Genomic DNA, 57,671 nt, shown 5'->3' with positions numbered 1-57,671 from the left:
ATTTTTAACGATAGCCATTTTTATAAAAATGACAATAATTTCAAATGTTTGAATTTTTAAAGCGACAGGAATGACTGGAACGCCAGACATTCACCCGCAAAATCTAAGCTTGTGTTTTTCCCGCGTCGCCACATTTTATCCCAAAGTCGAAACCAGACTTTCCAGTGCGGGCTTAAGTTCGCTCTGGTTGCAACGCGGCGTGGGTGGACGCCGCCCAATAGGGGTGACTGATGTGACTGTCGATCAGAACCTATCCTCCCGTATCAATTTGATGCGCATATTGCTGATTTCAGGGATCGTGTTCGTGCATGTGCCGCACGATGCCCAAACCAGCCCTTTTCTCGGCCTTTACGGCTTCTTCGATTGGCTGCGCGTTTTCCTTGGCGATGCGCTCTTCCGTATCGGCGTGCCCTGCCTCAGCGCCATCTCCGGTTACCTGCTGTTTCGCCGCGGCATGAGTGAATTCAATTATCCGGCAACAATCCGCTCCAAATCGAAGACCGTGCTTTTGCCCTTCCTTCTGTGGAATGGCGCGCTGTTTGCCGCCGTATTGCTGATCCAGCTCTTCGATGTCGGCGTGGGGTATTTCCCCGATCTGTGGAATGCCAGCCCGCGCGAAATCCTCAGCCATGGTACGGCACTCGAAGAACTGCCGGTTAACGTGCCGCTTTATTTTCTGCGCGACCTTTTTGTCTGCATTCTGCTGTCGCCGGTGCTCGCATTTCTGATGCGCCGCTTCGCGCTGCCGACGCTCGCAATCCTGTTGATCATCACGGCCATGCCGGACCTGACGATCTTCATCGTGCAAAAGAAGTCGATCCTCTTCAGCTTTTCGCTCGGCATTGCGCTTGCGCTGCACCGGGTCGATGTCAAGGCGCTTGATCCCTACGCCCTGCCGATCATGGTGCTAACCTTCACGGCATCCGCCATTCTTGCTACGGGTCTTTATTTCACCGGCCCGGAATTCACCTTCTGGCTTAACATGTCGCGCAATCTGCTCGCGGTCTTCGGCGCGCTTGGTTTCTGGGTGTCTTCATCGATCCTGATCCGCAGCAGGCTTGGCCAGCGGCTTGCCGAGACCGGCAGCCTCAGCTTCTGGATATTCTGCGCCCACTACCCGCTGCTGGTCATCATGTGGATGGTCTGGAACAAGGGCGGGCCGGACTTTTATCCCGCCTTCTATATCAGCGCGACATTGTCCGCCTTCGTCATCCTGATCATCAGCAACGCGCAGACACGCAAATATCTGCCCACCGTCTATTCCGTGCTCACCGGGAGCCGCAGCGGCAAACGCAAGACGGCAACTGCTTCCCCGACCAAACGGGCCTCCATAATCGGCCCGCCCACATCCGAAACGCTTTATTCGCAACGACAGAGGTGAACCAATGACAACATTTGTCACCCGCGTTCAGACACGCATTCTTCTTGCCGCAGCCCTTTCGGCCACGGCTTTCGCAACACCGATGCAGGCGCAGGAAGGCAACGGCGCGTCCTTCACCGAGAATTTCGACCAGATGGACAGAAGCTTCTGGTACGTTTCAGACGGCTGGAACAACGGCGCGCATCAAAACTGCACCTGGTCGAAAAAATTGGCGACGGTGGAAAACGGCCAGCTCACACTCGGTTTCGAAGAAGCCAAGGCTGGGGACCGCAAATTCGCTTGCGGCGAAATCCAGACCAAGGGCCGTTATCGTTACGGCACCTATGAAGCGCGCATGAAGGCCGCCACCGGCTCCGGACTGAACTCCGCCTTCTTCACCTACATTGGCCCGACCGACAAGAAACCGCACGACGAAATCGACTTTGAGGTTCTCGGCAAAAATACCGGCCAGGTACAGCTCAACCAATATATCTCCGCCAAGGGCGGCAATGAGAAGCTGGTGCCGGTGGAAGGTGGAGCCGATGCCGGTTTCAACGACTATGCCTTAGTCTGGGAACCACAGCGCCTGCGTTATTACGTCAACGGCAAGCTCGTTCATGAAGTCACGGACGCAACGAAAATCCCGCAAAACGCCCAGAAGATTTTCTTCAGCCTGTGGGGCACCGATACGCTGAAGGACTGGATGGGCAAGTTTGCTTATGCCGGGCCGTCGCAGATGGTCGTTGACCGCTTCTCATTCACTGCCCTCGGCGACAAGTGCCAGTTCCCGGAAAGCATCGCCTGCGCTCTGAACTGACCGGATTTTTTGAACCAAAACCTGTGCTGCGACGTCTTTGACGCGCGAACCAACCGGAACCCTGCATGACCCATATTCTCTATCTCGCGCATGATCTGTCGGACCCCGCCATTCGCCGGCGGGTGCTGACCTTGCTCGCGGGCGGGGCGCAGGTCACGCTGGCAGGTTTCCGGCGCGGGCGGAACCAGCTGGCGGAAATCGAGGGCGTCGTGCCCGTCGTGCTTGGGGAGACTGCCGACGGGCAGTTTCTGCAGCGCATGGCGGCTGTGGCAAAAGCCAGCCTTTCTCTTGGAAAGCTCCTGAGCGGCATCCCGACACCCGACATCATTCTTGCCAGGAACCTCGAAATGCTGGCTCTGGCAAAGCGGGCCATGTCGATCTTTGGCGGCCAGCCAGCACTGGTTTACGAATGTCTCGATATTCACCGCCTGCTTCTCAACGAAGGCAGGCCCGGACAGCTGCTGAATGCTGCGCAACGTTATTTCGCACGCGACGCCAAACTGCTGGTCACGAGTTCTCCGGCATTCGTGGAGCATTATTTCAAACCTGTGTCGGGCCTCGACCTTCCCGTCCTTTTGCAGGAAAACAAGGTGCTGGCGCTCGACAGCACCGTTGCCGCCGCGCCGCAACCCCACCCCCCCAAGCCCGGCGAACCATGGAAAATCGGCTGGTTCGGGGCGCTTCGCTGCCGTAGGTCGCTGGAAATCCTCGCTGAGTTTGCCCGCCGCATGGAAGGCCGGGTCGAAATCATCCTGCGTGGCCGGCCGGCCTATTCGGAGTTTACCAATTTCGATGGCTTCGTGGCCGCTGCCCCGCATTTGCACTTCCACGGACCTTACAAAAACCCCGAGGATCTAGCCGCGATCTACAACGAGGTGCAGTTCACCTGGGCGATCGACTTTTTCGAAGAAGGCCAGAATTCCAGCTGGCTGCTGCCCAATCGGCTTTATGAAGGCGGCCTTTATGGCACCCTGCCGATTGCGCTTTCCGGCACGGAAACCGCCCGATTCATCGAAAAACGCGATATCGGCTTTGTCTTGGCAAATGCAAGCCCGGACGACCTCGCCGCACTGTTCGGCCAAATGACGCCGCAAACCTATGCGAACGCCTTCGACACCCTCTCGGCAATCGACAGGAAACAATGGCTGACGGACCGCGACGATTGCCGTCGGCTGGTCCAGCACTTGTCCTCGCTCACCACATCCGCTTCCGGCCATGCCCGTGAAGCGCAGTTTTCAACCGTGTAGTGCGTAGGGGGCAAATTATGGAAGGTCTTGGTCATTCCGGCATCAGAACGCTGATCGTCATTCCTTGCCTCAATGAGGCAAAGACGATCGAGGGGCTGCTTGTCAAATTCACCAATGCAATGCAGGGGCGTCTCTTCCGTATCGTGGTTGCCGATGGCGGCAGCACGGATGGAACCCGCGATATCGTTTCCGCCTTTGCGGCGACGGATGACCGCGTCACACTTCTCGCCAATGCGAAGCGCATCCAGAGCGCTGGCATCAACCTTGCCGTTGCCACCTTCGGCGAGGATTTCGACTATCTCATCCGCATCGACGCCCATGGCGATTATCCCGATGACTATTGCCAGCGGCTGATCGAAGATGCGGAACGCACCGGCGCGGATTCTGTCGTCGTCGCCATGGACACCATCGGACACGGCCTGTTTCAGAAGGCGACAGCCGTCGCCCAGAATTCCAAGCTCGGCAATGGCGGTTCCAAGCACCGCGAGGGTGCCAAAGGCCACTGGATCGACCATGGCCATCACGCCTTGATGCGGATTGCCGCCTTCGACGCGGTCGGCGGTTATGACGAGAGCTTCAGCCACAATGAGGATGCCGAACTGGATTTCCGCCTGCGCAAATCCGGTTTCCGTATCTGGATGACCGACAAGACCCGCATGACCTATTATCCGCGCGCCAGCGTCATGCCGCTGTTCCGGCAATATCTCGCCTATGGCCGCGGCCGCGCGAAGAACCTCCTGAAGCATCGCTCAATCCCGAAAATCCGCCAGATGATCCCGCTCGCCGTCTTGCCGGTGTTCATCTTCGCGCTGCTATCGCTCGTGCATTGGGCGGCCCTTATCCCGCTCGGCCTCTGGATCGCCGCATGTTTGGGCTATGGCTTGTGGATGGCAATAGGTCAGAAAAACCCATACGGCCCGCTCGCCGCCTTTTCGGCGATGGTGATGCATCTGGCCTGGTCCACCGGCTTCTGGCTGGAACTCCTGAAATTCCGGGGAAGAAAGGCTGTCTCATGACTGACAACACCGTCACCCGCCCAGATGATTCGAAAACCGTCGATATCGGCATTTGCACCTACAGACGCCCGGCACTTATCGCCACACTTCTGTCACTCTTCGAGCTGGACGTGCCGGAAGGTGTGAAAGTTCGTCTTATCGTCGCCGATAATGACGAGGAGCCGAGCGCCAAGGCGAGCGTCGATCGCCTGCGCGAAACCGCCCCCTTCGAGATCACCTATGTCCATTGCCCGAAATCGAATATTTCGATTGCCCGCAATGCCTGCCTGTCGGAATGCAAGGCGGATTACCTCGCCTTCATTGATGATGACGAGACCGCCCCGCCGCACTGGCTATCCGCCCTTCTGGAAAAAGCCGGCGAGACCGGTGCGGAAGCGGTTCTCGGCCCCGTAGCGGCCGTTTACCGGGACAATGCGCCGGGATGGATGAAACGCGGCGATTTCCACTCGACCGTTCCGGTCTGGGTGAATGGCGAGATCATCACCGGCTATACCTGCAACACGCTGCTCAAGGTGGATGCGCCTTCGGTGAAGGGCCGGCGCTTCGCGCTGGCGCTCGGCCAGAGCGGTGGCGAAGACACCCATTTCTTCTCGCATCTTCACGCCGCCGGCGGGCGTATTGTCTTTGCGGAAGATGCCATGCTGTCCGAACCCGTGCCGGAAAATCGTGCAAGCTTCCTATGGCTTGCCAAACGCCGCTTCCGCTCCGGCCAGACCCACGGCCGCGTGCTGGCGGACAGGAAACCCGGTATACGCCGCGTGGGGCAGGTGCTGAAGGCAGGTTCGAAAGTGCTTTATTGCGCGCTCTTCGCCGCCTTGAACGGTTTCAACGCCGTGCGCCGCAATCGTTATGCGCTGCGTGGCGCACTGCATATGGGCTCGATGAGCGGCGCTTTCGGCGTGCGCGAAATCCGCCAGTATGGCGCGGTGGAGGCGACCTGATGGAAAACCTTGCCTCACCGCCCGATATCAGCTTCATCATCGCCGCCTATAATGCGGCCGATACAATCGAAGCCGCCATCCACAGCGCGCTCGACCAGCAGGGTGTGACGCTGGAAGTGATCGTCGTCGACGACCGTTCCGCCGATGACACTATCCCATTCGTTGAGGCAATTGCCGCCATCGACCCACGTGTGCGCCTGCTTGCGCTGGAAGAAAACCGCGGTCCGGGTGGTGCACGCAATGCCGGCATCGAGGCCGCAACGGGACGCTGGATCGCCGTGCTCGATTCCGACGACGTCATCCGTCCGCAGCGTTCCGCCTGCATGATGTGCCGGGCGGAGGCCGCGAATGCTGAGATCGCTGTCGATAATCTCGATGTCGTCTATACCGACGGCAGACCGATGGAGACGATGTTTCCGGAAGAGTTTCTGGAGGAACGCTCTGCCCTCACGCTCGAGGACTTCATTTCCTCCAACATCCTGTTCCGTTCCACCTTCAATTTCGGCTACATGAAACCGATGTTCCGGCGCGATTTCCTCAATAGCGAGGCTCTGCGCTTCCGCGAGGATATACGCATCGGCGAGGATTATATCCTGCTCGCCTCGGCGCTCGCCGCCGGCGGCCTCTGTGTCATCGAACCGAAGCCGGGCTATATCTACAATATCCGCGAAGGCTCGATTTCGCGTGTGCTCGAACTTCATCACGTCGAAGCGATGATGCGGGCGGATCAGGAGTTCCTCAGCCATTACACTTTGCTGCCGGCAGCCATGGATGCGCAGCAGGCGAGAAGCCGCAGCCTGCGGCTGGCGCATAATTTTCTGACATTGGTGGAAAACATCAAGAGCCGCTCGGTACTCGGCGCCTTGAAGACCACGATAAGGGATCCTGCCGTGCTGGGGCATTTGCGAATGCCGATTGCAGTGCGGCTGAGGAGGTTGCGGGACGCCATGTTTGCGCCCGCGGCGAATACAGGGGTGAAAAGACAGATTTCGTAAAATTGACGCGTGGACGAAATCTGCGCGGGGACTGGGGACAGATCAAACCTTGATGAAGGAGAACGCGATGGACCTGAACAAAACTGTCAGAAAAGCCGTCATTCCCGTAGCTGGCAACGGCACACGGTTTCTACCCGCCACCAAGGCGATGCCGAAGGAAATGCTGACGATCGTGGATCGTCCCGTCGTGCAATATGCCGTCGATGAGGCCATGCAGGCTGGCATCGAACACATTATTTTCGTGACGAGCCGCAACAAGACCGCCATCGAAGACTATTTCGACAGCGCGCCGGAACTCATCAATACGCTGACCCGCTCCGGCAAGACCGTGCAGGTGCTGCAGCTGGAAAAGATGCTGCCGGTTGCCGGCACCGTCAGCTATACGCGTCAGCAGGTGCCGCTCGGTCTCGGCCACGCCGTCTGGTGCGCGCGCGAGCTGGTAGGCAAGGAGCCTTTCGCCCTGCTTCTGCCGGACATGGTTTCTTACGGCGCACGCGGCTGTATCGCCGGGCTGATGGAGCTTTACGATGAAGTCGGCGGCAATATTCTCGGCGTCGAGGAATGCCTGCCTGAAGAAGTCTCGTCCTATGGCGTCGTTGGCGTCGGCCAGAAGGTCAATCACGGCTTCGCCGTCACCGAAATGGTTGAAAAGCCGGAACCATCCAAGGCGCCTTCGAATTATTACCTGAATGGCCGTTACATCCTGCAGCCGGAAATCTTCGATATTCTCGCCAAGCAGGAGCGCGGCGCGGGCAATGAAATCCAGCTGACCGACGGCATGAAGCGGCTCGCCGAGAAGCAGCCGTTCCACGCGCAGAAATATTCGGGCCGCACCTTTGATTGCGGCAGCAAGCAGGGCTTCATTGCCGCCAACGTCGCCTTCTCGCTGATGCGGGCGGATATGGAAGCACAGGTTCTCGCTTCGGTGAAGGAACTGGTGGCGAACCACGAAAGCCGCGTCCAGGCGGCCTGACTTTCATCGCGCCGCCGGGGAGGCGGCCGGCGCACCAATAACGGGAGGCGGGAAGGCGAGTTTGCTCGGCTTCCCGCGTACCATTTTTAGTTCACAAGGTAGGTCCATGCACCACAAGACCTTTAAATCCAATATCGGTTTTCCGGAATCCGGCAAGGATTCCGACACGTTCATCGACCTCGACCGCCTGTGGGCCGCCGTGGTGCGCCGCGCCAATGTCATTGCCGCCTCCGTCATCGCCGCCGTGGTTCTGGCCGGCCTCTATCTGGTGCTAGCGACCCCCGTTTACACCGCGATGACGCAGGTGCTCCTGGATGAAAGCCTTTCCCGCTATGCGGAAGAGGAATCACCGGTGCCCGCAGCCCAGATCGTCGACAACCGCATCGCCAGCGCCGTGGAAATTCTGAAATCCAAGGAAATGGCGCTGACAGTAGTCGACAAGGCCAAGCTCGATGAGAACGACACCATCGTCAATCCGCCGATGTCGCCGGTCCAGCTCGTCAAATCCTCCGTGCGCGGCATTCTCGATCTCGTCCTGCCGGGCGATCCGCCGGTTTCCGAGGCCGCAATCCGCGCCGGACGCCGCGAGAAGGCCGCCGCGGTGCTTCAGCAGTCGCTGACGGTCGAACGTGTCGGCCGCAGCTCGGTCATCGCCATCTCCACCCGCTCGACCGACCGCCAGCTTGCAGCGCAGATCGCCAAGACCTATGCGCAGGCCTATCTTACCGAACAGCTGAACGCCAATTTCGACGCCAGCGAGCGCGCTTCGGTATGGTTGCAGGAACGCATGACCGACCTCAACCAGCGCGCCCAGGCCGCTGAACTGGCGGTGCAGAAATTCAAGTCGGACAACAACATCGTCTCCTCGCGCGGCGAACTGATGTCGGAAAGCCAGCTTGCCGACCTCAACGGCCAGCTGATTGCCGCGCAGGCGGATGCCGCGACGGCCTCCGCCCGTTACAACCAGTATAAGTCGATCATCGACCGTGGACCGGAAACGGCGGTCGATAACGCCGTTGTCTCGGCCCGCGATACCGACAATTCGGTCATTCAGGATCTGCGAAAGCGCTACATCACCATCTCCGACCGGCAGCGGGGTATCATCCAGCAATTCGGCGCCGACCATCCGCAGGCGACCGCGCTTGAGGCCGAGAAGAAAGAAGTATCGCAGCAGATCTTCCAGGAATTGCAGCAGCTCACCGGCAGCTTCAAGAACGAATATGACGTCGCCAATTCCCGCGTGCAGTCGTTGCGCGACAATATCGACCGGGTGGCGGGCCGCAATTCGCAAGCCAATATCACCATGGTCCAGCTGCGCGAACTCGAGCAGCGGGCAACCGCTCTGCGCACCCTCTACCAGTCCTATCTCGGTCGCTTCGAGGAGGCTTCCCAGAAGCAGTCGCTGCCCATCGCCAAGGCGCGCATCATTTCCGAAGCGGGCCTGCCGACTTCGCCTTCCAGCCCGAAAAAGACCATGACCATGGCGCTTTCGGTCGTTCTCGGCCTGATGCTGGGCGGCGGCATTGCAGCGCTTCTCGAATTCCGGGATCGCTTTTTCCACACCGGCAACGATGTACGCGACAATCTGCGCATGCGCTTTCTCGGTTACCTTCCCTTTATCGGGGAAAGGGGCGTGGAAAACGCCAAGACCGGCGACAGCGCCGCCACCCCCGGCGGCGAGAACGCCACGCTTGATGACAGCGGCCAGGTCTCGTTCCAGAAGATGCTGCGCCTTGCCGTCGATAGCCCGCGTTCCAGCTTTGCGGAAACGCTCCGCAATGTGAAGCTGACGGCGGACGTCGTCATTCAGGAGCGGCCCTGCCGGGTCATCGGCGTCATTTCCTGCCTGCCGAACGAGGGCAAGTCTGTCGTGGCGCTCAATCTCGCCGGGCTGATCGCCTCCACCGGCAAACGAACGCTTGTCGTGGATGCGGATATCCGCAATCCCGGCCTCAGCCGCATGCTGACCACACGGCAATCCGCCGGTCTGGTGGAAGTGGTGCTCGATGAAATCCCGTGGACGCAGGCGGTGAAGGTGGATACGCGCACGAAAATGGGCATCCTGCCGGTTTCCACCAGCAACCAGTTCGCCCATTCGAGCGAGCTGCTCTCCTCCCCCGGCATGCGCAAATTCATCGAATCTGCCCGGGAGGCCTGCGATTATATCATCGTCGACCTCGCGCCTGTCGTTCCCGTCATCGACGCCAAGGCCTTTGCGCCGCAGGTAGACGGTTTCGTCTTCGTGACCGAATGGGGCAAGACACCGATCCAGATGGTGCAGAACCTGATGGCCAACGAACCGCAGATCGCCAACAAGACGCTCGGCATCGTGCTCAACAAGACCGACATGACGGAATTGCAGCGTTATGCCGGCCCCGGCGGTTCGGAGCATTATCACGAGAAATTCGCGGCCTATTACGGCGATGCAAAGCCGCCGGTGAAGGAAGACGCGTAATGGTGAAACGGTCCGGTGAAAACCGGGCCGTTTCATTCCGTTGACGATTCGAACGACTAACCCATGGTATTGTCAGCCGAAATTGCGCATTGATGGCGCGAAGCTAAAATCGCAAGCAGGATCAGTCTCATGCCATCACCCATAGCCTTTGTTTCGCGGATGAATGCGGAAACGGAGACCGTCTGGAAGCAGGCGCTGCGCGCCGCCATGCCGGAAGAGAACATTCTTTCCTTTTCCGAACTGAGCGCGGAACAGAAAGACCAGGTGGATTTCGCCATCGTCGCCAATCCGGATCCTGCCGATATCGCGGCGCTTCCGGGCCTCAAATGGATCCACAGCCTGTGGGCGGGTGTCGAGCGGCTGGTGCTGGAACTGGGCGAAAAGGCTCCTCCCATCGTTCGGCTGAAAGATCCTGAGCTTTCGCGTGTGATGGCCGAAGCCGTGCTGGCATGGACCTATTATCTGCAACGCGATATGCCCGCCTATCGCGAAAACCAAAAAAAGGCGCTCTGGCAGGAGCTGGATTACCGCCACCCCGGCGAGATGACCATCGGTCTCCTCGGCCTCGGGGCGCTCGGCACGGCTGCGGCGGAGCGCCTCACCCATGCCGGGTTCAACGTCGCTGGCTGGAGCCGTTCGGCCAAGGCGGTCGATGGCGTGGAAACGCTGTCCGGCGATGACGGGCTGCAGGCATTGCTGGAAAAGAGCGACATTCTCGTCTGCCTCGTGCCGCTTACCGATGCGACGCGCGGTCTTTTGAACGCCGAGCGTCTCGCCGCAATGAAGCAGGGCGGGGCACTCATCAATTTCGCCCGCGGCGCAGTGATAGTCGCAGATGACCTGATTGCAGCGCTCGATTCCGGCAGGCTTTCGCACGCCGTTCTCGATGTCTTCGAGCAGGAGCCCTTGCCCGCTGCTTCCGCCTTCTGGCAACACCCCAAAGTGACCGTCCTGCCGCATATTTCCGCGCCGACAAGCCGGGAAAGTTCGGCCCGCATCGTGGCCGGCAATGTGCGCACATGGCGCGAGACCGGCGGGCTGCCGGAAACGGTCGACATGGCCCGCGGTTATTGAGCCGGCAAAGCGGCGACCAGCCTATTGCGTCGCCGCGCTCTTTGCCGTGTGGGCCTGTTTGACGGCCGCGACAATCTGCTGTTCGTCATAGGGCTTGGTCAGGAGAACCGCGCTTGCCGGCGCTCCTTCCGGCAAATGGCTATCCCCCGTCGCAAAAACAATGGCAAGCCCTGGCTTTCGGCGCAGGGCCTCCACCGCCAGTTCGCCGCCCTTCATGTCCGGCAGGCCGATATCGGTGACGAGAACGTCGACCTGATCCGCTTCAATAACCTTTAGCGCCTGCGCCGCATCTCCGGCCTCGACGACGGCAAAGCCGCTCTCTGACAGCATCTCCATCGAATTCATCCGTATCAGCTCGTCATCCTCGACCAGAAGAACGCGTATAGACCGGTTTTTATTTTCGACCGCCCTGACCGGCTCGGAAGGTTTCGAAGAATCCGGCGCAGACGTCGGCTGCGCTCTCGACAACGACACCTGTTTGCGGTTGGCGATGACGTGGCGAATGCGCCGCGCCAGCGCTTCCCGCGTATAGGGTTTGGAGAGAAGCTCCACCCCGGCATCCAGCTTGCCGCCGTGCACGATGGAATTTTCCGTATAACCCGAGGTGAAGAGAACGGCGAGATTGGGCAGCCGTTCCTGCGCGCGGCGCGCCATTTCCCGGCTTTTCAACGGTCCGGGCATTACCACGTCGGTGAAGATGACATCGATTGGAATGCCGCTTTCCACCACGGTCAAACCGGCCTGCGCATCACGGGCGGTGAGCACGCGGTAGCCGAGATCGCCCAATGTTTCGACAACGGTGTTGCGCACTTCCTCGTCATCTTCCACCACAAGAATTGTTTCGGTTCCGCCCTCCACGGGACCGTTCGGCGTCACAACTTCCCTGTCCTCATCGGCGGCGGAGCGGGGCAGATACATCTTCACCGTCGTGCCCTGCCCCACCTCGCTATAGATGTTGACATGGCCGCTGGACTGCTTCGCAAAACCATAAACCATCGAAAGCCCCAGCCCGGTGCCCTTGCCTTCCGGTTTGGTCGAAAAGAACGGCTCGAAGACCTTTTCGAGAATCTCCGGCGACATGCCCGACCCCGTATCGGTGACCGCGAGCATCACATATTGCCCCGCCGAGACTTCCGAGTGCTTGCGGGCATAATCGCGGTCGAGAACCGCATTTCCGACCTCAATGGTCAGCTTGCCCTGCCCTTCCATGGCGTCGCGCGCATTGATGGCCAGATTGAGAAGAGCGTTCTCCACCTGGTTGGGGTCGGCATAGGTGTTCCACAGACCGCCCGAGGTGATGACTTCCACCTCGATCGCCTCGCCAAGCGAGCGGCGAAGCAGATCGTCCATGCCGGTCACGAAACGGGCAATATTGATGACACGCGGCTCCAATGCCTGCCTGCGGCCGAAGGCCAGAAGCTGGCTGGCCAGTTTTGCGCCGCGATGGACACCGGCAAGCGCATTTTCCAGCCGCCGCTCCGCACGTTCATTGCCGATCACATCCTTGGAGAGCAATTGCAGATTGCCGGCGATCACTTGAAGAAGATTATTGAAATCATGCGCCACACCGCCGGTGAGTTGGCCGATGGACTCCATCTTCTGCGCCTGCTGCAATGCCTTTTCGGCCTGGCGGCGCTCCGCTATTTCCGCCTCGACACGCGCCTCTAGGCTTTCGTTCAATTGGCGAAGCTGCTCTTCCGCACGGATGCGGTGGCGAATTTCACGCTCGAGATTGCTCGCATGTTCCTTGAGGGTATTTTCGGCCCGCCGCTGTTCGGTGACATCCGTATGGACGCCGACCCATTCGGCGATCGCACCGGCCTTGTCGAAAATCGGCACGCCACGGATCGCAAACGTGCGGTAGACGCCGTCGTGGCGGCGCACCCTATGCTCCCAGATATAGGTCGACTTTTCGGCGACCGCTTTGTTCCAGCTGTCGACAGACCCCTGCCTGTCCTCGGGATGGACCGCGTCCGCCCAGCCAAAACCCCGATACTCTTCTGGAGTCTGGCCCGTCAAAGCGCTCCAGGCGGGTTGCTCACCCAGCATCTTTCCTTCGGCGCTATTGGTCCACAGCACACCGTGAACGGCGTCCACCGCGGCGCGGAAGCGATTGTTGCTGATGAGGATTTCCCGCTCCGAGCGCTTGCGATCCTCGATATCGATGATCAGCACATAAATGCCGTCGATGGAGCCGTCGGCGATGTAACGTGGAACATAACGGATTTCGGCGGCGCGCGCCGTGCCGTCGGGTCTGCTGATCACGGTATCCGAAACGATCTTCTCGCCGCTAAGTGCGCGGTCGAGATAGGCCCTGCGGGCCTCGAAAAAAGCCTCGCCGACGATTTCGGGAACGCTGCGGCCTATCACCTCGTCGGCGCGGCGGCCAAACCATTCCAGATAGCCGTCATTGGCGAATTTATAAACATAATCACGGTCGACATATCCGACCAGAATGGGCAGGGCATTGGTAAGCCGGCTCAGCTCCTTGCGGCTCTGCTCCAGCGCCTCCAGGGCCTTCACCTTGTCGGTATTTTCAAGCACGGTGCATAAAACGCCGTCCACCGTGCCGCCTTCATTGTAGATCGGCGTGTAGAACAGATCGAAGATCACCTCTTCCGGCACGCCATGCCGCTTCAGCGTCATCGGCTGGTCGCGATAGGCCATGACCTCGCCGCGAAAACCGGCTTCTAGAATGCGGCTGTTCCAGTCCCATATTTCCGGCCAGATGCCGGGCACGGTTCCCCCCAGCGCCTGCGGGTGATAATTGCCGGCGATCTCCGCATAGCCGTCATTATAGATCATCACATGATCCCTGCCCCACATCAGCACCTGCGGAATAGGGGAATTGACGACGGAGTTGGCTTTTTGCCTCAGATTTTGCGGCCAGTCGCAAATAGGACCGAGCGATGTCTTCGACCAGTCGAAGCGGCGCACAAGCTCACCCGTTTCACCGCCGCCGATCGGCCATACCGGGGCAGCACGAAGATTGGTCATTCAACATCACCACAAATCGAGAGGAAATCTCCCGTAATATATGACGAGAGAAAAGTCCACGAAAACAGAAACTTCCGCTGATTGTTCCAGAAGTTTTTTCAAAAAATCGAAAAAGTTCCACAGTGCCGGAAATTTCCTGTCGCATCCGCTAAAGAGCATGAAAATTCAGGGCCTTCGCACCGGAAAATTTACTCATACCCCCCCGGGGAAAGCGGGTAGTCTGAGAATTGGCATCCTCAATACGCCAGAAATTGCCGCAAACGGAATGGCCACAAAGAAATTATTAAGCCTCAATAAGAGTGCTGGCGGTCGCGGTGTCGTCAGCACCCGGGTCTTCGCCACACCGCGACCAGAGGGAACAAAAATGAAAATACTTTTGGGTGCCACAATTCTTTCAGCCGGCTTCGCCTTTTCAGGCGGCGCAGCCTATGCCGCCGACTGCGGAAACGTGACGATTGCCAGCATGAACTGGCAATCCGCCGAAGTCGCCGCCAGCCTCGATAAATTCATTCTTGACAACGGCTATGGTTGTTCCGCCGAAATCGTGACAGGCGACACTGTGCCGACATTGACCTCCATGGCCGAAAAAGGCCAGCCGGATATCGCCCCGGAAGCCTGGGTCAGCCTGCAGCCGGAAATCGTCAAGCGCGGCCTGGAAGGCGGCAAGGTCGTCGCAGCTGCCAAGATCCTTTCGGACGGCGCGGTCCAGGGCTGGTGGATTCCGAAATATGTCGCCGACGCCAATCCGGATCTCAAGACCATTCCCGACCTCTTCAAGCACCCTGAACTGTTCCCCGCGCCGGAAGACAAGTCCAAGGGCGCCGTGTTCAACGGTCCGCAGGGTTGGGGCGGCACGGTTGTCACCGCACAGCTTTTCAAGGCTTTCGGTGGTGAAAAAGCCGGTTTCACCCTCGTCGACACCGGCTCGGCCGCAGGTCTCGATGGCTCCATCGCCAAGGCGTATGAAGCCAAGCAGCCATGGGTCGGTTATTATTGGGCTCCCACTTCGCTGCTCGGCAAATACGAGATGGTGAAGCTCGGCTTCGGCACCGACTATGATGCCGCCGAATGGAAGCGCTGCACCTCGGTTGCCGATTGCGCCGACCCGAAGCCGAACGCATGGCAGGTGGATGACGTACAGACACTTGTCAGCAAGGACTTTGCCGACCGCGCCGGCCCAGCCATGGACTATCTGAACAAGCGCGCCTGGACCAACGACACCGTCAACAAGCTGATCGCCTGGATGACCGACAACCAGGCGACCGGTGAAGACGGTGCCAAGCACTTCCTGAAGGAAAACGAAGCACTGTGGACAGGCTGGGTATCTCCCGATGTCGCGGAAAAGGTCAAGGCCGCCCTTTAAAAGCTGGTTCCTGCATATCTGCCTGGGAAACGGCGTCCGCCAGCGGCGACGCCGCACCCGCATCGGCTCTGGAACGCCTTCCGGCTTTCCGGTGACGATGCGTTGGCTCAACAGAGCGTTCCGCCCTTTCGTTCTGATGGACGCGCGGCGCTCTTGCGATTTTACTCCCGGAGCGCGGAGGATATCGATCCCCGCCTCCGGTTCGTCATGGAGAACAGGATATGGAATGGCTTTTCAAATTTCCGACCATGAATGACGATGCTCTGCGCGCGCTGAAAAAAATCATCGACGAAGGTTTCCGGGGCTTCACCCGAACCTATGGCGGCGCGATAGAGGGGCTCTTCACTCCCCTCCAGAGCTTTCTCATCTGGGCGGAAAGGCTTTTGATCGGAACCCCCTGGCCGATCGTTATTCTTATTGTCGGCGTGCTTGCCTGGTTCGGCAGCCGCAGCGCCACCATTGTTTCGCTGTGTTGCGGCATTCTTTTCGCCATCGGCTGGTTCGGCATGTGGGAAGACACGATGAAGACGGTCTCGATGATCTTCGTCTGCGCCGTGCTGTCCATCATTGTCGGCCTGCCGATCGGTATCGCCATGGCGCGCTCCAACCGCCTGCAGAGCGTGGTCAATCCCATTCTCGACGTCATGCAGACGATGCCGAGTTTCGTCTATCTCATTCCCGTCGTCATGCTGCTCGGCATCGGCCGCGTGCCCGGCGTCATAGCCGTTGTTATCTACGCCATTCCGCCGATGATCCGGCTCACCAATCTCGGCATCCGCATGGTCGACAGCGATGTGCTGGAAGCAGCGGACGCCTTCGGTTCTTCGAAGCGCCAGAAGCTTTTCAAGGTGCAGCTGCCGCTCGCACTGCCCACCATCATGGCCGGCATCAACCAGACCATCATGATGGCGCTCGCCATGGTCGTCATTGCCTCCATGATCGGCGTGCAGGGTCTTGGCCAGCCGGTGCTGAAGGCAATCGCCAACCAGTATTTCACGCTCGGCGTGTTCAACGGGCTTGCCATTGTCGGCATCGCCATCATCTTCGACCGCATCAGCCAGGCCTATGGCCTTCGCCTGCAAAAACACCGGGAAGTGGCGCATGGCTAGTCAATCGATCGAAATTCGCAGCCTTTACAAGATTTTCGGGCCCAAGGCGGCCGACTATGTCGAACCCGTCAAGGCCGGCATGTCCAAGGCGGACCTCAACGCCAAACATGGTCATGTGCTCGGCCTGCGCGATATCAACATCACCATGCCGGGCGGACAGATCACCGTCATCATGGGCCTTTCCGGCTCGGGCAAGTCGACATTGATCCGCCACGTCAACCGGCTGATCGACCCGACCGCCGGTGAAATCCTCTATGGCGGCACCGATGTCTGTCGCCTCAACGAAGCGGACCTTCTGGAGTTTCGTCGCCACAAGACGGCGATGGTGTTCCAGAAATTCGGGCTGCTCCCACACCGCAACGTGCTGCAGAATGTCGTCTACGGTCTCGAGGTGCAGGGCGTCGACAAGCGCGAGCGGGAGGAAAGGGCGGAAGTCTGGATCAGGCGCGTGGGGCTGGAAGGCTTCTCCAGCCATTATCCGAACCAGCTTTCGGGCGGCATGCAGCAGCGTGTGGGCCTTGCGCGCGCGTTGACCAACAATGCCGAAATCCTTTTGATGGACGAAGCCTATTCGGCACTCGATCCATTGATCCGCGTCGACATGCAGACGGTGCTGCTGGAATTGCAGAAGGAACTGAAAAAGACCGTCGTCTTCATCACCCACGATCTCGACGAGGCGCTGCGGCTTGGAGACAAGATCGCCATCCTGCGCGACGGCGAGATCATTCAGCAGGGCACCGCCGCCGAAATCGTCATGTCGCCTGCCGACAGTTATATCGAGGCCTTCGTGGAGGAGGTCAATCGCGGCCGGGTCATCCGCCTCGGCGCCGTCGTCCAGCCGGAATTTTCCGGCCAGTCGCGGCTTCAGCTCGACGCGGACATGACGGTCGAAGAGGGTCTGCGTGCGCTCGTCCGGGAAAATGTCAGCAGCGCCACGGTCGTCGGTGAAGACGGCAAGGCGCTCGGCGCCGTCACCACCGACGCCATCATGCGCTGCCTCGTCAGAACCGCTTCCGGCGAAGATGCAGGCATGGCGGAACGGCTGTCAGGCTAAGTTTCGAGCCACGCGGCCATGCCCTTTGCAGCGGCCTTGCCGGTGGCGAAACAGGCGGTCAAGAGATAACCGCCGGTCGGCGCTTCCCAGTCCAGCATTTCCCCGGCAGCAAATATGCCGGGGAGCATTTCCAGCATGTAGTTCCCATCGAGACCGTTCCACGCCACGCCGCCGGCCGATGAAATCGCCTCGGCAATCGGTCTCGGCCGCAAGAGCGGTATTTCGGCATGTTTTATTCTCGCGGCGACGAACTCATCCGGCATGGCGGCGATGTCGGGAAAAATTTCCCGCAGAAGCCCGACTTTCACCGCCGATAAGCCGGCCGTCTTGCGCATGCGGTTTGCAAAACTCTCCTTCCGCCCGAGCTTCGCCAGATCGCGGATGAGGCGTTCCACCGTACGTCCGGGCGCAAGATCGGTTGCGAGGGACACTTTGCCCGCCTCTTCCAGCCGGTCGCGCAGCGCAGCGGAATGGGCGTAGATAACGCTGCCCTCAATACCATGCTTCGTGATGACGAATTCGCCCTGAAAGGCCCCTGCCGGCGAAATGGTGATCGTGGATTTCACCGCTTCACCCGCAAAACGCGTGCGGAAGACATCGCTCCAGTCGACGTCAAAACCGCAATTGGAGGGGCGGAACGGGGAAAGCGCCACGCCTTTCTCCGCCAGCGCCGGAACCCATGCCGCATCGGAGCCGAGACGCGGCCAGCTTGCGCCGCCGAGCGCCAGAAGAACGGCATCGGCCTTGATGGTGATCTCGCCCTCCGGTGTCGCGAAAACCAGGTGCTTGCCGGAAAAACCCGTCCAGCGATGCCGCGTCCTGATCGTCACCCCCTGCGCCTCCAGCCGGGCGAGCCATGCCCGCAGCAGCGGCGAGGCCTTCATGACGGTCGGAAACACCCGGCCCGAAGTGCCAACGAAAGTTTCCTGCCCCAGCCCCTGCGCCCAGTCGCGCAGCCTATCCGGCGTAAAATCATCGAGAGCGGCACGCAGCCTCGGTTCCGCATCGCCGAACCGGTGACAAAAGCTGTCGTAGTCTTCGGCATGGGTGATGTTGAGGCCGGATTTTCCGGCCATCAGCAATTTACGCGCCACGGTCGGCATCGCCTCGAACACCGTCACGGCATGGCCTGCGGCCGAAAGCATCTCGGCCGCCATCAGCCCCGCCGGTCCGCCGCCGATAATCGCGACCTGCCTCGCCTTTGCCAAAACCCTCTCCATCGCCATCTTCGCCATTCCGAGCCTTATACCGATTTCCGCATGCGAATATATGCGATATTGAAACGCCCATGTTCACGCTCGACCGACCCGTCACCTTTTCGCAGGATATCAAGAAAAGCCGCTTCATCGCCTTTGCCGCGCCGGTGACGGGTGAAGAGGATGCGAAGAACTTTCTTGCGGCGCATTCCGATCCGGATGCGAACCATAATTGCTGGGCATGGCGAAGCGGCCAGGCCTATCGTTTCAGCGATGACGGCGAACCCTCGGGAACGGCCGGAAAACCGATCCTTCAGGCCATCGACGGCCAGACACTCGATAATGTCGCCGTTCTCGTCATCCGCTGGTTCGGCGGCATTCTCCTGGGCAGCGGCGGCCTGATGCGCGCTTATGGCGGCACCGCGGCTGCCTGCCTGCGACTTGGCGAGACGTCACCGGTCATCGCCTATGTCATTGCGACGCTCAGCTGCCCTTTCTCCGATCTGGCGCTGGTGAAATCGCGCCTCTCCGCCACACCGAACCTGCGTCTGGAAAGGGAAGATTTTACCGGCGCCGGCGCGGATATGCTGCTCTCGGTTCCGGCCGAGGAAGCCGAACGGCTTACCCGTCTTCTCAGCGACCTGACCAGCGGGCGGGTCAATCTCCATATTCCCGACTAAAGTTTTCGCTTTTCTTCGAATCGCGAAAACACTCTAACTCTTTGTTTTGGCGCATTTCCGGACGGAAAACCGGGTTCCACTTTTCCTGGGAATGCTCTCGCGCCTGTCCGAATGCGCAATTCGTGCTAAGGAAGCGACATGTCATCCAAGCTTTCCAACCCCGTCTATCATCCGCCGCTCGACCCCTGGCTCACCATCGTGCACCGCGACGACGATCTTCTGGTGCTCGACAAGCCAAGCGGGCTTCTCTCCGTGCCGGGGCGCGATCCGGCGCTTTCGGACAGCCTGATGTCGCGTGTGCAGAAACAGTTCCCGAAAGCGCTGATGATCAACCGGCTCGACAAGGACACATCGGGTATCGTGCTGATGTCCCTGAACCGCAAGGCGCATGCGGCGATTGCGTCGCAGTTCGAAAACCGTGAGACGCGCAAATCCTATGTGGCCATTGTCTGGGGAGATGTCGCGGGCGAAGAGGGCGAGGTGGATTTGCCGCTGGCCATCGATCCCGAAAACAAGCCCCGTCACCGGGTCGACCAAGAAAACGGCAAACCGGCGCAGAGCCTTTGGCGGGTGCTGGAGCGACTGCCGCTTCCCGCAACCAGACTGGCGCTGACCCCGCTTACCGGCCGCACCCACCAATTGCGGGTGCATATGAAGGCGCTCGGCCATCCGATCCTCGGTGACGAATTTTACGCCGAAGGCGAAGCGCTCGCCGCCGCGCCGCGCCTGATGCTGCATGCGCAGGAGGTCGGGTTCCGCCATCCCGATGGCCGTGACGTCACCTATACCGTACCCTGCCCGTTCTGAGGTCCAGATGAAGGAACAAAACGAAAGCTTCGTGGTGGATTTTGTCGGCGGCGCGGTCGGGCACCGTTTCCGCTCCGGCGAAGGGCGCGGGCAGGCCCTGCCGAAAGCCGCCGGTTTCACCAAAGGCCGCATGCCAAAAATCGTCGATGCCACGGCCGGGCTCGGGCGGGATGCCTTTCTGCTTGCCTCACTCGGCGCGGAAGTGACCCTCATCGAACGCTCGCCGGACATGCATGCTCACCTCGCCGATGGCATTCGCCGCGCGCTGGAGGCGGGCGGCGCCTATGCCGAGGCGGCGGCGCGCATGACGCTGCTTCACGGAGATTCACGCCAGTTGCTGAAAGAGCTTTCACCGGAGGTGGTGATCGTCGACCCCATGCATCCGCCGCGCCACAACACGGCGTTGGTGAAAAAGGAGATGCGGGTGCTGAGGGAACTGGTTGGCTCCGACCCGGACCAGGTGGAGCTGATGGAGGTTGCACTGGAGAATGCAACGAAGCGGGTGGTTCTGAAATGGCCGCTCCGCGCCGATCCGATGCCGGGCATTCGCAAGCCTTCGCATCAGATAACGGGCAAGAACACCCGCTATGATGTCTTCATGATCTTCGGAAAATCTATCGACCGGCAAGAATGATCAGCGAAAGCTCGGCTTGCGCTGCGCATTCATCAGAAGCTCGTGCCGCGAAGCAAATTCGCCGAACAGCTTTCTGAGCCGAGTTTCCTCGGCCTTGTCCAGCCGGTAACGCCGGCAGAATTCCGCGACGTTGAGGATCGGCTTGGCTCTGTTCCCGTCTACGGTCTTGTTGTCGATGATCTGCATGGCACCCTCCGTGTAACAAAGAGGAAAACGTGACCGCAGGCCGGCGGTTCCTTATGAATTCGCATGGATGAGAAAAGAGCGTGCCGTCTGCACACGCAATGATCAAGTTTTCTTGAAACTATCGCAGGAAACGAAATGCTCCCCAAATGGTTCTCGACCAGACGTAAACGATGGAAGGGAGACCCATGTTCCACAACAACCGATTTCTGAGTTCGACGATCCTGTGCGCGCTGCTCACCATGCCGCTTGCCGGGATTGCGCAGGCCCAGGCCCCGGCTGCCGAAACGAAACGGCCGAACGCGCCGGATCAGAAACCGGCTTTTGAGGGGCAGACCCGCGCGCCGCAGGCCGCCGCGCAGCCAAGCGTTGAAAAAACCGTGATTGCTGACGCCCTGCCGCATCTCTGGTCGATGGAGTTTCTGCCAGATGGCCGCATGATCGTCGCGGCCAAGGAAGGCGCCATGCATATCGTCGCCGACGGCAAGGCCGGCCCGGCGATAGAAGGTGTGCCGGAGGTGGCGTCCGACGGACAGGGCGGACTTCTCGACATCGCGCTGGCTCCCGATTTCGAAACATCGCGCACGATCTTCTTCTCCTTCTCCGAACCGCGCGATGGCGGCAATGGCACGTCGGTAGCCTCGGCAAAACTGACCGAGGAAAGCGGCGCGGCAAAGCTGGACGATGTATCGGTTATTTTCCGTCAGATGCCGACCTACGACGGCGACAAGCATTTCGGCTCCCGCCTCGTTTTCGGGCCAAACGGCGAGCTTTATGTCACTGTCGGAGAACGTTCGGACGCAAAGCCTCGCGTGCAGGCGCAGGACCTGTCGAGCGGGCTTGGCAAGGTCTTCCGCATCGATACAAAGGGCAAGGCCTTTGAAGACAATCCCTTCGCCAGCCAACAGAACGCCCTGCCCGAAATCTGGAGCTATGGCCACCGCAACCTGCAGGCGGCAGCGCTGGACGGAGAAGGCAGGCTCTGGACCGTGGAACACGGCCCGCGCGGCGGCGATGAGCTGAACATGCCGAAAGCCGGCCTGAACTACGGCTGGCCGGTCATCACCTATGGCGTCGAATATAGCGGAAGGTCGGTTGGCGAAGGCGTTACCGCAAAAGAAGGCATGGAACAGCCGGTTTATTATTGGGACCCGGTCATCGGCCCCTCCGGCATGGCCTATTATGACGGCGACCAGATCCCCGAATGGAAGGGCGCTTTCATCGTCGGCGGTCTGGTAAGCCAGGGTCTCGTCATCCTGCATATCGATGGCGACAGGGTCGCGACCGAAAGCCGGTTGCCGCTGGAGGCGCGCATTCGCGACGTGAAGGTCGGGCCGGATGGCGCGATCTATGCCGTGACCGAAGAGCGCGGCGGCGGGAACTCACAGATTCTGCGGATCGCCAAGGCCGGCTGATTAAAAAGACCGGCTGAGAAAACTCACGATTGGAGCGACAGGCCGCCGGAACGAAGGCGGCCTGTTTTTCGTTTGCCGCAGCGTGAAACCTGCCGGGAAAAACAATGCCACAACCGCCAACCCGCCTTCTTGCCAAAATCGGACTTGCCTATGTCAACGATCAGGAGCCGGGCATTGCCCGGGAAAAACGCGGGCGCGGTTTCTGTTACCGCCTGCCGGGCGGCGAGCTTCTCTCCGACAGCGTCGAACTGAAGCGCATCAAAGCGCTCGGCGTGCCGCCCGCCTATAGGGACGTCTGGATATGCATCGACCCCGCCGGCCATCTGCAGGCTACGGGCTTCGATTCCCGGGGACGAAAACAATATCGCTATCATCCCGACTGGCACGCGTTCCGGGGCGAGACGAAATTTTTCCAGCTCAAAAGCTTCGGCAAGGCTCTGCCCGCCATCCGCCGCCGCGCCATCGCCGATATAGAAAAACAGGACCACGGGCAGGAAATGACGCTTGCAGCGCTCACACTGCTGCTCGATGCCGCCTATCTGCGCGTCGGCAACCGCTCCTATCTCGAAACCAACGGCACCTATGGCGCAACGACGCTGCTCAAGCGGCACGTCTCCTTCGGTGAAACTATCGAGTTGCGATTTGCCGCCAAGGGCGGGCAGAAGGTAAAACGGCAATTGCGCCACCCGCGCCTTCAGAAAATCCTCGAGGAGATCTCCGACCTGCCCGGCAAGGAACTCTTCGTCTGGCAGGATAGCGAAAACCGGGTGCATTCCGTCGATTCCAGCGACCTCAACGCCTATCTTTCGCGCATTGGCGGTCAGGGCATTTCGGCCAAGACCTTCCGTACCTGGGGCGGAACACTGGCAGCCTTCTGCAACGCGATGGAGCACGTCGCAGCGGGTGAGAAACCGAGCATAAAGGGCATGTGTCAGGCGGCCGCATCAGAGCTTTCCAACACGCCCGCCATCTGCCGCAAGAGCTATGTGCACCCGGCCGTCCTCGATATCGCCACAGAAGAAAAAGCGCAGAAAAAACTTGGCCGCATCTTGAAGGTCGGGGCAAAGCCCGTCTCCGGCCTCAGGGCGGATGAAAGACGGCTGCTGGCCTTCCTGCCTTAGAGCATTTCCAGTAAAAGTGCGTAGCGGTTTTACGTCCGGATAATGCGATAAAACGAAAAGATAGAGCACATCCGCCGCTTCCGTTTAGAGCGGATGTGCTCTAGGGCTCAGCGGCCGCCGGCCCATTCCGCCAGTTCCCGTTCGGCTCTTTCCAGTGCGCTGTAATTCAACAGCTTACGCAGGAAAGCGACGGTAACCGCACGGGTGCGGAGATTATATCGCCCCTCCGCCTCGTCGTCACCGGCTGCCTGATGCACGTTCAGCTTCTCGTAGAGGCTTTGCAGCCGGTTCTGCACGCTGCGCAGCGACAGGTTGCGACGGCGGGCAATCGCCTTGTCGGTGAGGCCGAGCGCGACATCGATCAGGATTTCATATTCGGAATCAGTGAAGCCATGGGCCTTGCCCAGGCTCTTTTCCTGCAGGCCGCGTACCTCCCGGTCGATCACGCATTGCGCCTCGATGAAGATGCTGCGCAGCGCCAGCCGCAGGCGGTCATCGGAGGCCGATTTCAGCACGTAGCCATAGGCGGCGCCTTCCGGCACGATGCGGGAAACACCGCGCACATAGGCCTCGTCGGAATAGTTGGACCAGAACAGGATGCGGGTATCCGGCCTTTCCTTCCAGATGGTGCGCGCCGCCTCGATGCCGTTGCGCTCGTTCATCTGCAAATCCATGACAATATGGGCGGCCCGGTTTTCCCGCGCAAGCTTCTCGCCGGTCCTGCCGTTCGCCGCTTCCAGCACATTGTCGCATTCCGGCAGCGCGGCACGCACCGCTTCGTTCAAATAGGCGCGGTGCAGCGCATCGTCTTCGACGATCAGCACATCCATGTCACACATCCTCCCGGTGATCGAAAGCACCTTCCGGCAGGGTCACGGTGATGCATGTGCCCGCCCCGTTGCGATTGCCGCCAATATCGAATCTCGCCGAAATCAGCCGCGCCCGCGTCTTCATATTGCCGATGCCGAGGCCGCCGGAAGCCGCGCCGTCACCGCCGCCATTGCCATCATCGCTCACCGTCACCCTGAGCCCGCCATCGACGGCGGTGAGGTTCACGGCAATGGTTTCCGGCTGGGCATGGCGAATGGCGTTATTGACCGCCTCCTGCACGATGCGGAACAGCGAGATGGCCACCGTCTTGTCGAGCCTCTCCACCAGCCCGTCCGTCTCATCCGTGACCGACCAATCTATAACCGAGCCGCTGTCGCGCACGGAACGGTCCACATAGGTCTCGATCGCCTCAACGACACCGAACAATTGCAGAATCGAGGGTTTTGCCTCCTCGATGATCTCGCGCAGGTCCTGCATGCAATGCTGCAGGCTGCGCACCACCGGTTCCAGCATCTCGCCGGAAACATCGGCCGAATGGCTCATCCGCTCGATGCGCCGCGCCAGCCGCGTCAGGTCCGCCAGTGTCTGGTCGTGCAGATCCATGCCGATACGCTGTCGTTCGGCCTCCAGCGCCTCCGTCAATTGCAGCGCGCCCAGCCGCAGGCCCTCTTCGCGAGCATTGGCGCGCGCCTCCTCGATGGCGGAGCGTTTGGCCTGCTCGGCGGCGCGGATGGCGTAAAAATAAGGGGCCAGCAAATCCGCGACGGCGCGGGCATTCGCCACATCCTCCATCGTATAGGCGTCCGACTGGTGGGAGGAGCAACTCAGCGCGCCGATAATGTCGCCATGCACCTTCATCGGTACATGCAGCCGGCTATGCAGGTTAAGTTCGATGATCGGGCTCGAAAACGACCCTTCGAAATGAAAGCGCGGATCGGAGCAGGCATCGCCGCTCAAGAGGTATTCCACCTCGCCTGACAGCAGTGTCCGGATCGGACTGCCGGTCAGAAGGGCGGGCGGCTGCCGGCTCCAGGCGCTGACGAGGCCGCTCTCATAAGCGATGTGATATTTGTCATCCAGCTGCTTGATGCAGACATCCATATGGTCATGCGGGATGATATGGCCGATCTCGGTGGCGACCGCCTGGATGATGGCGTTGAATTCGAGCTGCCCGGCAAGCAGCCGCGAAATGCCCATATAATGATGAAAAAGAGCGCTTTTCGGCGTATCCAGCATGTGCGGACGCCCTCCCAAGCGCCTGCCTTCGACCATCGCGGCGAATTCAATCCCTTGGGCGCCGCACCGTTCATTCTGCGCCCGGCGGCGGCGTTTCGTCCTGCGGGTTCCCGCATGCTTTCTGCGGAAACCCGCAGGAAGATTGCCGTGATCCGCCTATACAAGCCAAATCTTCTTGGTCATTCTCGCTTTTACTGGGGAAAGGAGCTCCAGTGCAAAGGAATTCCGCCTGCCGCCGAGGAGATTTGCGGTGTTGCGAGAATTCCGGGCTCGAAAAGGGCAAGCCACGAGGGAGGAAATCAAATGGCTTTCAGGAAGATGCTTATGGCATCGGCCGCTGTCGCATGCGCAGCTCTGCCGATCACCGCTCATGCCGATACGTCGGCCAAAAAAATCGCGCTTTCAAACAATTATGCCGGCAATTCCTGGCGTCAGGCGATGCTGACGAGCTGGGACAAGATCACCAAGCAGGCGGTTGCCGACAAGCAGGTCGCCGCCGCTGACGCCTTCACCACAGCCGAAAACCAGGCGACCGAACAGGCCGCGCAGATCCAGAACCTCATTCTCCAGGGTTACGACGCCATCGTCATCAATGCCGCTTCGCCCACCGCCCTTAACGGCGCGGTAAAGGAAGCCTGTGATGCCGGCATCACCGTCGTATCCTTCGACGGCATCGTCACCGAACCCTGCGCATGGCGCATCGCCGTCGATTTCAAGGCGATGGGCGCAAGCCAGATCGACTATCTCGCCAAGGCGATGCCGAAGGGTGGAAACCTGCTCGAAATTCGCGGCCTCGCCGGCGTTTCGGTCGATGACGAAATCCATGCCGGCATCGTCGACGCCGTCGCCAAGAACCCGCAGTTCAAGATCGTCGGTTCGGTCAACGGCGACTGGGCGCAGGATGTTGCCCAGCGCGCCGTCGCCGGCATTCTGCCGAGCCTTCCCGAAATCGCCGCTGTCGTCACGCAGGGCGGTGACGGTTACGGTGCGGCACAGGCTTTCGCCGCCGCCAAGCGTCCAACCCCCACCATCGTCATGGGCAACCGTGAAGACGAGCTGCAATGGTGGAAACAGCAGAAGGATGCCAGCGGCTACGAGACCATGTCGGTCTCCATCGCCCCTGGTGTTTCGACGCTGGCTTTCTGGGTGGCGCAGCAGATTCTTGACGGCAAGGATGTGAAGAAGGACCTGACGGTTCCGTTCCTGCGCATCGACCAGGCCAATCTTGAGGAGAACCTCAAGAACACCCAGAAGGGTGGCGTGGCGAATGTAGAATATTCGCTTGAGGATGCCCAGAAGGTGATTTCGTCGACAAAATAAGTCGCGCATTCACAAACTTCTCCTGCGGCGCTTTAAAAAGAAGCGCCGCAGCGACCCCCATATTCAATTTCAGATCACTGGCGTAATTGCTCATGAATGACATCATCGAGGCGCAAGAAGTCGTCGCCGCGCGCGGCGTGAAGGTCGTGTTCGGCGCGGTAAGAGCGCTGGATGGGGCCGATCTCGTCATCCGCACGGGGGAATGCCTCGGGCTTGTCGGCCATAACGGCGCGGGAAAGTCCACCATCGTCAACGTTATCAATGGTGGGCTAACGCCACATGAGGGTTCCGTTTCCTATGGCGGCAACGAAAACCGCCACGGCATTGCCGCCGCGCGCGCGAACGGCGTTCGCTGCGTGTTTCAGGAACTGTCGCTCTGTCCGAACCTGACGATCAGCGAAAATGTCCGCATCATGCATGCCTCCGCGGGTGGGCGAAACTGGCGCGTCCGTGCGCTGACGACGATCCGGCAGGCACTGGATGAAATTTTTCCCGGCCACGGCGTCGATTGCGAGCTGACCGTGGCCGAGCTTTCCATCGCCGAACGGCAGATGGTGGAAATCGCCATCAATTTCTGCCGCATACCGCACGCACCGAGACTGGTGATCCTCGATGAGCCGACGTCCTCCCTCGATGCCGGTCTCGCCGAGCAGCTGATGGATTATGTCCGCCGTTTCGTGCGTGAGGGCGGATCGGTTCTGCTGATCTCGCATATTCTCGGCGAAATTCTTTCGACGGCCACCCGTATCGTGGTGATGAAGGATGGCCGGGTGGTGGCCGACCGGAAGGCCGCCGACTTCACCACCCGCTCGCTGGTTGAGGCCATGGGCAGCGTCGTCAAGGAACAGGACAGGCGACGGGGTGAAAGCCGCAAGGCGGGCGAGAAGGTGCTTTCCATGCCGGCACGCCGGGGCGAAGGCCTTGCCTTCGAGGCCTTTCGCGGCGAGATCGTCGGCCTTGCCGGTCTCGGCGGCCATGGCCAGACCGAAGCGCTGCTCGATCTTTACCTTGCCCGCAACAATAGCTGGCTGCCCGCGCGCAAGACCGGTCTCGCCTTCGTGGCGGGCGACCGCACCCTGAACGGTACTTTTCCGCTGTGGAGCATCCTCAAAAACCTGTCCATCGCCTCGCTTAGAGATATTTCAACAGCAGGCATGGTAGACAGGGGCAGGGAAACCGACCTTGGGGCGCAGTGGAAAAAGCGCATCGAAATTCGCACGCCCGACATGGGCAACAAGATCCTTTCGCTCTCCGGCGGCAACCAGCAGAAGGTGCTTTTCGCCCGCGCGCTCGCCACCACCGCCAGCACCGTTCTGATGGACGACCCGATGCGCGGCGTTGATATCGGCACCAAACAGGAGGTCTACGACATCTTGAGAACCGAAGCCTCGAACGGCCGCACCTTCATCTGGTACTCCACCGAAATGGATGAAATCCGTCTCTGCGACCGGGTCTATGTGTTCCGCGACGGCGCCATCGAGGCGGAACTCGTCGGCGATGACATTACCGAGCAGAATGTGCTGGCCGCCTCCTTTGCCGGAGAAGACCACGCATGAAACTCTCCGCAAACGCCCTCCGCCTCATCATTCCCGCCGCCTCGCTCGCCTTCCTGCTAGCCGCCGTCTTCTATATGCAGCCGCGCGCCATGAGCTATACCGGCATGAACCTCCTGTTCAATCTGGCGGTGCCAATTGCGCTCGCCACCATTGCGCAGATGCTGATCATGTCGGTCAACGATCTCGATCTGTCGATGGGCGCCTTCGTCAGTTTCTGCGCCTGTGTAACCGCCACTTTCCTGCAAACCACGCCCGCCCTCGGAATTGCGATTTTTGCCGGTGCGATTGCGGTTTATGCATTGCTCGGCGCCATCATCCATATCCGCAACCTGCCCTCCATCGTCGTTACACTTGGCATGAGCTTCGTCTGGGGCGGCCTCGCCGTCCTCATCCTCCCCTCGCCCGGCGGCCAGGCGCCTGCCTTCATCCGCACGCTGATGACGGCGAAACCGCCGCTCGTGCCAATCGCCATCGTCGCCAGCATCCTGATCGCGGCGGTCGCCCATTATATCGTCATGCGCTCTTCCTTCGGCGTGTTGATGCGCGGCGTCGGCGGCAATTTCCGCTCGGTCGAGCGCTCCGGCTGGTCGGTCATCGGCATCCGCGCCGCCACCTTTGCGTTGGCCGGTTTCTTCGCGGTGCTGTCCGGTATCGCTCTTGTGGGGCTGACGACATCGGCGGACGCTAATATCGCGCTGCGTTACACGCTGCTGTCGATTGCCGGCGTCATCCTCGGCGGCGGCGAATTCGTCGGCGGAAGGGTCTCCCCCATCGGCGCCGTCATCGGCGCGCTGACGCTGACGCTCGCCGGCTCGTTCCTCTCTTTCATGCGCATTTCGCCCGACTGGCAGATCGGCGCTCAAGGGGCGATCCTCATCATCGTGCTGGCGCTGCGCATCCTGCTCAACCGTCTTGAAAAACGGGAGAAAAACCAATGAACGGGCTCTCTTCCCTCACCAGAAAACCATGGATCTGGTCCTTTGCCGCAACTGTTGCGGTCTGGATCGTCACCGTGCTCTTCACCGGCGGCGCAAGCTCCTTCGGCCTGTCGCATGCAGCACTCACCTTCGCGGCCTTTTCGGTCATCGTCGGCATCGGCCAGATGTTCGTCATCACGCTCGGGCCCGGCAATATCGACCTCTGCGTTCCCGCCACAATGACGCTGTCAGGCACGCTGGCGCTCAAATTCATGGATGTGTCGGACGGTCTCATTCTGCCTGGACTGCTGATCGCCATCCTGATCGGCATCGCCATCGGCATCGGCAATTATGCGCTGATCAAGCTCCTGCGCATCCCGCCGATCATCGCGACGCTCTCCATGAGCTTCATCGTGCAATCCATCGCCATCTGGTCGAACCGCGGCCTGCGCATCAAGCCGCCGGACACTTTGGCCACATTCGCCACGTCGAGCTTCTTCGGCATCCCCAACGTGGCGCTTGTCGCCCTGCTGCTTTCCGTCATCGCCTGGCTGCTTCTCGACCGCTCGTTTTACGGCCGCTGGATTTCCGCCATCGGCCAGAGCACCTTCGCTGCCCGCATGACCGGCATTCCGGTGGACGGCGCCCGTTTCGTCACCTATGTGCTCTGCGCGGTGCTGGCGGCGATTGCCGGTTATCTGCTCGCCAGCTTCTCCGGCGGTGCTGCGCTCAACATGGGCTCGGAATATCTGCTGATGTCCATCGCCGTCGTCGTCATCGGCGGCACAGCGGTGGCGGGTGGGGATTCCAATGTTCCCGGCATCTGGGGCGCTTCGCTCTTCATGTTCCTGGTGGTGTCGATGCTGAACACCTATGGTTTCGGCGCCGGCATCCGCCTCATCCTCACCGGCCTCATCATCATCTCCGTCATCCTTCTGGCAAGCGGCCCCAAAGCCACGCGCTGAACCCCGAACGACACGGCTAAAAGCGGACTACGCTCATGACCACAGACACGACCTCCCCTTACGAAATCCACGATGACCGCTTCCGTCACCTGATCGTCGGCAATGCGGAACTGGAAGAGCTTTATTCCGGTTGCCGCTGGGCCGAAGGCCCCGTCTGGTTCGCCGATCTGAACTGCCTGCTGTTTAGCGATATTCCCAATGAGCGCATGCTGCGGTGGGTGCCGGATGGCGGGATATCGGTATTCCGCCAGCCCTCTAACTTCACCAACGGCAACACCCGCGACCGGAAGGGACGACTTGTCTCCTGTGAACATGGCGGCCGCCGCGTCACCCGCACCGAGGTCGATGGCTCGATCACGGTTCTCGCCGACAGCTACGGCGGCAAGCGGCTGAACTCTCCCAATGATGTGGTGGTGAAATCCGACGGCAGCGTCTGGTTCACCGATCCGACCTACGGCATTCTTTCAGACTATGAGGGCTACAAGGCCGAGCCGGAGCAGAAGACCCGCAATGTCTATAGGCTCGATCCCGCAACCGGAAAGATCGATATCGCCATCGACGACTTCGTGCAGCCGAACGGCCTTGCATTCTCGCCCGACGAAACGAAGCTCTACGTCGCCGACAGCTCCTATAGCCATGATGTATCCCGCCCGCGCCATATCCGCGTGTTCGATGTGGTGGACGGCGCGAAGCTCACCAACGGCCGGGAATTCTGCAACCTCGACAATGGGCTGCCCGACGGCTTCCGTCTCGACACGGCTGGCAATCTCTGGACCAGCGCCGGCGACGGCGTTCATTGCTTTGCGCCTGACGGTACGCTGATCGGCAAGATCAAGGTGCCACAGACGGTGGCGAACCTCACCTTCGGCGGCCCGAAGAAGAACCGCCTGTTCATCACCGCAACGAAATCGCTCTATTCGGTTTATGTCGCCGCCACCGGCGCACAGACGCCCTGAGACACCGAAACCGGAGAATTCAGGCCGGGAGGGAACTGGCAAGACGGCTCAAGCGCGCTATAAATGCGCCATGAGTGACGATTCCAGCCCCTTCCTGACTGACGATATGGAGTTCGACGACGAAGCACAGGCCATCGAGCCCACCAGCCGTATGCTTTCCTGGGCGCGCAATTCCGCTCTATACCGGCTGCAACAGCGCATGATGACGGAAAAGCAGCTGCGCGACGCCATCATGCGCAAGGCCCGGGAAAAATTCGAGGATATCAGCGCGGCACAGGTGAAGGCGCTCGGCGAATTTGCGGTGACCTTCGCTTACAACATCAAGGCGCTCGACGATACGGCTTTTGCGGAAATCACCGTGCGAAGCGGCCAGCGCAGCGGCAAGTCAAAACGCGGGCTGGCGCAGAAACTCCAGATCAAGGGCGTCGCCCGGGAAACGGCCACGGCCGCGTTGCAGGAGACCAACGATCTGGTCGCCGCCGTCATTTTCGCGCGCAAACGCGCCTTTGGGCCTTATCGCCGTGTCGAACCGGACGAAAAGCGCAAGGCCAAGGAATTTTCCGCTTTCGCCCGCAACGGCTTCAGTTTTGAAATCGGCGCGAAGGTGATGGCGATGACAGCGGAAGAGGCGGAGGACATCCTCTCCGACGCGCCGCTTTAACATTTACTGCGGCAGGGGATGCGTCTTCAGATAGGCGATTAGATCAACAATATCGGTTTCGCTCCATAGCCCGAAAAAGCGCATCGCATTTCCGGGGATTGCCTTTTTCGGGCTGGCGATGAATTTCTGCAATTCTTCTTCTGTCCAGACCCGGCCAGATGCGCCTGCGTCTTTCAGCGACTGTGAATAATGACCGTAATCGGCCACGCCCGCCATCGGCCTGCCGACCACGCCCATCAGATGTGGCCCCATGCGGGTACGCGGTGCGTCGATGCTATGGCAGGTGGAACAGCGGCTGAAAACCTTCTCACCACGCGCAGCATCCCCCTCGGCAAAGACGCCTGCCGCAGGAAGGAGGGAAAACGCGGCCACGGCCGCGGCTTGTCTGAAGACGGAAATCATGATCCGGATAATACAACGCCCTCCCCGTCTGGCAACGAAGAGGGCGTGTTTTGACATGCGACACAATGCCCGGTCAAAAACACCGGGCAATTCGCCGATTAGTTCATGGCCGTCAGCGTCACAGACGTGCCGGTGGCAGCAAGGTTGAGGCCAACCTGACCCGTTACGCTGACAGTCTGAAGCTGGATGGAGCCGGAGGTGCCGCCAACGAGGATGTTGGTACCGACGCCGAGACCGACGGTGACTTCTGCCGTTGCGCCCTGATAAAGGCCACCCAGCGAACCGCGGTGGTAACCGGCAGTCGGGGCGAAAACGGCCCAGACCAGACGGCCCTGCGTGGTGAAACCAAGGTCAACGCCCATCTTGCGGATGGCGCCGGTGTAATGGTCGGTGCGACGCGCGCCCATGGTGGACTGGAAGGTGCAATCCAGTTCCTTGGCCGAGCCGAGAACGTAACCCACGCCACCGCCGATATCGCAGGTGAGGTAACCAATCTTGACGCCGTTGCGATCGTCCTGCTCCTGCGGAGCCGGCTCATATCTTGCAAGGTCGGCGGCGAGCGCAGAAACGGTTCCGCCAAGGCCCATAGTCAATGCGGCAAAAGTTACGGCAACAGCCTTTTTCATCTTGTTTTCTCCTGTTTTATCCTACCCGCAGCAGCCCTTCTTGCCCTCTCCGGATATTGAATTCCGCACTGTTAACGTTTGTTCCGAAAAATCGATCCAAAACAATTGAATTGGAGGCGATGAAAGCGAAACGGTTAACAATGTCTGATGGCGGTAGGCTGGCATTAAGACATTGTTAGGGCGACAAATGCGCGCGGAATTACCATCAACAGCAAGCGTTTCCGGCCGTTGTTTTGCTGCAACATCTCAAAACGGCAAAGCGACAGGAAGGCCGGTGGCGGCATGGGTCATGACATCCATGCGCACGCCGTAGATGCGCTCCAGCGTCTCCGGCGTCATGATCTCCTGCGGCGTTCCGCGTGCAATCAGTTGGCCGGAATGCAGCGCGACGATTTCGTCGCAGAAACGTGCCGCCATGTTGACATCGTGCAGCACCACGATGACGCCGAGGCCCTTTTCGCGCGACAGCCTCTGCACCAGAGACAGCACCTCGAGCTGGTGCGCCATGTCGAGCGCGGAGATGGGTTCGTCGAGAAGCAGGCTTTCGGCATTCTGGGCCACCAGCATGGCAAGCCACACGCGCTGGCGCTCACCCCCGGACAGCGTGTCCACCAGCCGGTCGCGGAAGGCGACGGTATCGGTGAGTTCGATCGCTTCGTCCACCTTCTCCTGATCGGCTTTGGTGAACTGCCCAAGCGCGCCGTGCCAAGGATAACGGCCGAGCGCCACCAGTTCCTTAGCCAGCATGCCGGAGGCGGCCGGCGTATATTGCGGCAGATAGGCGAGCTTTCGCGCAAATTCACGATTGCCCCAGGCGCCGAGCGTCTTACCCTCGAATGAGACCCTGCCCGCCGTCGGCTCCTGCATGCGCGCGAGAATCTTGAGCAACGTGGATTTTCCCGAACCGTTATGACCGATCAGGCCAATGGTCTTGCCGGTCGCAAAACTGGCCGTCAGCGGCTGCAACAATGTCCTGCCCGGCACTTCCATCGTCACGCCGTCGAGAGAAAAGAGCGGAATATCGTCATCATCGACGGCAAGCGCTGCCTGACCCATTGTTATCATCTCCGTACACCGTTCAAAAATTTAGTCATCGCCTGCCTGAAAGCCAGATCAGGTAAGGCGCGCCGGCCAGAGCCGCAAAAAGCCCGAGTGGCAGCTCATAGGGAAAGGTGACCGTTCTCGCACCGAGATCGGAAAGCGCCATCAGCACCGCACCGAACAGGAAAGAGGCGAACAGATGGTCGCGCGGCGTGGTGAAACCGGCGCGCAGCGCAATATGCGGCGCCATCAACCCGACAAAACTCAAGGGGCCAACGAGCAGCGAGGCGGCACCGGTGGCAATGCCCGCCACCGCGATAACGGCGATACGCGCGGTGCTGAGCGGCAGACCAAGTGATAACGGCACGTCCCGCCCGAGCGGCAGGATCGTCAGCCAGCGGGTCACCGAAAGGGCCGCCGCCAGAAGCACGATGGAAAGAATGGCGAGAAAGATCGCCGAAGCCGGAGTCGCCGTTGAACCCGAGCCGCTGAGCCAGGCGAGAATCTGCCATGCCCGCTGGTCGCCGATGGCAAGCAGCGCCGAAAGCACAGCCGAGCAGAGCGAACTGACGGCAATGCCGGCGAGTAGTATTTTTTCCGGCGCAAGATGCCGGCGCATGGAAAACAGCAGGACGAGGATCATGACGGCCGCAGAGCCGATGCCGGCGCTGCAAAACAGTTCGAAAAGACCGGCGGCCGGAAAAATCGTAATGGCGGCGGCAAAACCGAGGCCTGCACCGCCGCTGACGCCGATCACTTCCGGGCTTGCCATGGGATTGCCGGTCAGCCGCTGCAAAAGCGCGCCCGCCATGGCGAGCAGACCGCCGGCGGCCATGGCGGCCAACAGCCGCGGCCAGCGGAAGGGCATAAGGCTTTGCAGGTCAGTGGCCTTGAGCATTGTCCAGCCATCAGGCCCCTTGCCGATGGCGAGTGCGGCAAATACCAGCACTGCCATGATGAAGAGCACCGGCAGCAGGGCCGCAAGCCCGCGTCGTGTGGCGAGATCGACGCCTTCGCCACGATGCACATCGGTCGGCCGGATTTTCGGCAGCAGCCACAGAAGCAGCGGCCCGCCGATCAGCGCCGTCACGGCACCCGTCGGGAAAACTTCCGCCGTCGTAGTCGCCAGAAGCTGCACGAGACCGTCGCAGAACCAAAGCAGCAGACCGCCCAGCAGGGGCGAAACAAGAAGGACGGAGGATGACCGCCGCACGCCGAGCGCCCGGGTGAGCGCCGGCGCGGCAAGACCGATGAAGCTGACGAGGCCGACCGCTGCGGCAACGAAAGCGGCCAGCATGACCGCGACGGCGGCGACCGCCAGCCTGATCGAAAGCAGCGAGACGCCGAGCGATCGTGCGCCGGCATCGCCGAGACCGAGGACCGTCAGCGGCTTTATCAGCAGGCCGGTCGCGGCAAGCCCCGCGAGAAGCTGGAAAGCGAGCACAACGGCATTCGACCAGTCCTGCTGGCTGAGCGAGCCGCCATTCCAGACGACAAGGGACATCAGATATTCGCCCTGCGCGAGCGTCAGCGCCGCGGAAACGGACGCGGCGGTGATGCCGACCAGCAGCCCCGACACCACCATGGTCACCGGCTCGAATGAGCGCCGCCAGCCGAGAATGAAAACGATGCCGGCCGCCGCCGCCGCACCGGCGAGCGCCACCCATGCGCGGTTACCATCCAGCACCGAAGGAAAGAACAGGGTGGCGATGACGATGGCCAGTTGCGCGCCGGCAGATATGCCGAGCGTCGAAGGATCGGCAATCGGATTGCGCAGCAATTTCTGGAACAACGCACCCGACAGTCCCAGCATCGCGCCCGCCAGAATGGCGACCGCCACGCGCGGCATCAGGCTGAAGGCGAAAATCACCTGATCCATCGACATGGTGGCGGCATCGAACGGCGGGCCGGGCCATGCGCCGAAAGGCAGCCGCAACAGCCCGGCATGCAGGGAAAGCCCGCAGGCCAGAACGAACAGCAGCCCGAAGAAAAGAGGCCGCGCGGTCACAGGGCTTCTCCCTGCGCCGAGAGCGCTTCGGTCAGAAGCCGCGCAAAGCGCATGCCGGCGGTGATGCCGCCATAGGGGCCGACATTGCCGAGCGTGACCACCCGGTTTTCCCGCACGGCAGGCAGCGCGCGCCATATGGCGCTGCTGCGCAAGGTTTCCCGCGCCTCGACCGGAATGTCGGAGACGATGACGATGCGCGCATCGGGCGAAGCGGCGAGATTTTCAAGCGGCACCGGGGCCGCAAAGGTGAATTGCGAACGATCCACCCAGGCATTGGCAAGCCCCAGCCGGCCAAGCACATCCCCGAACATGCTATCAGCACCGAAAGCGCGAAAATGCCGGGCGTCGCCGATGTTGATCACATAGGTCGGCCGCGCCGCGAAACCGGCAAGGCGGGTCCGCATGGCCTGCAGCGCCGCTTCCGTTTCGCCCAGCACCCTGCGCGCCTCGTCTGCCCTGCCGAGCTTGCCGCCAAGGGCTGAGATCGCCGCCAGGGCCTTTGCGAAAGGCGGTTCGCCCTTCACGTAAAAGGGCAGCGAGAAGACCGGGGCAATCGCTTCCAGCCTGCCGATATAACGGGTGTAGAAGGGCGAAATCAGAATGAGATCGGGCCGGGTCAGTTGCAGAAGCTCGAAGTTCGGCGCACCGCGCAGGCCGAGATCGGCGACGGTTGCAGGGATCTCCGGCTCGACCGCGTCCACCCGGAACTGGATGAGTTCGGTCGCCGCCACCGGCATGACGCCGAGCGCAACGGCGGTTTCCAACATGGCCCAGTCAATGGCGGCAAGGCGTGGCGTGACCGCCGCGCGCGCCTTGCCGGCAAGAGCAGAAGCAGCGACCAGGCCTAAAAATTCCCGCCGCCCCCAAAGGGGGGACATCCATCGATCCTTGCGCGTCATGCCCCTGCTGCTTCACTCCGATATGGCGTCACCAACGATAGGTCAGCTTGCCCATAACCGTTCTTCCGTCACCGTAATAGCATCCGAAAGTGGAGCAACTAGAAATATATTCTTTATCAGTCAAGTTTTGCACCTGAAGCGAGGCGCGGTAGCCGTTCTTCTCGTAATGCACGCCGAGATCGAGCAGGGCGAGGCCCTTCATCTCGAAGGTATTGGCGGCATCGCCATAGCGTTTTCCGACATAACGCACACCGCCGCCGATGCCGAAACCCTCAAGGGCGGTATCTTCCGGGAAAGTGTAATCCAGCCAGAGGCTTGCGGCGTGGCGGGGCGTGCTGTCCAACTCCTTGCCGTTATTCACGCGGCCGGAGACCTCGCTGTCCATGTAGGTATAGGCAGCGCGCAGGTCGAGCCCGTCGGCAAGGCTTGCGACGCCCTCGAGTTCAAGGCCTTTCACATGCGCCTCGTCCATCTGCTGCGTCACGCCGCCCACAGTCGTCGTGACGTTTTTCTGTGTCAGATCGTAGACCGCGGCGGAGAAGAACCCGTCGAAACCCTCGGGCTGGTATTTGACGCCCGCTTCCCATTGTTCGCCGGTGGTCGGTTTCGGCGCATCGCCGACAGCCGGCTGCGGCACCGGTTCGAAGGAGGTCGCATAGCTGACATAGGGCGCGATGCCGCCATCGAACAGATAGCTGACGCCGACGCGGCCGGTCAGCTTGTGATCGTCCTTGTCGAGCGAGCGGTAGGTGGTGCCGTTGAAGGTTGTACCGCCGGTGCTTGCCCAATCCTGCCGCAGGCCGGCGGTAACGCGCCAGTTCTCAAAGGCAATCTCATCCTGCGCATAAAGGCCGATCTGGGAAATATCCGTCTTCACATCGGCATAGAGCGTGCGCGACGTGAGGCTGATCGGCCCGCCATAGACCGGATTGACGGGATTGAGCGGCGTCGCGGCCCAGAATTCGGTTTTGACGTTATTGTCGAAATAACGGTAGTCCAGCCCGACAAGCAGGGTGTGGTCGATTGGCCCCGTGGAGAAATCCGCCTGCAGGCTGTTGTCGATGTTGAAGGTGTTCAGCAGCTCGTCCTGGAACGTCGCATTGCGACGGATGAGATTGCCGATCATGCCGCCGTTGGCCGACGACATGCCGAGCGCGCGGTAGGACCAGTCGAAATTGGAAGAACGAGCATTCTGCCGGAAGGTGAAGGTCTCGTCGAAACGGTGCTCGAACTCATAGCCGATATTGGTGAATTTACGGTTCGACGTATCGAAGGACGGATCGCCGACATAAAAGCTGCGGTCCAGCATATTGCCGGGTCTGAGATAGGTCAGCGCCGCCGGCAGGCCGGAGGGCGAACTCGGATTGTCATGCTGATAGGAGGCAAGAACCGTCAGCTTCGTATCCTTGTCCGGCTGCCAGGTGAGCGCCGGTGCGATGAAATAGCGGTCGTTCTGCAGATTGTCCGTCTGAAGGTGGGCGTTGCGCGCAAGACCTGTCAGGCGATAGGCGAAACTGTCGGTGCCCGCGACCGGTCCACCGATATCGAACATCGACTGGTAATAGTCGAAGCTGCCGATCCGCGCCCCCACTTCGCCGAAACGCTCGAAGATCGGTCGCTTGCTGATGAGATTGATGAGGCCACCGGGATTGCCCTGACCATAAAGCACCGAGGCCGGCCCGCGAATGACTTCCACCCGCTCCAGACCATAAACTTCATAGGACGGCGCACCGGCCGTGCGCATCAACCGCAGACCGTTTAGAAACTGCAACTGGTTCCCCTGAAAGCCGCGGATACGCGGCGCATCGAAACGCGGATCGGCGCCGAACGGCTGCGCAACCACACCGGGAACATAGTTCAACGCCTCGCCGAGAGTGCGGACGTTCTGCACATCCATCTGGTCCTTGGTGATGACGGAGACGGATTGCGGCGTCTCGATCAGGGATCGCCCCGTCTTGGTGGCGCTGGCGCTCGTTTTCGCCACATAGCCTTTCACCGGAGCCTTGGGGTCCTGATTTTTGGCGCTGTCCACTGTGATGGTCTGCAGCACCGTCGTACCGGCCTCCTGCGCAAAGGCGGAAGCCGGGGCAAAAAACGCCGCATAAGCGATGACGGCGCAACCGCCAGCCAGAATGGAAATGTGTTTGATTTTTCCCTGCACGCCAAGACCCTTCATCACCCGCGCCACCACAAGACGGTATTTTCTGGAGAATTTAAGTCATCTTATTACGCAAGGGACGGATTGTGATCCAATAAGCGCAGCCGGTTTTTTTCAGAACTGTTGATTATGAAAACTCACATCGATAATAGCTTTGAATTATTCAAATCTGCCGGGAAAGGCCGTGACGATGGGCAGGAAACCGGCAAGCCGGGCGGAGACATTCGAATTACGCCACCTGCGCTATTTCACCACGCTGGTAGATGAGCGCAATTTCGAGCGCGCCGCCGCCCGCCTCGGCATTGCCCAGCCGGGCCTGAGCCAACAGATCATGGCGCTCGAACAGATTGTCGGCATGCCCCTTCTCGACCGGACGCGCCGCTCGGTGAAGCTGACCACGCCCGGGCAGCTTCTCTATGAGGACGCCCGGAAGATCCTCGCCAATGCCGAGGCGACGCTTGCGGCGCTCAAACGCGTCGACCGCGGCGAAACCGGGCGCATTTCCATCGGTTATGTCGCCTCGGCCGCCTATTCCGGCCAGATGACCCGGTCCATCGCCGGTTTCCGTGCTTCCCATCCCGATGTGGAGATGCAATTGATCGAGATGGAGATGCGGCTGCAACTGGCCAAGATTGCCGACGGCAATCTGGATTTCGCCTTCATCCGCCCGCCCGCGCCCGTTCCGGAAGGTGTGACAACCCATGTGGTGCTGCGCGAACCGCTGATGGCCGCGCTTCCTGAAAACCATCCCCTGGCCTTTGCGCTGCAGGTCGATCTGAAAAACCTTGCCGGCGAGACCTTCATTACCCCGCGGCAACCACCGGATGTCGGGTTTCACTACAATACGATAGAGGCCTGCAATGAAGCCGGGTTCCAGCCGGCGATCACCCCGGAAGGCAGGGACTACACCACGATCGCCAGCATGGTGGCCATCGGCCTCGGCGTCGCGCTGGTGCCGCGCTCGCTTAATTGCCTGAGGTTGCCCGGTGTGCGCTACCTGCCGCTTGCCGCCAGTCCCACGACCTCGGACCTCGCCATCGCCCACCGGAAAACGGAAGCCTCTCCCGCCGTCAGGGCCTTCATTCTCCACATGCGCAATTGAAGCGGGCAGCATCCGCCCGCCTGTCGATCCCGTGGACGAAAAATCCGTCATCATCCGTTTGCGCCGCATTGGCGGCAAAAGGCGGGGGCGGCGTAACGCCATGAAATTGCGAAAAGAATGACGCTCTTGCGGGCAGGCCCAAGACGAGGCCGAAATCCTGTCCGGATATTTCCTGTACCCGCTTTTCCCCATGGCCGCAGCACATCCCATAATCGCGCCAGATTTCGATTCACGGGAGACAGCAATGGCTGAGACTTACGAACACCACGCCGCCGGCCTCGAATCCCCGGCATCCCACGCTTTCGATGTGGTTCCGGACGATACGAGCCCGCTTCCTTCCCCCACCCGCGCCATCTATGTGGGCAATGGCGGCCATCTCTGCCTGACCCTGCTTTCCGGGGCGACGGTGACCTTCCAGAACCTGCCCGCAGGCAGCCTGCTGCCGGTCAGGGCCACGCGCATATTTGCAATGCGCACCACCGCCACAGGCATCGTGGGCCTCAATTAAGAGCTCTATCGTCATCCGCCAAACGGCCACCACGGAGTGTGACACTTTCATGACAAGCTTTCAGGTTGATGTCAGCAAAATGACGCATCCGCCATTGGTCGGCCCATGCGGCAGCCTTTCCGGCGGCGTTTTCGCCCCGTCTCCGTTGTCGCCGGCCTATTGTAAATCTGGTGGATCTGACAGTGGCTCTTTTTACCGCGAAAGCGACGGGAACAGTAACATATCGTCCGGAAATCGGCAGCGTGCCGCTCAGCCTGCTGACGGCGGCCTATCTGCTGTTTTTCACGAACCGGACATTCTGGTCGAAGGTTCACACCTATCTTTCGGCCTATCCGGTCGCCATCGTCGCGCTTTATGGCGCCATGGCTGCCCTTTTCGGCGCGCTAATCATTATTTTTTCCGCCAAATATCTCATCAAGCCGTTCTTGATCTTCCTGATCTTCGCGGCGGCGGCCGCTTCCTGGTTCATGGATCGCTACGGCATCGTTATCGACAGCGATATGATCCGCAACGCCATGGAGACGACACAGGCGGAAGCCGGCAATCTGATCACGCCCGGCTTTCTCTGGCACATGGCGATTTACGGACTGGTGCCGTCCCTCCTCATCGTCGCCGTGCGTGTGCGGCACCGGACGATCCTCGACAAGCTTTTATGGAACACGATCAGCATCCTGATCTGTCTTACCATCGCCGGCATCATCAGCTTCGCCAATTCCAAGACCTTCACCACCGCCGTGCGCCAGCACAAGGACATTGTCAAAAGCGTCAATCCCCTGTCGCCGATCATGTCGGCCATTCATTATTTCACGCTGGCCGGCAAGGAAGTCGATATTCAGGTCAGCCCGGTCGGCAGGGATGCGAAAATCCTGCCTTCATTGGGCGGCGTCCGCAAACCCCGCATCACTGTCATCGTGGCGGGCGAGACCGCGCGGGCCGCGAACTTTTCCCTGAACGGTTATGGGCGCGAGACCAATCCCGAACTCGCAAAACGCGGCGTGATTTATTTTCCAAACACGACCAGTTGCGGCACCGCGACGGCGATTTCCATTCCCTGCATGTTCTCGAAGTTCCCGCGTTCGCAATATAGCCACAACAAGGCGCTGGCCAATGAAAACGTCATGGATGTTCTCGTCCATGCCGGTGTCAGCGCCACATGGCTGGACAACAATACCGGCAGCAAGAACGTGGCCGACCGTATCCCTTATTTCGATCTGCCCTCGACCAATGACAGCCGCTTCTGCACTGGCGGAGAATGCCGCGACGATATCTTCTTCGACAAGCTCGATTCCTGGCTCAATAACGTTACCAGAGACAGCGTGATCGTGCTGCACCAGATGGGCAGCCACGGGCCGACCTATTATCTGCGTTATACCGACGAATTCCGCAAATTCACCCCGGATTGCCGCACGGCCGAGCTTGGCAACTGCTCCGACGCGGAGATCGTCAATTCCTACGACAACACGCTTCTTTACACCGACCATTTCCTCTCGACCGTGATCGACAAGCTGAAGGCCCGTTCCGACAGGCTGGCGACGAGCATGATCTATGCATCGGACCACGGCGAATCGCTTGGCGAGAGCGGCGTCTACCTGCATGGCGCGCCGTATCTGCTGGCGCCCGACCAGCAGACCCATGTGCCGTTTCTCGTCTGGTTCGATGACGATTTTGCCAAATCCATGGGGCTCAACAAAGCCTGCCTCGCAAAAACCGCGGCGGAGGGCGGGCGCTCGCACGACAATTATTTCCACAGCATCCTCGGCATGATGAATGTCTCCACATCGGTCTACGATCCATCGCTCGATGTGTTCGGCGGCTGCACCCAGCGTCAGAACAGCTGAAACACTGTGCTTGACGCTTATCCGGAGAAAGAGATACGCAAGACGAAGCGATAGAGGGAGCTGTCTTGCGGGTTCTGCTTGTTGAAGACGATCATGTGCTGGGCGAAGCGCTGCGGGACCATGTCGCAGCGGCGGGTCATGCTGTCGACTGGTTCAAGACGCTGGGTGACGCCATGGCCGCGACGCTGACGATGGGTTACGGCCTCATCCTGCTCGACATGCGCCTGCCGGACGGCGAGGGCATCACCCTTCTGCAAGGCCTGCGCCAGCGCGATGACGCGACGCCGGTCATCATTCTGACGGCCCACGACCAGGTCTCCGACCGCATTGCCGGACTGAACGCCGGTGCGGACGATTATCTGGTCAAGCCTTTCGATCTCAACGAGCTTTCGGCCCGCATGCTGGCCGTCTCGCGCCGTTACGAAGGGCGTTCTGCTCCCGTCATCCGCCTGCCCGGCATCGAGATCAATCAGGTGGCGCGCAACATCACGGTCGATGGGACGGCGCAGACGCTGAGCGCCCGGGAATGGGCCGTGCTGGAGAAACTCGTCGAACATCCTGGCGCCGTCGTTTCCAAAGCGCAATTGCACGACACGCTTTATGAATTCGGCGCGGAAATAGAAAGCAACACGGTCGAGGTCTATATCAGCCGGCTGCGCAAGAAAATCGGCCATGACCGCGTCGAGACCGTGCGCGGCGTCGGCTACACCATCAGATAGTCAGAATTACAAGCAGGCAGAAATGGCCAGACCGACCAGCATGACCCGCAAGCTCGTGACGGCGCTGACCAGCGTTGTCGCCATATCCTGGCTACTTGCCTGCGCGCTGGGCGTCATGGTGATGCAGGATGAGTTCGCCGAGATTTTCGACGCGGGCCTTGAGGAGACCTCAGAAAGGCTTCTGCCGCTTTTGCTGGACGATCTTCGCGAAAACAATACCGCGCCCGCGGCGCAGAAACTCAACAAGCCGGCGGAGGGGGCGGAATATCTGACCTACCAGGTTCGCGACCGTGAAGGGCAAGTCGTGCTGCATTCACATGACAGTTCGACGGAACCTTTCGAGGTACCGCTCGATCCCGGTTTTTCAGAGACATCGTCGCAACGTATCTTCACGATCGCTTCGCCGGACGACAATTATTTCCTGCAGGTCGCCGACGCCTTCGCCAATCGCCGCGAGGCGATCGAAGAGGCGGGCGCCGCGCTGCTTCTCCCCGTTCTCATCCTCATTCCCGCCAGCATTTTTGCCGTCATTGTGGTGGTGCGCAGAACGCTGCGACCGATACAGACCCTGCGCGACGATATCGGCAAAAAGGACGGCGGCAATCTCGCGCCACTGCCGACGCAACCATTTCCGGGCGAACTGCATCCCATTGCCCGTTCGGTCAATCTGCTGCTCGGACGATTGCGATCGGCAATCGAGGCGGAACGGGAATTCACCGCCAACAGCGCCCATGAATTGCGCACGCCGATTGCCGGCGCGCTGGCGCAGGCGCAGCGGCTGCATGCCGACATTCCGCCGGAGCTTGCGCCGCGTGTGGAGAACATTGAAAAATCCCTGCAGCATCTCGCCCACCTGGCCGAAAAACTGCTTCAGATGTCGCGCGCTGAAGCAAAGATCGGGGTCACCGATAAAACGAGCGACGTCATCCCCGTGCTCGAACTCGTGATCGATGACATGAGCAGAACGACAATCGGAACGTCGCGCATCCGTTTCAACAATCGCCGCGACGGCGGTTTACCCTGCAGGATCGGCGCGGATGCCTTCGGCATCATCATTCGCAACCTTCTCGAAAACGCGCTGATCCACAGTCCGGCGGAAAGCCCGGTGCAGGTCGTCGCCGAAGCAGACGGCACGATCCACATCGTCAACTCCGGGGCGGCTATCGATGGGGGGCTCTTACCCAAGCTAACGACGCGTTTTACCAGGGGCCAGACCACGGCGGACGGAACCGGGCTTGGTCTGGCCATCGTCAAAAGCCTCGTGGAGCAAGCCGGCGGAAAGCTGCTGCTTTCCTCTCCGGCGCCGGGTCGGCAGGATGGTTTTGAGGCCCGCATCGTCCTTCCTGTCGAACCCGCCTGACTGCAGAAAAGAACAAGCCCGCCGGAAGGGCGGGACTTTTGCCGGTCTGGATGCGGGTCGCTCAATCCTCGTGAATATGGCTGTGATCGCGCGTGTCGCGCATCTTCACATAAACCACCAGCGACAGAGCGATCATGATCGTCACATACCAGAAGAACCAGCTTTCGTGGCCGATTTGCTTGAACTTCAGGGCCACGAATTCCGCCGTTCCGCCGAATATGGTGTTCGCCAGCGCATAGGGCAGAGCCACGCCAAGCGCGCGGATATGGGCAGGGAACATTTCCGCCTTCACCACCGCATTGATGGAAGTATAGCCGGTAACGATCAACAGACCGACCAGAACGAGGGCGAAAGCCATGATGGGATCGGTCGTCGTCGAAAGCGTGCTGAAGATAGCATAGGTGCACAGCGTTCCGAGAATACCGAAGCCGACCATCAGCGGTTTGCGGCCGATCTTGTCGGACAGCGCGCCGGCGAGCGGTTGGCACAGCATGAAGACGAAGAGCGCCGCCGTGGTGATCTCCGTGGCGCTTTCCTTGCTGAAGCCGGAGGTGTTGACGAGGAATTTCTGCAGATAGGTCGTATAGGCGTAAAAAGCGAGCGTGCCGCCGGAGGTGAGCGCCATGACCATCAGCGCTTCCCTTGGATAGTGCTTGAACAGCGCCCATCCGCTGGACTTCGGCTTGTCGACAGCACCGGTCTTGGCATTTTCGAAGGACTGCGTCTCGACAAGGCCGCGGCGGATATAAAATACCGCAATCGCCAGAAGACCGCCGATGAAGAAGGGAACGCGCCAGCCCCAGGAGCCGAGTTGTTCCGGCGTCAGGATCCGCTGCAACACCAGAAGCACCGCCAGCGCCAGAAGCTGACCGGAAATGAGCGTCACATACTGGAAACTGGAGAAGAAACCACGGCGATTCTTGCCGGCCATTTCGCTGAGATAGGTCGCGCTCGCGCCATATTCACCGCCGACGCTGATACCCTGCAGAAGCCTTGCGAAAACCAGAATGGCCGGCGCGGCAATGCCGATCGCCTCGTGGCCGGGCGTAATCGCGATCAGCAGCGAACCGAGACACATCAGCGTGACAGATAAGGTCAGGCCGGCCTTGCGGCCCTTGCGGTCGGCATAGGTGCCCATGAACCAGGCCCCGATGGGCCGCATCAGAAATCCGACTGCGAAAACGGCGGCTGCGCTCAGAAGCTCGGCGGTCTGGTTTCCGGAAGGGAAAAACACCGGCGCAAAATAAAGGGTGAAGGCCGAATAGACATACCAGTCGTACCATTCGACGAGATTGCCCGCCGATCCGCCGATGATGGATTTCAAACGGGTTTTCTGATCCGGCGCGGTGGCGGGACCATTTGCCATAATATTCACGGGTAAACTCCAATTCATCTTCGTCTGGAGATGGAAGGGCGAACGGAAGGTGTGATAATTTGTCGCTCTCGGTGGGGGTATATACCCGCCATGTTGCAGTGCGCAAGTTTATACCGCGCCGCAATATTGACGAAAAAACAGCAAGGGCGAGCAAAACCCTCGTCGCGCCCTTTCTGTAACCACACGGCTTTTCGTCGGGATTTTGGGTGAAAACCGCGAAAGCGGAGGTGCCCGACTGTGATCCGCCTTGTAAGCCGCCCGTGCTCAAACTAAAAAATATCAATGATTTACGATATATCGGACGTACAGATCGAGAAGCTCCTCATTGCCGCCGCCCGCGCCGGCGAGGCGCTGGCGCGGCTGGACGAGCGGATCGACCGGTCACCGATGAAACAGGGCTTCATCGAAAGACAGGATTTCACCGATGCGATTTCATCCATGTGGGTGGATGGCGAACTCGTTCACATGGAAGATCTTGTGCTGCATGACGCCCATATGGATGTGCGCGCGCCAACCCATGAAATGACGGCGGCGCACCGGATTCTCCGCTCGCGACGGCTGATCTTTTCCAATGCCTCCGGCTGGGCCTTTACCGCGCCGGGCCTTTCGAGGCTACGCGGCAGGGCCGCGCTTGCCGAAGAGCCAGCACCTCCACGGCAAACACTCGACCATTCCCGCGATGAAGATGCCGACGCAGAGGAGGAAACATCGCTGGACGGCGCTTTTTCCGAGCTGGACGCGCTGCTGGCGCGAAGCGCCGCAACGCTCGATGCGATCACCACCGGAGGCGCGCTTCAGCCAATGCACAGGGAGGAAAGCCATGCGATCATCAACGAACCCGACTGGGACGAAGACGAACGGTTGAAAGAATGGTGGGCTGTCCTTGCGCGCACGGAAGAACTGCCGGCAATCCTTCGCACCGCCATCCTGCTCGACGCGTGGAACATGATCGAGGTGCTGCAACGCAGCCCCTGGCTCGGCCGACTTCTGGTCTCCGCCTTTCTGCGCGACGGCGCCGTCACACCCGCTCACCTGCCGGCCCTGAGCGCCGGTCTGCGTGCGATCCCACGGGAGCGCCGGCACGCCCGAAACCAGACGCAGCGCATTGCCGCACTTCTCGACAGCTTTTACGAAGCGGCGCAGGCCGGCATGAAGGAACATGACCGCCTGACCCATGCGCGAGAACGCATGATGCGCAAACTGGCCGGCCGACGCTCTTCCTCTCGCCTGCCGGAACTGGTGGAGCTTGTCGTCTCTCGACCGGTGGTTTCGGCGGCGATGATTGTCAAGGAACTCGGCACCACGCCGCAGGGCGCTATAGGCCTCGCCAACCAACTGGAATTGCGGGAAGTGACCGGCCGTGGCCGGTTTCGCGCCTGGGGCATGCTGTAGCGAAAGCCGCCCGTCCTCGCAAGAGCCCTGAAAACGTGGGATTTTCGGCCATTTTCGGGCAGGGCGTGCCGCAGGAACCGGCGATCACGAATCTTAACAAAATTTAACTATTGCGTAGGTCGATGAAGCCGCTATGTTCCTCGCTGCGTTGCAGCACCGATATTCTTCTCCGGCAACGCGGTCGCATTCGGCCCCGGCAACTTTTCTGTGCCGCCCGCATTTAAGTGTCCATTCTGAGGGAGATGCAATAATGACAATTTCAATCTCACAACCCGATTCCGATCACGAAACCGATGCTCCATTTGCCAAAAAGGTCCTCACCGCACGCAATCTCGCCGGATATACGGTCGAACAGCTTGCCGTGACCTGCGGCCTGACCACCAGCGAAATACGCGCGCTGGAAGACGGCACGGACAGCGATCCGCTGCGCATCAGACGCGTTGCCGCAGCACTTCATATTCCCGTTGAAACTGTTATCTGATCCACCTGGCGATCATTAAAAATCTCAGCGCCGCCGGGGACGATGTTCCGGGAACATCCGGGCGGCGCGCGTGGCCTGATTAAGCCAATCCCTTCCGGAACATTTTCCGCGCTCCTCTCTTAACATTTTCGTTATCCGGCACCACATGGGGTTCGCGAGCGACCATGTTTCGCCTTTGCGACATGTGCCCCGCTTGCGCGAGAGCAGCAACAACCTCCGGAATCCTGCCATGACACTAAGTCTCGACACCGAAGAACGGGTTTCTTCAGCACTGGATGAATTGTGGCCGGCGGAGAAGACGGAAATTCTTGACTGGCTGATCACGGGCACCAAGGACGAACGCTTTATCGACGACATATTCGTCGAACTCTGCAACAGGCTTCGGGAGAGCGGAGTTTCCGTGGCGCGGGGCGTGCTCGCTTTCCGCATTCGCCATCCGCAATGGCTTGGCGCGCGCATTCTGTGGAAAGCCGGCCTGTCCTCCGCCGAGATTGCCACCTATGGCTACGGATCTGAAAATACGCCTGAATATCTCAATAGCCCCATCAACGACATTCATCAGGGCGCCACCGAAGTCCGCCACCGGCTGAACGGAGAAGACATCGATGAGCCCGGCTATACGATCTACGAAGACCTGCGGGCCGAGGGGCTGACGGATTATTGCGCCTGGCCGATCGAGCATACCTTCGGCAAGCGCCATGTCGCCACATTCTCCAGCGACCGGCCCGGCGGTTTTTCCGACAGCGAAATCCTCGCCCTGAAAAACCTGCTTCCGGCACTGGCGCTCGTCAGCGAAATACGCCTGAAGAACCGTATGACGCGCACCCTTCTGGAAACCTATGTGGGGCCGCATGCGGGCGAAAAAATTCTCAACGGCGCAACGACACGCGGCAGCGGTATGACAGTGGGTGCGGCGATCCTGATCTGCGACCTGCGCAATTTCACCCATATTTCCGACCTTTGGCCGCGCGACGATGTCATCGAGCTTCTGAACGGTTATTTCGACGCCATGTGCGATCCCATCGAGGAATTCGGTGGCGAAATCCTGAAATTCATGGGCGACGGGCTGCTGGCGATTTTCCCGCTCAGCGACCCGCAGGCCTGCGAAAACCTGCTGAAAGCCATTGCCAGCGCGCAGAAGAGCCTCGTTGCGCTGAATGAAATCAATCGCCGCAAGGGACACGATCCTCTCGGCTACGGCATCGGCGTGCATGTCGGCGATGTCATGTATGGCAATATCGGCTCGAAAACCCGCCTCGATTTCACCGTCATCGGCCCTGCCGTCAATATCGCGTCACGGCTGGAAACGCTGACCAAGGAGACCGGGCGCAATGTGCTTTTCTCAGAAGAATTCGTGCGCACCGCCGGATATCAGGGAAAGCTGGAAAATCTCGGCCCATGGCTGCTGCGCGGCCTCGAAACCCCTGTTGAGGTATACGCCCTGCCCCATAATACGGCCCTGACAGCTTCGGCTGATTGATTGTTGCGCGGGGCTTTTCTCGATACCAGCCATCCGCGCCGCACCATCTTCCTGAAGGCGTGATTTCGCCCCCCTGGATCATCGTCAAAACGCTTGACACATCTGCGATGTCGATCTAGCAAAATAGAACATATATTCCATATCGAAACATTGCTTGTATTCATATTCTGTCCTTCCGGGAGTGAGGGATGGGTGTGAGAAACCGGAGGAAAGATGGTTACGAAATTGGCGCTGCTCGGCGCTGGACGGATCGGCAAGGTCCACGCCAAGGCGATCACCACCGACAGCCGTGCGCAGCTGGTGGCCGTTGTCGACGCCATGGCCGGCGCTGCGGAAGCAATCGCCCGCGAAGCGCAGTGCAAGGTCAGCACGATCGATGAGGTTCTGGCCGACAAGACGATCGACGCCGTCATCATCTGCACGCCGACCAACACCCATGCCGACCTGATCGAGCGTTTCGCCCGCGCCGGCAAGGCGATCTTCTGCGAAAAGCCCGTCGATCTCGATGTCGCCCGCGCGGAAGCCTGCGCCAAGGTGGTCGAGGAAACCGGTGCGAAGGTGATGCTCGGTTTCAACCGCCGTTTCGACCCGCATTTCCAGGCCGTCCACAAGGCAATCGACGATGGTCGCATCGGCAAGGTGGAAATGATCACCATCACTAGCCGCGACCCCGGCCCGCCGCCGGCCGACTATATCAAGGTCTCCGGTGGCATTTTCCGCGACATGACCATTCATGATTTCGATATGGCCCGCTTCCTGCTCGGCGAGGAAGTGGAAACCGTGTTCGCCACCGGTTCCGTTCTTGTCAATCCGCAGATCGGTGCGCTGGGTGACTTCGACAGCGCCAGCATCATCCTGACCACGAAAAGCGGCAGGCAGGCGATCATTTCGAATTCCCGCCGCGCCACCTATGGTTATGATCAGCGCATCGAAGTGCACGGTTCGGAAGGCTCGGCGGCTGCCGAAAACCAGCGCCCGGTTTCCATCGAAATCGCCAATGCGGAAGGTTACACCCGCCCGCCGCTGCATGATTTCTTCATGACGCGTTACACGGCGGCCTATGCTGCGGAAATCACCGCCTTTATCGACAGCATCGAAAACAATGTCGCACCGTCACCCTCCATCAAGGACGGTCTGATCGCGCTGAAACTGGCCGACGCCGCGCTGAAATCCGCGACCTCGAAGACGGCCGTGACGATCGGCTGAAGGCCTTAAGCGCGACGCCGTCATATGGGCATGAACCCCACCAGACATGTTGCCGTCATCCTCGGCCTTGTGCCGAGGATCTAAACACGTCGAATACAACCAGCAAGTCGCAGATCCTCGGGACAGGCCCGAGGATGACGTCGATGCAATTGGCATGAATTAAAGACTTGCGCCTTTTCGAGAAATCTAAACCAGACAGTAGCGCAGGCTAAGCCGGCAATCCGCCTGCCAAAAACGCAGCTTCCACACTTGCATGGCAGCTATTCGGAAAATAAGGTTGTCTGACAAGGTGCCGTCATAACATATGGCCGACACCCACCTCATTCATCCCGAATACTCTTTTGCCGACGGCAGTCGGATAGCGGTTTTCTTATGCCACCACCCAGAACCGGCTTTCTTTATGCGCTTGTCGCCTTCACGATCTTTGCGGCGCAAGATGGCATATCGAAACATCTGGGCAGCGCCTATCCGCCGGTTTTTATCGCCATGCTGCGATATTGGGCCTTTGCCGTTTTTGTTCTGCTGATGGCTGCAAAATCCGCCGGCGGCATCAGGGGCGCCGTCATGGCCAACCGCCCTTGGCTGCAGATCGGCCGTGGCGTGCTTCTTGCCGTACAGATCGTTTTTTCCATCTTCTCCTTCGCCGTCGTCGGGCTGGCGCACAGCCATTCCATCCTCGCCTCCGCGCCGCTGATCGTTGCGGCGCTGTCCATGCCTTTGCTGGGAGAACATGTGGGCTGGCGGCGCTGGAGCGCCATTTTTGTCGGCTTCATCGGCGTTCTCGTCATTCTCAAGCCGGAGGGCGACGGTTTTGATAACAAGCTCATCATCACCTTCGTGGCCGCCTTCATGTTGGCGCTCTACAGCGTCCTGACCCGCCTTGGCAGCAAGAGCGATTCAGCGATGACCAGCTTCTTCTACACCGGCGTGGCCGGCGCGGCGGCCCTGACGCTGGTCGGCCCGTTTTATTGGGTCAACCTCGCTCCGCAGGATTGGGGCTGGATGCTGGCGCTTTGCATTACCGGCATGAGCGGCCATTATTGCCTGATAAAGGCGTTCGAACTGGCGGATGCGGCCTCCGTGCAGCCCTTTTCCTATTACCAGCTGGTGCTCGTCTCCATCATCGGCGTCACCGTCTATGGGGAAGTGGTGACGCCCAACATGGTCATCGGTGCGGCGATTGTTATCGCCGCCGGCCTCTTCACCATCTGGCGGGAGCATGTGGTTGCCCGCAGGAACCGCCGGGAAACGAAATAGACGGCCAGCGCTGGAAATCCCTAGACGAGGGCCGCCTCACACCGCAACAGCATCCCAAACAGGTCACGTGGTTCATCCGGGTCGGCCAGCAGATCGAGCTCGGTATAAAGCCCGGTGGATGGCAGCTTTGAGCGCACGTAACGCAGCGCCGAAAAATCTTCCGTCGCGAAGCCGACGCTGTCGAACAGCGTGATCTGCCGGTCGCTTGCCCGCCCCTGCTTTTCACCCGATATGACCTGCCAAAGCTCGGTGACGGGATAATCCGCCGGCAATTGCTGGATTTCACCTTCAATGCGTGTCTGCGGCGGATATTCCACAAAGATATCCGATCGCAGCAGAATGTCCCGGTGCAGTTCCGTCTTGCCGGGGCAATCGCCGCCCACGGCGTTGATGTGAATGCCGGGCCCGACCATGTTGTCGGTCAGGATCGTCGCATATTGCTTGTCGGCGGTGACTGTCGTGATGATATCCGCCCCTTCGACCGCTTCCTGCGAGCTTTCACAAATCTTGATGGCAAAACCCTGCCCGGCGAGATTGCGGGCGCATTTTGCGCTGGCGGAAGGGTCGATATCGAATAGCCGCAGCGTGTCTATGCCGAGGATAGCCTTGAAGGCGCGCGCCTGGAATTCGCTCTGTGCGCCATTGCCGATGATGGCCATGGAGCGGGAGTTCTTGCGGGCGAGATATTTTGCGGCAACAGCGGAGGTGGCGGCGGTTCGCAGCGCCGTCAGGATGGTCATCTCGGTCAGCAGCAGCGGATAACCATTGCCGACATCGGAAAGCACGCCGAAAGCCGTCACCGTCTGGCGGCCTTCCTTCATGTTCTTCGGATGGCCGTTGACATATTTGAAGCCGTAAAGCGTGCCATCGCTGGTCGGCATCAGTTCAATGACACCTTCCTTCGAATGCGAGGCAATGCGCGGCGTCTTGTCGAAGCTTTCCCAGCGGCGGAAATCCTCTTCCACCACCCCGGCAAGCTCGCGCAGAAACGTATCGATGCCCACGCGCAGCACAAGTTTCATCATGTGATCGACGCTGACGAAGGGGACGATATTGAGGTTCGGTATCACGGTCATCATATCACCCCTTTCAGCCGGCCCGCGTCGGGCGGTCCATGACCCGCTTGCCCAGCAGGCTGGCGGCGAGATCCACCATCAGCGTCGCGGTTCTGCCGCGCTCGTCGAGAAACGGGTTGAGTTCCACGAGATCGAGACTGCAGACCAGCCCGCTATCATGCAGCATTTCCATCACGAGATGCGCCTCACGGAACGTCGCGCCGCCCGGAACCGTGGTGCCGACGGCGGGCGCGATGGAGGGCTCGAGAAAATCGACATCCAGACTGACATGCAAAAGCCCGTTCGCCGCCTGAACCCGAGCGAGGAATTCGCGCAGCAGGACGGCAACACCGTGCTCGTCAATCGAGCGCATGTCGTGAACGGTAATGCCGCTTTTTTCCAAAGCGGCCCTTTCGGCCGGATCAACGCTGCGGATGCCGATCATGCCGATATTTTCCTCAGGCACCGCATGGGAAAGCGGCGGGAAATAACCGTCAAAACCCTTTCGCCCGCTGAAATAGGCAACCGGCGTACCGTGCAGATTGCCGCTGCGCGTCGTCTCCAGCGTGTGATAATCGGTATGGGCGTCGAGCCAGAGCACAAAAAACGGACGGCCCTTTTCAGCCACCCGGCGCGCCATGCCGGCGACCGTCCCTGCGGAAATCGCATGGTCGCCGCCGAGAAAGATCGGTACGGCATCCGCGCTCTCACGATAGGCAGCCTCCGTCAGCGCCTCGGTCCAGGCCACGGTTTCAGGCAGATGATGCACGGCGGGATTGGGATGGTTAAATTCGCGGAAGGTCACCGGCGTCACATTGCCGGTATCGACAACGCGATGCCCCAGTTCTTCGAGAGCATAGGCAAGCCCCGCAACGCGATAGGCGCTCGGCCCCATTTCGCATCCCAGTTGCCCGGCCCCGATCTGCAACGGCGCACCAACAAGCCTGATTTCCATTCCCGTCCTCACTTTCCTGCCAACAAGCCCAAGTTCACCACAGCGATCCGGCGAAATGAACATCAAATATTGGCAATATTATCGAAATAAGCTATCGATATGGTAAAATTGATTTACCGAATTGGTCATATGGACAATCTCGACGAGCGGCTCATAACCCTTCTGCGCCACAATGGCAGGCGCAGCATTTCCGATCTCGCAATCGAGACGGGAACCTCGCGCGCGACGGTGCGTTCGCGCATCGAAAGAATGGAGAATGACGGCACGATCATCGGCTATACCGTCATCCTGCGTGCCGACGCCGTGGAGGCTGCAATCCGCGGCATCATGATGATCGAGATTGAAGGCCATGTGACGGACCGCGTCATCCGCACACTCGGCGGTTTTCCGGAAATCTCTGAAATTCACAGCACCAACGGCCGCTGGGATCTTATCGTGGAACTCAACGCCGCCACGCTCAGCGATTTCGACGCGGTACTGCGCCGCATCCGCTTGGTGCCCGGCATTACCGGCAGTGAGACCAGCCTCTTGCTCTCCACCCCGCGTTCCACCCGCGCACGGCTCTGAGCCACGGGCAAACGCAAAACAGGGATAAAACGCATTTTTCGATTTTTTCGACTTGCGCCCCGGAATAAATCATCTATATGACGACCCACCAAAGCGAACGCGCCACGCGCTTTAAGGCTTTTGGGGAATAGTTCAATGGTAGAACAGCGGACTCTGACTCCGTCGATCTTGGTTCGAATCCAGGTTCCCCAGCCAATTCTCCTTAAAAGCCCTTAATTCCTTGATTTTCCAGTCGTGCCGGATAGTGTTTTGGCATCATTGGCGACCTGATGCCCAGAACTGATGCCCTGAGGTGATGCCCACGCCGTTCAAGCGCGAGGGACAAAGCAGGGCATTCGCCATGGCCGTGCGCCACGAAGTCGAGAATCTGATCCGCCGCGGAAATATCTTCTATTGGCGGCCACGCGTCCCGGCCGCTCTCATCAACTGCGGTCCCGGTACGTGTCAACGGGGCGGTCGCCAATCAGTTCGATGAACAACGCGAGGCGACTCTGTGCTGTCGAAAGATCGCGTTCGATGTTAGCTCCGCCTCCGAGGCGTCGCGCGGCGATATATGTCGGGATCACATCGGTCAGTGCCGGCTGAGGCGACTTCGGACGCTTAACCGTTCGTCAATCCAGCTCGAAGGCCGGAATGAGCCTCCCATGAGCATCGCGACGGGTGCCTTCGTCATCCGGCAGGGGCTGAGGAGGTGCGTGTCCTTTACCGTCGGCCATATCGTCACGCTGTTCGAACAACAGGAATGCGCTAACTACTTCAAATCGTGCGGATATGACCCCGAGTAAAGCGGACGCCCTCTAGACGCGAAAACTTTACCCACGGTCCGACGTTCGCGACACTCATCTCACAGCCAAGCCAGCGATGGTGATCATCACGCAACAAGTATGTGGGTCATTTTGTGGGGCCAAGGCGCAAATTAATTACAACGCATTGACAAAAATACGCTTTTTTTTGCATCAATGGCGGGCCGTGCGGGATAGCGATGAGAACTATGTCTACGCCATAGCCCTCCAAAATGGGAGCTAAATGCCCGACCGGGCCTTACGATTCGCGCGTGGTGCCGAAGCCTTCCAGCGCGAATTCAAAGCGTTGGGCACCCCATCGCCTGCAAGCAACTTCCTGTTGCCAATTCCGGGTTTCGACGGGGGGCGAGGGTGCAAGAGCCCGGCTCTCGCACCCTCCTGTCCTGTCAGAGATGCTTTTTGTAGAACGGCACGAGCTTCGCGACCGCTTTGGCGACGGGCTCGGGCTGGTCGTAGAGATCGTAGTGGGTCGCGCCCTCGACGACGAACAGGTCCTTCTGGCTCTTCACTCGGGCGTAGAGTTCCTGTCCGTCCTTCAGCGAACCGAACGCGCCGGGCACGGAGCCGGTGATGATCTGGATCGGCTGCGTCAGCAACTCTTCGACCATGTGGAACGCATCGAAGGCGATCACGCTGCCGACGCTGGTAAAGCGCAGCTTGTTGGGCGCGCAGGCATTCTGGCCGCGCGGCGTGCGGTAGTAGTCCACGGCCTGCGAGACATCGACATCCGTGATCCCGGCCGCGTCGCGCTCCTCTGTCGAGTTCGGAATCCAGTTGTTGATGAGCGGTTCCGTGCCGCGCGCCTCGGCGGTGCGCTGCTTGCCAATGGCTTCGAGTGCAGCAATCACGTCGCCCTCGCGGTTCAAACGGCCGATATTCGCGCCGACCACCGTGCCCACGGCTTTGATGCGGTGTTCGGTCATGGCGGCGTTCACGGCATAGCCGCCGCCCGCACATACACCCAGCACGCCAATCTTCTCCTCATCGATATAGGGCAGCGTGACGAGATAATCGACGGCGCAGCGCACGTCCTCGACGCGGGTGGCGGGGTCTTCGATATAGCGCGGCTCGCCCCCGCTCTCGCCTTGGAAGGAGGCATCGAAGGCGATGGCGACGAAGCCCTGTTCGGCCAGCTTGGAGGCATAGAGACCAGCGGTCTGTCCCTTGCAGCTAGACCCCGGATGGACGCAGACGATAGCTGCGTACTTCCTGCTCTCATCGAAATCGGCGGGGAGGTGCAACTCGGCCGCCACATCCCATGTGCGGTTCGTGAAGGTCACGGATTTCATACTTGATCTCCTTTTTAGGGCTTGTCGGATCGGTTTCGATAGAACCTATGTAGCAGCCGCGTTCCATTTCGATTAGACATCATATGATGCATGCCTGCATTAGTGAGGCTTATGAATGGACGGAGAGAATCTGCGAGACCTGAATGCCTTCGTCGTGGTCGCGGAGGAAGGCAGCTTTACCCGCGCCGCCGCCCGGCTTGGCGTCTCGCAATCCGCACTCAGTCAAACGATCCGTGGACTGGAGGAGCGCCTTGGTCTGCGCCTTCTCAACCGCTCTACTCGAAGCGTCTCGCCAACAGAGGCAGGAGACCGGCTGCTGGCCCGCGTCCAGCCGGCGATGCAGGAGATCAACGAAGGACTGACGCAGCTGACCGAATTGCGCGAGAAGCCCGCCGGAACGATCCGCGTTACAGCAGATGAGTTCGCTGTCCATCACGTCCTCTGGCCCGTGATCGAAGGCTTCCTGCCAAATTACCCAGATATCGGTATCGAGATAATCACTGACTACGGTCGCGCGGATATCATCAATGATCGCTATGATGCCGGTGTGCGTCGTGGCCGGCTGATAGCGCAGGACATGATCGCGGTGCCGATCAGCGCGGATATCCGCATGGCCGTGGTAGGATCACCCGCATACCTTGCTGGACGACAGCGGCCAAAGACACCGCAGGATTTGATCGGGCACGCCTGCATCAATCTGCGCCTGCCCAATCACGGCGAGTTCTTCGCATGGACGTTCCGCAAGGGCGGCAAAGAACACCGCATCAAAGTTGAGGGGCAACTCGTGTTCAGCACGCTGCCGGCGATTCTGACTGCAGCGGTGGCGGGCTTTGGACTGGCCTACATGCCGGAGGCGATGGTCAGGCCCCATGTGGAATCGGGACAGCTCGTCGAGGTGCTGAGCCCTTGGCGTCAGGTCTTCGAGCGGTATCACCTCTACTATTCAAGCCGGCGTCTGGCATCCCCCGCGTTTTCTCTGCTGGTGGATGCACTGAGGTACCGAGAATAAGCTGGCAGCATTTCGACAGTGCGATTGAAGTCGGAAGTCGAAATAGTCATGCTGCGCCACTCAGCACTCGGTTTTGTCGTGGAACTGGCGGTACTTTGCGGTCTTTCTCACCCGGTAGCGGTGCGGTGATGGCGGCAATATCGCACCCTAGAGGGCAATCGGCTGTCCGACTTGAGAGATAGGTGACGTTTTGTACCGGAGACATGGGTAACACTTTTCGCTTTGCGGGAGGTGTTGATGCCGTGGAGAGAGACTTCGGTTA

51 protein-coding genes and 1 tRNA gene are annotated in these 57,671 nt (G+C 60.1%); 37 read left to right on the top strand and 15 right to left on the bottom strand.

Going from position 1 to position 57,671, the window contains the following annotated elements; all coding sequences use genetic code 11:
• Window positions 1-232 precede the first annotated feature (232 nt).
• The 9 genes from PL597_RS11345 to PL597_RS11305 all read left to right on the top strand — a co-directional run bounded on the left by PL597_RS11345 (window position 233) and on the right by PL597_RS11305 (window position 10,878).
• Window positions 233-1,381: an acyltransferase family protein gene (locus PL597_RS11345; RefSeq protein WP_271365209.1), complete on the top strand. Its 1,149-nt coding sequence runs from the start codon at window positions 233-235 to the stop codon at window positions 1,379-1,381.
• 4 nt (window positions 1,382-1,385) lie between these two features.
• Window positions 1,386-2,177: a glycoside hydrolase family 16 protein gene (locus PL597_RS11340; RefSeq protein WP_271365208.1), complete on the top strand. Its 792-nt coding sequence runs from the start codon at window positions 1,386-1,388 to the stop codon at window positions 2,175-2,177.
• A gap of 65 nt (window positions 2,178-2,242) precedes the next feature.
• On the top strand, window positions 2,243-3,424 hold the full coding sequence (locus PL597_RS11335) for a glycosyl transferase family 1 (RefSeq protein WP_191218035.1): 1,182 nt from the start codon (window positions 2,243-2,245) through the stop codon (window positions 3,422-3,424).
• Window positions 3,425-3,441: 17 nt separating this feature from the next.
• A complete protein-coding gene (locus tag PL597_RS11330) occupies window positions 3,442-4,440 on the top strand; it encodes a glycosyltransferase family 2 protein (RefSeq protein ID WP_077984777.1) in 999 nt (332 codons plus the stop codon).
• Entirely contained in the window at window positions 4,437-5,381 is a 945-nt protein-coding gene (locus PL597_RS11325; protein WP_191218034.1) for a glycosyltransferase, read from the top strand. The genes PL597_RS11330 and PL597_RS11325 overlap by 4 nt, the downstream gene beginning before the upstream one ends.
• Window positions 5,381-6,376 (top strand): glycosyltransferase family 2 protein, encoded by a 996-nt coding sequence (locus PL597_RS11320; RefSeq protein WP_191218033.1) that lies wholly within the window; start codon window positions 5,381-5,383, stop codon window positions 6,374-6,376. The genes PL597_RS11325 and PL597_RS11320 overlap by 1 nt, the downstream gene beginning before the upstream one ends.
• 67 nt (window positions 6,377-6,443) lie before the next feature.
• Entirely contained in the window at window positions 6,444-7,349 is a 906-nt protein-coding gene (locus PL597_RS11315) for a UTP--glucose-1-phosphate uridylyltransferase (RefSeq protein ID WP_035223752.1), read from the top strand.
• Window positions 7,350-7,455: 106 nt separating this feature from the next.
• Window positions 7,456-9,804, top strand: coding sequence for a Wzz/FepE/Etk N-terminal domain-containing protein (locus PL597_RS11310; RefSeq protein WP_165691319.1), 2,349 nt, complete (start codon window positions 7,456-7,458; stop codon window positions 9,802-9,804).
• A 129-nt stretch (window positions 9,805-9,933) separates the two neighbouring features.
• A complete protein-coding gene (locus tag PL597_RS11305; protein WP_137412514.1) occupies window positions 9,934-10,878 on the top strand; it encodes a 2-hydroxyacid dehydrogenase in 945 nt (314 codons plus the stop codon).
• Window positions 10,879-10,899: 21 nt separating this feature from the next.
• Here PL597_RS11305 and PL597_RS11300 read toward each other — a convergent pair whose 3' ends face one another.
• On the bottom strand, window positions 10,900-13,875 hold the full coding sequence (locus PL597_RS11300; protein ID WP_271365205.1) for a PAS domain-containing protein: 2,976 nt from the start codon (window positions 13,873-13,875) through the stop codon (window positions 10,900-10,902).
• 364 nt (window positions 13,876-14,239) lie between these two features.
• On the opposite strand from PL597_RS11300, the gene PL597_RS11295 reads away from it, so the two are divergent.
• The 3 genes from PL597_RS11295 to PL597_RS11285 all read left to right on the top strand — a co-directional run bounded on the left by PL597_RS11295 (window position 14,240) and on the right by PL597_RS11285 (window position 17,401).
• Window positions 14,240-15,238: an ABC transporter substrate-binding protein gene (locus PL597_RS11295; protein ID WP_269826957.1), complete on the top strand. Its 999-nt coding sequence runs from the start codon at window positions 14,240-14,242 to the stop codon at window positions 15,236-15,238.
• Window positions 15,239-15,459: 221 nt separating this feature from the next.
• The gene (locus PL597_RS11290) at window positions 15,460-16,347 is read left to right on the top strand and encodes an ABC transporter permease (RefSeq protein WP_077984771.1); all 888 of its coding nucleotides are present in this window, start codon (window positions 15,460-15,462) and stop codon (window positions 16,345-16,347) included.
• Window positions 16,340-17,401, top strand: coding sequence for a quaternary amine ABC transporter ATP-binding protein (locus tag PL597_RS11285; RefSeq protein ID WP_137412516.1), 1,062 nt, complete (start codon window positions 16,340-16,342; stop codon window positions 17,399-17,401). Before PL597_RS11290 ends, PL597_RS11285 begins: the two co-directional genes overlap by 8 nt.
• Here the strand turns inward: PL597_RS11285 and PL597_RS11280 are convergent.
• A complete protein-coding gene (locus PL597_RS11280; RefSeq protein ID WP_271365203.1) occupies window positions 17,398-18,636 on the bottom strand; it encodes a TIGR03862 family flavoprotein in 1,239 nt (412 codons plus the stop codon). The genes PL597_RS11285 and PL597_RS11280 overlap by 4 nt on opposite strands.
• A 53-nt stretch (window positions 18,637-18,689) precedes the next feature.
• On the opposite strand from PL597_RS11280, the gene PL597_RS11275 reads away from it, so the two are divergent.
• The 3 genes from PL597_RS11275 (at window position 18,690) to PL597_RS11265 (ending at window position 20,718) form a co-directional block, all read left to right on the top strand.
• Window positions 18,690-19,277 carry an IMPACT family protein gene (locus PL597_RS11275; protein ID WP_137412518.1) on the top strand — a complete coding sequence of 196 codons (588 nt, stop codon included), beginning with the start codon at window positions 18,690-18,692 and terminating at the stop codon, window positions 19,275-19,277.
• A gap of 138 nt (window positions 19,278-19,415) precedes the next feature.
• Window positions 19,416-20,084, top strand: coding sequence for a pseudouridine synthase (locus PL597_RS11270; protein ID WP_191218029.1), 669 nt, complete (start codon window positions 19,416-19,418; stop codon window positions 20,082-20,084).
• Window positions 20,085-20,091: 7 nt separating this feature from the next.
• Window positions 20,092-20,718, top strand: coding sequence for a class I SAM-dependent methyltransferase (locus tag PL597_RS11265; protein WP_077984767.1), 627 nt, complete (start codon window positions 20,092-20,094; stop codon window positions 20,716-20,718).
• Here PL597_RS11265 and PL597_RS11260 read toward each other — a convergent pair whose 3' ends face one another.
• The gene (locus PL597_RS11260) at window positions 20,719-20,904 is read right to left on the bottom strand and encodes a hypothetical protein (RefSeq protein WP_077984766.1); all 186 of its coding nucleotides are present in this window, start codon (window positions 20,902-20,904) and stop codon (window positions 20,719-20,721) included. It lies immediately after the preceding gene.
• 185 nt (window positions 20,905-21,089) lie between these two features.
• Between PL597_RS11260 and PL597_RS11255 the strand changes: the two genes are divergently transcribed.
• Both PL597_RS11255 and PL597_RS11250 read left to right on the top strand, forming a co-directional pair.
• The gene (locus tag PL597_RS11255; RefSeq protein WP_271365201.1) at window positions 21,090-22,316 is read left to right on the top strand and encodes a PQQ-dependent sugar dehydrogenase; all 1,227 of its coding nucleotides are present in this window, start codon (window positions 21,090-21,092) and stop codon (window positions 22,314-22,316) included.
• A gap of 104 nt (window positions 22,317-22,420) precedes the next feature.
• Window positions 22,421-23,437, top strand: a complete 1,017-nt coding sequence (locus tag PL597_RS11250) for a DNA topoisomerase IB (protein ID WP_271365199.1) — start codon at window positions 22,421-22,423, stop codon at window positions 23,435-23,437.
• Between the two features lie 107 nt (window positions 23,438-23,544).
• Here PL597_RS11250 and PL597_RS11245 read toward each other — a convergent pair whose 3' ends face one another.
• Window positions 23,545-24,267: a response regulator transcription factor gene (locus tag PL597_RS11245; protein ID WP_137412523.1), complete on the bottom strand. Its 723-nt coding sequence runs from the start codon at window positions 24,265-24,267 to the stop codon at window positions 23,545-23,547.
• Between the two features lies 1 nt (window position 24,268).
• A complete protein-coding gene (locus PL597_RS11240) occupies window positions 24,269-25,504 on the bottom strand; it encodes a GAF domain-containing sensor histidine kinase (protein WP_271365198.1) in 1,236 nt (411 codons plus the stop codon).
• Window positions 25,505-25,807: 303 nt separating this feature from the next.
• Between PL597_RS11240 and PL597_RS11235 the strand changes: the two genes are divergently transcribed.
• The 6 genes from PL597_RS11235 (at window position 25,808) to recX (ending at window position 31,879) form a co-directional block, all read left to right on the top strand.
• Complete coding sequence (locus PL597_RS11235; RefSeq protein ID WP_077984853.1) at window positions 25,808-26,824, top strand: ABC transporter substrate-binding protein; 1,017 nt, start codon at window positions 25,808-25,810, stop codon at window positions 26,822-26,824.
• A 92-nt stretch (window positions 26,825-26,916) separates the two neighbouring features.
• Complete coding sequence (locus PL597_RS11230) at window positions 26,917-28,380, top strand: sugar ABC transporter ATP-binding protein (protein WP_271365196.1); 1,464 nt, start codon at window positions 26,917-26,919, stop codon at window positions 28,378-28,380.
• Window positions 28,377-29,318: an ABC transporter permease gene (locus tag PL597_RS11225; RefSeq protein WP_077984760.1), complete on the top strand. Its 942-nt coding sequence runs from the start codon at window positions 28,377-28,379 to the stop codon at window positions 29,316-29,318. Before PL597_RS11230 ends, PL597_RS11225 begins: the two co-directional genes overlap by 4 nt.
• The gene (locus PL597_RS11220) at window positions 29,315-30,262 is read left to right on the top strand and encodes an ABC transporter permease (RefSeq protein WP_137412528.1); all 948 of its coding nucleotides are present in this window, start codon (window positions 29,315-29,317) and stop codon (window positions 30,260-30,262) included. Before PL597_RS11225 ends, PL597_RS11220 begins: the two co-directional genes overlap by 4 nt.
• Window positions 30,263-30,297: 35 nt before the next feature.
• Window positions 30,298-31,218, top strand: coding sequence for an SMP-30/gluconolactonase/LRE family protein (locus PL597_RS11215; RefSeq protein ID WP_271365195.1), 921 nt, complete (start codon window positions 30,298-30,300; stop codon window positions 31,216-31,218).
• 70 nt (window positions 31,219-31,288) lie between these two features.
• Window positions 31,289-31,879, top strand: a complete 591-nt coding sequence (gene recX / locus PL597_RS11210; protein ID WP_271365193.1) for a recombination regulator RecX — start codon at window positions 31,289-31,291, stop codon at window positions 31,877-31,879.
• Window positions 31,880-31,882: 3 nt separating this feature from the next.
• Here recX and PL597_RS11205 read toward each other — a convergent pair whose 3' ends face one another.
• The 6 genes from PL597_RS11205 to PL597_RS11180 all read right to left on the bottom strand — a co-directional run bounded on the left by PL597_RS11205 (window position 31,883) and on the right by PL597_RS11180 (window position 39,046).
• Window positions 31,883-32,281, bottom strand: a complete 399-nt coding sequence (locus PL597_RS11205) for a c-type cytochrome (protein WP_271365192.1) — start codon at window positions 32,279-32,281, stop codon at window positions 31,883-31,885.
• A 98-nt stretch (window positions 32,282-32,379) separates the two neighbouring features.
• Window positions 32,380-32,907 carry a DUF992 domain-containing protein gene (locus PL597_RS11200; RefSeq protein ID WP_077984755.1) on the bottom strand — a complete coding sequence of 176 codons (528 nt, stop codon included), beginning with the start codon at window positions 32,905-32,907 and terminating at the stop codon, window positions 32,380-32,382.
• Window positions 32,908-33,153: 246 nt separating this feature from the next.
• Window positions 33,154-33,963 (bottom strand): ATP-binding cassette domain-containing protein, encoded by an 810-nt coding sequence (locus PL597_RS11195; RefSeq protein WP_271365191.1) that lies wholly within the window; start codon window positions 33,961-33,963, stop codon window positions 33,154-33,156.
• Between the two features lie 34 nt (window positions 33,964-33,997).
• The gene (fhuB, locus tag PL597_RS11190) at window positions 33,998-35,956 is read right to left on the bottom strand and encodes a Fe(3+)-hydroxamate ABC transporter permease FhuB (protein WP_271365190.1); all 1,959 of its coding nucleotides are present in this window, start codon (window positions 35,954-35,956) and stop codon (window positions 33,998-34,000) included.
• Window positions 35,953-36,855 (bottom strand): iron-siderophore ABC transporter substrate-binding protein, encoded by a 903-nt coding sequence (locus tag PL597_RS11185; protein ID WP_271365189.1) that lies wholly within the window; start codon window positions 36,853-36,855, stop codon window positions 35,953-35,955. The genes fhuB and PL597_RS11185 overlap by 4 nt, the downstream gene beginning before the upstream one ends.
• A gap of 28 nt (window positions 36,856-36,883) precedes the next feature.
• The gene (locus PL597_RS11180; protein ID WP_271365188.1) at window positions 36,884-39,046 is read right to left on the bottom strand and encodes a TonB-dependent siderophore receptor; all 2,163 of its coding nucleotides are present in this window, start codon (window positions 39,044-39,046) and stop codon (window positions 36,884-36,886) included.
• Between the two features lie 157 nt (window positions 39,047-39,203).
• Here PL597_RS11180 and PL597_RS11175 point away from each other — a divergent pair, with 157 nt between their 5' ends.
• From PL597_RS11175 to PL597_RS11155, 5 genes are all read left to right on the top strand, one after another.
• On the top strand, window positions 39,204-40,115 hold the full coding sequence (locus PL597_RS11175; RefSeq protein ID WP_271365187.1) for a LysR family transcriptional regulator: 912 nt from the start codon (window positions 39,204-39,206) through the stop codon (window positions 40,113-40,115).
• A 244-nt stretch (window positions 40,116-40,359) separates the two neighbouring features.
• Entirely contained in the window at window positions 40,360-40,623 is a 264-nt protein-coding gene (locus PL597_RS11170; protein WP_271365186.1) for a spike base protein, RCAP_Rcc01079 family, read from the top strand.
• Window positions 40,624-40,793: 170 nt separating this feature from the next.
• Window positions 40,794-42,461 carry a phosphoethanolamine transferase gene (locus PL597_RS11165; RefSeq protein ID WP_077984752.1) on the top strand — a complete coding sequence of 556 codons (1,668 nt, stop codon included), beginning with the start codon at window positions 40,794-40,796 and terminating at the stop codon, window positions 42,459-42,461.
• Window positions 42,462-42,526: 65 nt separating this feature from the next.
• The gene (locus tag PL597_RS11160) at window positions 42,527-43,180 is read left to right on the top strand and encodes a response regulator transcription factor (RefSeq protein ID WP_077984751.1); all 654 of its coding nucleotides are present in this window, start codon (window positions 42,527-42,529) and stop codon (window positions 43,178-43,180) included.
• 22 nt (window positions 43,181-43,202) lie between these two features.
• Window positions 43,203-44,540, top strand: coding sequence for a sensor histidine kinase (locus tag PL597_RS11155; protein ID WP_269824623.1), 1,338 nt, complete (start codon window positions 43,203-43,205; stop codon window positions 44,538-44,540).
• A 61-nt stretch (window positions 44,541-44,601) separates the two neighbouring features.
• On the opposite strand, the gene PL597_RS11150 is transcribed toward PL597_RS11155, so the two are convergent.
• Window positions 44,602-45,906: an MFS transporter gene (locus PL597_RS11150; protein ID WP_271365225.1), complete on the bottom strand. Its 1,305-nt coding sequence runs from the start codon at window positions 45,904-45,906 to the stop codon at window positions 44,602-44,604.
• A gap of 291 nt (window positions 45,907-46,197) precedes the next feature.
• Between PL597_RS11150 and PL597_RS11145 the strand changes: the two genes are divergently transcribed.
• From PL597_RS11145 to PL597_RS11125, 5 genes are all read left to right on the top strand, one after another.
• The gene (locus PL597_RS11145) at window positions 46,198-47,307 is read left to right on the top strand and encodes an RHE_PE00001 family protein (protein WP_077984748.1); all 1,110 of its coding nucleotides are present in this window, start codon (window positions 46,198-46,200) and stop codon (window positions 47,305-47,307) included.
• A gap of 250 nt (window positions 47,308-47,557) precedes the next feature.
• Window positions 47,558-47,788, top strand: coding sequence for a helix-turn-helix domain-containing protein (locus PL597_RS11140; RefSeq protein WP_003522093.1), 231 nt, complete (start codon window positions 47,558-47,560; stop codon window positions 47,786-47,788).
• 229 nt (window positions 47,789-48,017) lie between these two features.
• A complete protein-coding gene (locus PL597_RS11135; protein ID WP_077984849.1) occupies window positions 48,018-49,268 on the top strand; it encodes an adenylate/guanylate cyclase domain-containing protein in 1,251 nt (416 codons plus the stop codon).
• A 213-nt stretch (window positions 49,269-49,481) separates the two neighbouring features.
• A complete protein-coding gene (gene iolG / locus PL597_RS11130) occupies window positions 49,482-50,474 on the top strand; it encodes an inositol 2-dehydrogenase (protein ID WP_271365185.1) in 993 nt (330 codons plus the stop codon).
• A 372-nt stretch (window positions 50,475-50,846) separates the two neighbouring features.
• Window positions 50,847-51,731 (top strand): DMT family transporter, encoded by an 885-nt coding sequence (locus PL597_RS11125; RefSeq protein WP_271365184.1) that lies wholly within the window; start codon window positions 50,847-50,849, stop codon window positions 51,729-51,731.
• Between the two features lie 20 nt (window positions 51,732-51,751).
• Here PL597_RS11125 and PL597_RS11120 read toward each other — a convergent pair whose 3' ends face one another.
• Together PL597_RS11120 and rocF are read right to left on the bottom strand one after the other, a co-directional pair.
• A complete protein-coding gene (locus PL597_RS11120; protein ID WP_271365183.1) occupies window positions 51,752-52,807 on the bottom strand; it encodes an ornithine cyclodeaminase in 1,056 nt (351 codons plus the stop codon).
• Window positions 52,808-52,820: 13 nt separating this feature from the next.
• Complete coding sequence (gene rocF, locus PL597_RS11115) at window positions 52,821-53,741, bottom strand: arginase (RefSeq protein WP_269826967.1); 921 nt, start codon at window positions 53,739-53,741, stop codon at window positions 52,821-52,823.
• A gap of 129 nt (window positions 53,742-53,870) precedes the next feature.
• On the opposite strand from rocF, the gene PL597_RS11110 reads away from it, so the two are divergent.
• The 3 genes from PL597_RS11110 to PL597_RS11100 all read left to right on the top strand — a co-directional run bounded on the left by PL597_RS11110 (window position 53,871) and on the right by PL597_RS11100 (window position 55,093).
• Entirely contained in the window at window positions 53,871-54,308 is a 438-nt protein-coding gene (locus tag PL597_RS11110) for an Lrp/AsnC family transcriptional regulator (protein ID WP_077984743.1), read from the top strand.
• 121 nt (window positions 54,309-54,429) lie between these two features.
• Window positions 54,430-54,503 (top strand) — tRNA-Gln (locus tag PL597_RS11105).
• A gap of 449 nt (window positions 54,504-54,952) precedes the next feature.
• Complete coding sequence (locus tag PL597_RS11100) at window positions 54,953-55,093, top strand: hypothetical protein (RefSeq protein WP_271365181.1); 141 nt, start codon at window positions 54,953-54,955, stop codon at window positions 55,091-55,093.
• A gap of 404 nt (window positions 55,094-55,497) precedes the next feature.
• Here the strand turns inward: PL597_RS11100 and PL597_RS11095 are convergent, their stop codons facing one another.
• Window positions 55,498-56,400: an alpha/beta hydrolase gene (locus tag PL597_RS11095; RefSeq protein WP_269824627.1), complete on the bottom strand. Its 903-nt coding sequence runs from the start codon at window positions 56,398-56,400 to the stop codon at window positions 55,498-55,500.
• Between the two features lie 115 nt (window positions 56,401-56,515).
• Between PL597_RS11095 and PL597_RS11090 the strand changes: the two genes are divergently transcribed.
• Window positions 56,516-57,409: a LysR family transcriptional regulator gene (locus PL597_RS11090; protein WP_269824628.1), complete on the top strand. Its 894-nt coding sequence runs from the start codon at window positions 56,516-56,518 to the stop codon at window positions 57,407-57,409.
• Window positions 57,410-57,671: the final 262 nt, after the last annotated feature.

Source organism: Agrobacterium sp. ST15.13.013 (assembly GCF_027956525.1).
Classification (GTDB): domain Bacteria; phylum Pseudomonadota; class Alphaproteobacteria; order Rhizobiales; family Rhizobiaceae; genus Agrobacterium; species Agrobacterium salinitolerans.
Note: the sequence above shows the minus strand (reverse complement) of the source record. Positions and strands in the feature narration are given on the sequence as shown.

Coding starts and splice junctions, on each gene's coding strand:
- PL597_RS11340 (WP_271365208.1), top strand. CDS start 1,386: ATGACAACATTTGTCACCCGCGTTCAGACACGCATTCTTCTTGCCGCA.
- PL597_RS11335 (WP_191218035.1), top strand. CDS start 2,243: ATGACCCATATTCTCTATCTCGCGCATGATCTGTCGGACCCCGCCATT.
- PL597_RS11330 (WP_077984777.1), top strand. CDS start 3,442: ATGGAAGGTCTTGGTCATTCCGGCATCAGAACGCTGATCGTCATTCCT.
- PL597_RS11325 (WP_191218034.1), top strand. CDS start 4,437: ATGACTGACAACACCGTCACCCGCCCAGATGATTCGAAAACCGTCGAT.
- PL597_RS11320 (WP_191218033.1), top strand. CDS start 5,381: ATGGAAAACCTTGCCTCACCGCCCGATATCAGCTTCATCATCGCCGCC.
- PL597_RS11315 (WP_035223752.1), top strand. CDS start 6,444: ATGGACCTGAACAAAACTGTCAGAAAAGCCGTCATTCCCGTAGCTGGC.
- PL597_RS11310 (WP_165691319.1), top strand. CDS start 7,456: ATGCACCACAAGACCTTTAAATCCAATATCGGTTTTCCGGAATCCGGC.
- PL597_RS11305 (WP_137412514.1), top strand. CDS start 9,934: ATGCCATCACCCATAGCCTTTGTTTCGCGGATGAATGCGGAAACGGAG.
- PL597_RS11300 (WP_271365205.1), bottom strand. CDS start 13,875: ATGACCAATCTTCGTGCTGCCCCGGTATGGCCGATCGGCGGCGGTGAA.
- PL597_RS11295 (WP_269826957.1), top strand. CDS start 14,240: ATGAAAATACTTTTGGGTGCCACAATTCTTTCAGCCGGCTTCGCCTTT.
- PL597_RS11290 (WP_077984771.1), top strand. CDS start 15,460: ATGGAATGGCTTTTCAAATTTCCGACCATGAATGACGATGCTCTGCGC.
- PL597_RS11285 (WP_137412516.1), top strand. CDS start 16,340: ATGGCTAGTCAATCGATCGAAATTCGCAGCCTTTACAAGATTTTCGGG.
- PL597_RS11280 (WP_271365203.1), bottom strand. CDS start 18,636: ATGGCGAAGATGGCGATGGAGAGGGTTTTGGCAAAGGCGAGGCAGGTC.
- PL597_RS11275 (WP_137412518.1), top strand. CDS start 18,690: ATGTTCACGCTCGACCGACCCGTCACCTTTTCGCAGGATATCAAGAAA.
- PL597_RS11270 (WP_191218029.1), top strand. CDS start 19,416: ATGTCATCCAAGCTTTCCAACCCCGTCTATCATCCGCCGCTCGACCCC.
- PL597_RS11265 (WP_077984767.1), top strand. CDS start 20,092: ATGAAGGAACAAAACGAAAGCTTCGTGGTGGATTTTGTCGGCGGCGCG.
- PL597_RS11260 (WP_077984766.1), bottom strand. CDS start 20,904: ATGCAGATCATCGACAACAAGACCGTAGACGGGAACAGAGCCAAGCCG.
- PL597_RS11255 (WP_271365201.1), top strand. CDS start 21,090: ATGTTCCACAACAACCGATTTCTGAGTTCGACGATCCTGTGCGCGCTG.
- PL597_RS11250 (WP_271365199.1), top strand. CDS start 22,421: ATGCCACAACCGCCAACCCGCCTTCTTGCCAAAATCGGACTTGCCTAT.
- PL597_RS11245 (WP_137412523.1), bottom strand. CDS start 24,267: ATGGATGTGCTGATCGTCGAAGACGATGCGCTGCACCGCGCCTATTTG.
- PL597_RS11240 (WP_271365198.1), bottom strand. CDS start 25,504: ATGCTGGATACGCCGAAAAGCGCTCTTTTTCATCATTATATGGGCATT.
- PL597_RS11235 (WP_077984853.1), top strand. CDS start 25,808: ATGGCTTTCAGGAAGATGCTTATGGCATCGGCCGCTGTCGCATGCGCA.
- PL597_RS11230 (WP_271365196.1), top strand. CDS start 26,917: ATGAATGACATCATCGAGGCGCAAGAAGTCGTCGCCGCGCGCGGCGTG.
- PL597_RS11225 (WP_077984760.1), top strand. CDS start 28,377: ATGAAACTCTCCGCAAACGCCCTCCGCCTCATCATTCCCGCCGCCTCG.
- PL597_RS11220 (WP_137412528.1), top strand. CDS start 29,315: ATGAACGGGCTCTCTTCCCTCACCAGAAAACCATGGATCTGGTCCTTT.
- PL597_RS11215 (WP_271365195.1), top strand. CDS start 30,298: ATGACCACAGACACGACCTCCCCTTACGAAATCCACGATGACCGCTTC.
- recX (WP_271365193.1), top strand. CDS start 31,289: ATGAGTGACGATTCCAGCCCCTTCCTGACTGACGATATGGAGTTCGAC.
- PL597_RS11205 (WP_271365192.1), bottom strand. CDS start 32,281: ATGATTTCCGTCTTCAGACAAGCCGCGGCCGTGGCCGCGTTTTCCCTC.
- PL597_RS11200 (WP_077984755.1), bottom strand. CDS start 32,907: ATGAAAAAGGCTGTTGCCGTAACTTTTGCCGCATTGACTATGGGCCTT.
- PL597_RS11195 (WP_271365191.1), bottom strand. CDS start 33,963: ATGGGTCAGGCAGCGCTTGCCGTCGATGATGACGATATTCCGCTCTTT.
- PL597_RS11185 (WP_271365189.1), bottom strand. CDS start 36,855: ATGACGCGCAAGGATCGATGGATGTCCCCCCTTTGGGGGCGGCGGGAA.
- PL597_RS11175 (WP_271365187.1), top strand. CDS start 39,204: ATGGGCAGGAAACCGGCAAGCCGGGCGGAGACATTCGAATTACGCCAC.
- PL597_RS11170 (WP_271365186.1), top strand. CDS start 40,360: ATGGCTGAGACTTACGAACACCACGCCGCCGGCCTCGAATCCCCGGCA.
- PL597_RS11155 (WP_269824623.1), top strand. CDS start 43,203: ATGGCCAGACCGACCAGCATGACCCGCAAGCTCGTGACGGCGCTGACC.
- PL597_RS11150 (WP_271365225.1), bottom strand. CDS start 45,906: ATGGCAAATGGTCCCGCCACCGCGCCGGATCAGAAAACCCGTTTGAAA.
- PL597_RS11145 (WP_077984748.1), top strand. CDS start 46,198: ATGATTTACGATATATCGGACGTACAGATCGAGAAGCTCCTCATTGCC.
- PL597_RS11140 (WP_003522093.1), top strand. CDS start 47,558: ATGACAATTTCAATCTCACAACCCGATTCCGATCACGAAACCGATGCT.
- PL597_RS11135 (WP_077984849.1), top strand. CDS start 48,018: ATGACACTAAGTCTCGACACCGAAGAACGGGTTTCTTCAGCACTGGAT.
- iolG (WP_271365185.1), top strand. CDS start 49,482: ATGGTTACGAAATTGGCGCTGCTCGGCGCTGGACGGATCGGCAAGGTC.
- PL597_RS11125 (WP_271365184.1), top strand. CDS start 50,847: ATGCCACCACCCAGAACCGGCTTTCTTTATGCGCTTGTCGCCTTCACG.
- PL597_RS11120 (WP_271365183.1), bottom strand. CDS start 52,807: ATGACCGTGATACCGAACCTCAATATCGTCCCCTTCGTCAGCGTCGAT.
- rocF (WP_269826967.1), bottom strand. CDS start 53,741: ATGGAAATCAGGCTTGTTGGTGCGCCGTTGCAGATCGGGGCCGGGCAA.
- PL597_RS11110 (WP_077984743.1), top strand. CDS start 53,871: ATGGACAATCTCGACGAGCGGCTCATAACCCTTCTGCGCCACAATGGC.
- PL597_RS11100 (WP_271365181.1), top strand. CDS start 54,953: ATGAGCATCGCGACGGGTGCCTTCGTCATCCGGCAGGGGCTGAGGAGG.
- PL597_RS11095 (WP_269824627.1), bottom strand. CDS start 56,400: ATGAAATCCGTGACCTTCACGAACCGCACATGGGATGTGGCGGCCGAG.
- PL597_RS11090 (WP_269824628.1), top strand. CDS start 56,516: ATGGACGGAGAGAATCTGCGAGACCTGAATGCCTTCGTCGTGGTCGCG.